Annotated in this window: 46 protein-coding genes and 1 tRNA gene (1 of these 47 running past the window's edge); 28 read left to right on the top strand and 19 right to left on the bottom strand. The window is 66.7% G+C overall.

Annotated elements, in window-relative coordinates; translation table 11 throughout:
* Positions 1 to 389 precede the first annotated feature (389 nt).
* On the top strand, positions 390 to 878 hold the full coding sequence (locus ABZW60_RS00005) for a SigE family RNA polymerase sigma factor (RefSeq protein ID WP_355472318.1): 489 nt from the start codon (positions 390 to 392) through the stop codon (positions 876 to 878).
* Between the two features lie 15 nt (positions 879 to 893).
* Positions 894 to 1,682 (top strand): hypothetical protein, encoded by a 789-nt coding sequence (locus ABZW60_RS00010; protein ID WP_355472320.1) that lies wholly within the window; start codon positions 894 to 896, stop codon positions 1,680 to 1,682.
* A 45-nt stretch (positions 1,683 to 1,727) separates the two neighbouring features.
* Here ABZW60_RS00010 and ABZW60_RS00015 read toward each other — a convergent pair whose 3' ends face one another.
* Complete coding sequence (locus ABZW60_RS00015) at positions 1,728 to 2,426, bottom strand: hypothetical protein (RefSeq protein ID WP_355472322.1); 699 nt, start codon at positions 2,424 to 2,426, stop codon at positions 1,728 to 1,730.
* Positions 2,427 to 2,613: 187 nt separating this feature from the next.
* On the opposite strand from ABZW60_RS00015, the gene ABZW60_RS00020 reads away from it, so the two are divergent.
* Positions 2,614 to 2,964 carry a hotdog domain-containing protein gene (locus ABZW60_RS00020; RefSeq protein WP_355472324.1) on the top strand — a complete coding sequence of 117 codons (351 nt, stop codon included), beginning with the start codon at positions 2,614 to 2,616 and terminating at the stop codon, positions 2,962 to 2,964.
* Here ABZW60_RS00020 and ABZW60_RS00025 read toward each other — a convergent pair.
* The 3 genes from ABZW60_RS00025 to ABZW60_RS00035 are packed head-to-tail and all read right to left on the bottom strand — an operon-like array spanning position 2,961 to position 5,822.
* Positions 2,961 to 3,953 carry a cation diffusion facilitator family transporter gene (locus ABZW60_RS00025; RefSeq protein ID WP_355472326.1) on the bottom strand — a complete coding sequence of 331 codons (993 nt, stop codon included), beginning with the start codon at positions 3,951 to 3,953 and terminating at the stop codon, positions 2,961 to 2,963. The two genes, ABZW60_RS00020 and ABZW60_RS00025, sit on opposite strands and share 4 nt — an antisense overlap.
* A gap of 13 nt (positions 3,954 to 3,966) precedes the next feature.
* Positions 3,967 to 4,611: a response regulator transcription factor gene (locus ABZW60_RS00030; RefSeq protein ID WP_355472328.1), complete on the bottom strand. Its 645-nt coding sequence runs from the start codon at positions 4,609 to 4,611 to the stop codon at positions 3,967 to 3,969.
* Complete coding sequence (locus tag ABZW60_RS00035) at positions 4,608 to 5,822, bottom strand: sensor histidine kinase (RefSeq protein WP_355472330.1); 1,215 nt, start codon at positions 5,820 to 5,822, stop codon at positions 4,608 to 4,610. Before ABZW60_RS00035 ends, ABZW60_RS00030 begins: the two co-directional genes overlap by 4 nt.
* Positions 5,823 to 5,924: 102 nt before the next feature.
* Between ABZW60_RS00035 and ABZW60_RS00040 the strand changes: the two genes are divergently transcribed.
* The gene (locus ABZW60_RS00040) at positions 5,925 to 6,890 is read left to right on the top strand and encodes a gluconolaconase (protein WP_355472332.1); all 966 of its coding nucleotides are present in this window, start codon (positions 5,925 to 5,927) and stop codon (positions 6,888 to 6,890) included.
* A gap of 125 nt (positions 6,891 to 7,015) precedes the next feature.
* Positions 7,016 to 8,119 (top strand): ankyrin repeat domain-containing protein, encoded by a 1,104-nt coding sequence (locus tag ABZW60_RS00045; protein WP_355472334.1) that lies wholly within the window; start codon positions 7,016 to 7,018, stop codon positions 8,117 to 8,119.
* Between the two features lie 10 nt (positions 8,120 to 8,129).
* Here the strand turns inward: ABZW60_RS00045 and ABZW60_RS00050 are convergent, their stop codons facing one another.
* Positions 8,130 to 9,869, bottom strand: a complete 1,740-nt coding sequence (locus ABZW60_RS00050; RefSeq protein ID WP_355472336.1) for an aminotransferase class V-fold PLP-dependent enzyme — start codon at positions 9,867 to 9,869, stop codon at positions 8,130 to 8,132.
* Between the two features lie 92 nt (positions 9,870 to 9,961).
* Here ABZW60_RS00050 and tenA point away from each other — a divergent pair, with 92 nt between their 5' ends.
* The 4 genes from tenA to ABZW60_RS00070 all read left to right on the top strand — a co-directional run bounded on the left by tenA (position 9,962) and on the right by ABZW60_RS00070 (position 14,535).
* Positions 9,962 to 10,624: a thiaminase II gene (tenA, locus tag ABZW60_RS00055; RefSeq protein WP_355472337.1), complete on the top strand. Its 663-nt coding sequence runs from the start codon at positions 9,962 to 9,964 to the stop codon at positions 10,622 to 10,624.
* Entirely contained in the window at positions 10,621 to 12,168 is a 1,548-nt protein-coding gene (locus ABZW60_RS00060) for an NAD(P)/FAD-dependent oxidoreductase (protein ID WP_355472339.1), read from the top strand. Before tenA ends, ABZW60_RS00060 begins: the two co-directional genes overlap by 4 nt.
* 60 nt (positions 12,169 to 12,228) lie before the next feature.
* Positions 12,229 to 12,301 (top strand) — tRNA-Lys (locus ABZW60_RS00065).
* A 275-nt stretch (positions 12,302 to 12,576) separates the two neighbouring features.
* Positions 12,577 to 14,535, top strand: a complete 1,959-nt coding sequence (locus ABZW60_RS00070) for a hypothetical protein (protein ID WP_355472341.1) — start codon at positions 12,577 to 12,579, stop codon at positions 14,533 to 14,535.
* A gap of 111 nt (positions 14,536 to 14,646) precedes the next feature.
* On the opposite strand, the gene ABZW60_RS00075 is transcribed toward ABZW60_RS00070, so the two are convergent.
* Entirely contained in the window at positions 14,647 to 15,885 is a 1,239-nt protein-coding gene (locus ABZW60_RS00075; RefSeq protein WP_355472342.1) for a helix-turn-helix domain-containing protein, read from the bottom strand.
* 83 nt (positions 15,886 to 15,968) lie between these two features.
* On the opposite strand from ABZW60_RS00075, the gene ABZW60_RS00080 reads away from it, so the two are divergent.
* The gene (locus ABZW60_RS00080; protein WP_355472344.1) at positions 15,969 to 16,469 is read left to right on the top strand and encodes a flavoprotein; all 501 of its coding nucleotides are present in this window, start codon (positions 15,969 to 15,971) and stop codon (positions 16,467 to 16,469) included.
* 32 nt (positions 16,470 to 16,501) lie between these two features.
* On the opposite strand, the gene ABZW60_RS00085 is transcribed toward ABZW60_RS00080, so the two are convergent.
* From ABZW60_RS00085 to ABZW60_RS00095, 3 genes are all read right to left on the bottom strand, one after another.
* The gene (locus ABZW60_RS00085; protein WP_355472346.1) at positions 16,502 to 17,788 is read right to left on the bottom strand and encodes an ATP-binding protein; all 1,287 of its coding nucleotides are present in this window, start codon (positions 17,786 to 17,788) and stop codon (positions 16,502 to 16,504) included.
* 97 nt (positions 17,789 to 17,885) lie between these two features.
* Positions 17,886 to 18,497 (bottom strand): hypothetical protein, encoded by a 612-nt coding sequence (locus tag ABZW60_RS00090; protein ID WP_355472348.1) that lies wholly within the window; start codon positions 18,495 to 18,497, stop codon positions 17,886 to 17,888.
* Between the two features lie 643 nt (positions 18,498 to 19,140).
* Complete coding sequence (locus ABZW60_RS00095; protein WP_355472350.1) at positions 19,141 to 20,547, bottom strand: hypothetical protein; 1,407 nt, start codon at positions 20,545 to 20,547, stop codon at positions 19,141 to 19,143.
* A gap of 1,099 nt (positions 20,548 to 21,646) precedes the next feature.
* Here ABZW60_RS00095 and ABZW60_RS00100 point away from each other — a divergent pair.
* Positions 21,647 to 23,050 carry a helix-turn-helix domain-containing protein gene (locus ABZW60_RS00100; protein ID WP_355472352.1) on the top strand — a complete coding sequence of 468 codons (1,404 nt, stop codon included), beginning with the start codon at positions 21,647 to 21,649 and terminating at the stop codon, positions 23,048 to 23,050.
* A gap of 139 nt (positions 23,051 to 23,189) precedes the next feature.
* On the opposite strand, the gene ABZW60_RS00105 is transcribed toward ABZW60_RS00100, so the two are convergent.
* Positions 23,190 to 24,260: an alpha/beta hydrolase gene (locus tag ABZW60_RS00105; protein ID WP_355472354.1), complete on the bottom strand. Its 1,071-nt coding sequence runs from the start codon at positions 24,258 to 24,260 to the stop codon at positions 23,190 to 23,192.
* A 576-nt stretch (positions 24,261 to 24,836) separates the two neighbouring features.
* Positions 24,837 to 24,998 (bottom strand): hypothetical protein, encoded by a 162-nt coding sequence (locus tag ABZW60_RS00110; RefSeq protein WP_355472356.1) that lies wholly within the window; start codon positions 24,996 to 24,998, stop codon positions 24,837 to 24,839.
* Between the two features lie 122 nt (positions 24,999 to 25,120).
* On the opposite strand from ABZW60_RS00110, the gene ABZW60_RS00115 reads away from it, so the two are divergent.
* Positions 25,121 to 28,675: a PQQ-dependent sugar dehydrogenase gene (locus tag ABZW60_RS00115; protein ID WP_355472358.1), complete on the top strand. Its 3,555-nt coding sequence runs from the start codon at positions 25,121 to 25,123 to the stop codon at positions 28,673 to 28,675.
* A gap of 143 nt (positions 28,676 to 28,818) precedes the next feature.
* Here the strand turns inward: ABZW60_RS00115 and ABZW60_RS00120 are convergent, their stop codons facing one another.
* Positions 28,819 to 29,769: a MarR family transcriptional regulator gene (locus ABZW60_RS00120; protein WP_355472360.1), complete on the bottom strand. Its 951-nt coding sequence runs from the start codon at positions 29,767 to 29,769 to the stop codon at positions 28,819 to 28,821.
* Between the two features lie 224 nt (positions 29,770 to 29,993).
* Between ABZW60_RS00120 and ABZW60_RS00125 the strand changes: the two genes are divergently transcribed.
* Complete coding sequence (locus tag ABZW60_RS00125) at positions 29,994 to 30,365, top strand: hypothetical protein (RefSeq protein WP_355472362.1); 372 nt, start codon at positions 29,994 to 29,996, stop codon at positions 30,363 to 30,365.
* A gap of 41 nt (positions 30,366 to 30,406) precedes the next feature.
* Here the strand turns inward: ABZW60_RS00125 and ABZW60_RS00130 are convergent, their stop codons facing one another.
* Positions 30,407 to 31,462: a M23 family peptidase gene (locus tag ABZW60_RS00130; protein ID WP_355472364.1), complete on the bottom strand. Its 1,056-nt coding sequence runs from the start codon at positions 31,460 to 31,462 to the stop codon at positions 30,407 to 30,409.
* Between the two features lie 136 nt (positions 31,463 to 31,598).
* Here ABZW60_RS00130 and ABZW60_RS00135 point away from each other — a divergent pair, with 136 nt between their 5' ends.
* The 3 genes from ABZW60_RS00135 to ABZW60_RS00145 are packed head-to-tail and all read left to right on the top strand — an operon-like array spanning position 31,599 to position 33,116.
* Complete coding sequence (locus ABZW60_RS00135; RefSeq protein ID WP_355472366.1) at positions 31,599 to 32,219, top strand: hypothetical protein; 621 nt, start codon at positions 31,599 to 31,601, stop codon at positions 32,217 to 32,219.
* A 56-nt stretch (positions 32,220 to 32,275) separates the two neighbouring features.
* Positions 32,276 to 32,482, top strand: a complete 207-nt coding sequence (locus tag ABZW60_RS00140; RefSeq protein WP_355472368.1) for a hypothetical protein — start codon at positions 32,276 to 32,278, stop codon at positions 32,480 to 32,482.
* 19 nt (positions 32,483 to 32,501) lie between these two features.
* Positions 32,502 to 33,116 carry an SIMPL domain-containing protein gene (locus ABZW60_RS00145; protein WP_355472370.1) on the top strand — a complete coding sequence of 205 codons (615 nt, stop codon included), beginning with the start codon at positions 32,502 to 32,504 and terminating at the stop codon, positions 33,114 to 33,116.
* On the opposite strand, the gene ABZW60_RS00150 is transcribed toward ABZW60_RS00145, so the two are convergent.
* Both ABZW60_RS00150 and ABZW60_RS00155 read right to left on the bottom strand, forming a co-directional pair.
* Positions 33,098 to 33,445, bottom strand: a complete 348-nt coding sequence (locus ABZW60_RS00150) for a TraR/DksA C4-type zinc finger protein (RefSeq protein ID WP_355472371.1) — start codon at positions 33,443 to 33,445, stop codon at positions 33,098 to 33,100. The two genes, ABZW60_RS00145 and ABZW60_RS00150, sit on opposite strands and share 19 nt — an antisense overlap.
* Before the next feature lie 397 nt (positions 33,446 to 33,842).
* Positions 33,843 to 35,084: an MFS transporter gene (locus ABZW60_RS00155; RefSeq protein WP_355472373.1), complete on the bottom strand. Its 1,242-nt coding sequence runs from the start codon at positions 35,082 to 35,084 to the stop codon at positions 33,843 to 33,845.
* A gap of 177 nt (positions 35,085 to 35,261) precedes the next feature.
* Between ABZW60_RS00155 and ABZW60_RS00160 the strand changes: the two genes are divergently transcribed.
* The 7 genes from ABZW60_RS00160 to ABZW60_RS00190 all read left to right on the top strand — a co-directional run bounded on the left by ABZW60_RS00160 (position 35,262) and on the right by ABZW60_RS00190 (position 43,176).
* Positions 35,262 to 36,416, top strand: a complete 1,155-nt coding sequence (locus ABZW60_RS00160) for a crosslink repair DNA glycosylase YcaQ family protein (protein WP_355472375.1) — start codon at positions 35,262 to 35,264, stop codon at positions 36,414 to 36,416.
* A 10-nt stretch (positions 36,417 to 36,426) separates the two neighbouring features.
* Positions 36,427 to 37,284: an AAA family ATPase gene (locus ABZW60_RS00165; RefSeq protein WP_355472377.1), complete on the top strand. Its 858-nt coding sequence runs from the start codon at positions 36,427 to 36,429 to the stop codon at positions 37,282 to 37,284.
* Between the two features lie 114 nt (positions 37,285 to 37,398).
* A complete protein-coding gene (locus ABZW60_RS00170; RefSeq protein WP_355472379.1) occupies positions 37,399 to 38,745 on the top strand; it encodes a radical SAM protein in 1,347 nt (448 codons plus the stop codon).
* Between the two features lie 26 nt (positions 38,746 to 38,771).
* Positions 38,772 to 39,950 carry a hypothetical protein gene (locus ABZW60_RS00175; protein ID WP_355472381.1) on the top strand — a complete coding sequence of 393 codons (1,179 nt, stop codon included), beginning with the start codon at positions 38,772 to 38,774 and terminating at the stop codon, positions 39,948 to 39,950.
* Entirely contained in the window at positions 39,947 to 40,675 is a 729-nt protein-coding gene (locus ABZW60_RS00180) for a YqcI/YcgG family protein (RefSeq protein ID WP_355472382.1), read from the top strand. Before ABZW60_RS00175 ends, ABZW60_RS00180 begins: the two co-directional genes overlap by 4 nt.
* A gap of 81 nt (positions 40,676 to 40,756) precedes the next feature.
* On the top strand, positions 40,757 to 41,962 hold the full coding sequence (locus tag ABZW60_RS00185) for an ATP-grasp domain-containing protein (protein ID WP_355472384.1): 1,206 nt from the start codon (positions 40,757 to 40,759) through the stop codon (positions 41,960 to 41,962).
* Positions 41,959 to 43,176 carry a hypothetical protein gene (locus ABZW60_RS00190; RefSeq protein ID WP_355472386.1) on the top strand — a complete coding sequence of 406 codons (1,218 nt, stop codon included), beginning with the start codon at positions 41,959 to 41,961 and terminating at the stop codon, positions 43,174 to 43,176. Before ABZW60_RS00185 ends, ABZW60_RS00190 begins: the two co-directional genes overlap by 4 nt.
* A gap of 19 nt (positions 43,177 to 43,195) precedes the next feature.
* Here ABZW60_RS00190 and ABZW60_RS00195 read toward each other — a convergent pair whose 3' ends face one another.
* Positions 43,196 to 44,389, bottom strand: a complete 1,194-nt coding sequence (locus tag ABZW60_RS00195; protein ID WP_355472388.1) for an ROK family protein — start codon at positions 44,387 to 44,389, stop codon at positions 43,196 to 43,198.
* A gap of 243 nt (positions 44,390 to 44,632) precedes the next feature.
* On the opposite strand from ABZW60_RS00195, the gene ABZW60_RS00200 reads away from it, so the two are divergent.
* From ABZW60_RS00200 to ABZW60_RS00215, 4 genes are read left to right on the top strand one after another with little or no spacing between them, the layout of a single operon-like run.
* Positions 44,633 to 45,934: an extracellular solute-binding protein gene (locus ABZW60_RS00200; protein WP_355472390.1), complete on the top strand. Its 1,302-nt coding sequence runs from the start codon at positions 44,633 to 44,635 to the stop codon at positions 45,932 to 45,934.
* Between the two features lie 12 nt (positions 45,935 to 45,946).
* Complete coding sequence (locus ABZW60_RS00205; protein ID WP_355472392.1) at positions 45,947 to 46,843, top strand: sugar ABC transporter permease; 897 nt, start codon at positions 45,947 to 45,949, stop codon at positions 46,841 to 46,843.
* Positions 46,840 to 47,784 carry a carbohydrate ABC transporter permease gene (locus ABZW60_RS00210; RefSeq protein WP_355472394.1) on the top strand — a complete coding sequence of 315 codons (945 nt, stop codon included), beginning with the start codon at positions 46,840 to 46,842 and terminating at the stop codon, positions 47,782 to 47,784. Before ABZW60_RS00205 ends, ABZW60_RS00210 begins: the two co-directional genes overlap by 4 nt.
* Complete coding sequence (locus ABZW60_RS00215; RefSeq protein WP_355472396.1) at positions 47,765 to 49,057, top strand: Gfo/Idh/MocA family oxidoreductase; 1,293 nt, start codon at positions 47,765 to 47,767, stop codon at positions 49,055 to 49,057. Before ABZW60_RS00210 ends, ABZW60_RS00215 begins: the two co-directional genes overlap by 20 nt.
* Positions 49,058 to 49,064: 7 nt before the next feature.
* On the opposite strand, the gene ABZW60_RS00220 is transcribed toward ABZW60_RS00215, so the two are convergent.
* The 3 genes from ABZW60_RS00220 to ABZW60_RS00230 form a co-directional block, all read right to left on the bottom strand.
* Positions 49,065 to 49,664 (bottom strand): DUF998 domain-containing protein, encoded by a 600-nt coding sequence (locus ABZW60_RS00220; RefSeq protein WP_355472398.1) that lies wholly within the window; start codon positions 49,662 to 49,664, stop codon positions 49,065 to 49,067.
* A gap of 155 nt (positions 49,665 to 49,819) precedes the next feature.
* Positions 49,820 to 54,604, bottom strand: coding sequence for a discoidin domain-containing protein (locus ABZW60_RS00225; protein ID WP_355472400.1), 4,785 nt, complete (start codon positions 54,602 to 54,604; stop codon positions 49,820 to 49,822).
* Between the two features lie 52 nt (positions 54,605 to 54,656).
* Positions 54,657 to 55,688, bottom strand: a complete 1,032-nt coding sequence (locus ABZW60_RS00230; RefSeq protein ID WP_355472402.1) for an enolase C-terminal domain-like protein — start codon at positions 55,686 to 55,688, stop codon at positions 54,657 to 54,659.
* 245 nt (positions 55,689 to 55,933) lie between these two features.
* Between ABZW60_RS00230 and ABZW60_RS00235 the strand changes: the two genes are divergently transcribed.
* Positions 55,934 to 57,671, top strand: partial view of a discoidin domain-containing protein gene (locus ABZW60_RS00235; RefSeq protein ID WP_355472404.1) — the start only. Its footprint extends 2,102 nt past the window's final position; only the first 1,738 of its 3,840 coding nucleotides appear in the window; its start codon is at positions 55,934 to 55,936; its stop codon lies beyond the right edge, outside the window.

Here is a 57,671-nt window from a genome sequence, read left to right on the forward strand (position 1 = left end):
GGGCCGTCACCAGCTGGGGTTGGGTTTGCCGGGGCCGTCACCAGCTGGGGTTGGGTTTGCCGGGGCCGTCACCAGCTGGGGTTGGGTTTGCCGGGGCCGTCACCAGCTGGGGTTGGGTTTGCCGGGCCGTCACCTGCTGGGGTTGGGTTTGCCGGGCCGTCGCCTGTGGGGGTTGGGTTTGTTGGTCGGCCTTCAGGGCGTGGGAGACTCCTCTGGTGAAGTTGAGTGGGAGCGCTTGGTTCGGGTATGGCGTTGTGGTGGTTGTGACGTTCGTGGTGGGGTTCTTGGCGTTCGCCGTGTGGGTTCTGTCGAAAGTCTTCTGATCCGGGTGTGATCTGGCGACCTGGTCAGTGCGTCTCTTCAAGCAGACGCATCGACGAGAGGCTGCGATGAGAGATACCGAGGACTTCGAGGAGTTCGCGCGGGTGCAGATACCGCGGCTGTATCGGACTGCTTGGTTGCTGGCCGGGGATCGGCATCATGCCGAGGACCTGGTGCAGGAGACGCTGGCGAATCTGCTGAAAGCCTGGCAGCGGATCGACAGTCCGGGAGCCTATGCGCGGACCGCGCTGGTGCGGACCTATATCTCGCAGCGGCGGCGGAAGAGCTGGTCCGAGCGGCCGACCGCGGAATTGCCCGAGACGGTGGAGCGGGCCGGGGATCCTGAGCTGCGGATGGCTCTGCAGAGCGCGCTGGCCGAGCTGGCACCGCTGGATCGGGCCGTGTTGGTGCTGCGGTTCTTCGAAGATCGCAGCGTCGAACAAGTCGCGCTCGATCTCGGCAAGAAGACCAGTGCGATCACCACTCGCACCGCCCGCGCCCTGGACCGGCTCCGCGCAGTCCTCGGCGACGGCGCCGACCAGCTGATCGCGCACTGAAAGCTGAGGAGAACCATGAACACCCAACTCACCGACCTGATGCACCGAGCCACCGAGAACCTCGAGCCGGTCACACCCGACCTGCTCGAACGCAGCGTCGCCCACGGCCTCCGGCTGCGCCGCCGGCGTACGGCGCTGCGCACCGCGTCCGGTGCCGGCGCCGTCCTCGCAACCGCGGGCCTGATCGCCGGCGGGATCCACCTCGCCGGCTCCCCCACGAACACGGCCGTCGCGGGCTCGCCGGTGCCGTTGGCCACACCGTCGGCCAAGACGACCCCGACCGCCAAGCCGGCCGGGGCGAACCAGAAGCAGACGCTCGCGACACTGAAGACCCTGCTCACCGCGCCCGGACGGACACTCGCGAGCCCCGAGACCTGGGGCGACGGCGGCTTCGCCGGTGCGGCGTACGTCGTGGACGACGGGCACGGCGCCGCCCGGGTCGACGTCATGCTGTCCGGCGGAAACGAACAGAACCCGTGCGTCCCCGTCCGCCAGGGCTGCACCACGCTCTCCGACGGCTCGGTCCTGTACTCCTACAAGGAGTCGCCCGTGTACCCCGACGACCGCCAGGCGCAGAACAGCGTCATCAGCAACTACGTGATGCTGTACCGCCGCGACGGCCGCGTCATCAGCCTCACCAGCTACAACGGCCCCGCGGAGAAGGACAAGCAGCACACCCGCCCCAAGCCCATCCTCTCGGTCCAGGACCTCACCACCCTCGTCAAGAGCAAGGCCTGGAAGCTTCCCCCGGTCTCCACCACGAAGCCGTGGAAGGGCACCAAGGGCGCAAAGCCCACGAAGTAACCCCCGACGAGCCCATCGCGCCACCAGCCGCGATGGGCTCGTCGTTCAGCGGCTGATGGCGGGTGTGTAGAAGTCCCAGAGCGAAGCGTTCTGCGGGACGTACAGGCGGTAGCTGCGCGTCTTGTTCGGGTAGTACGTGTACGCCGCCTGCCCGGACGCGTTCGTGGTCACGTACTTCAGCCCCTTCCAGGTCGAGCTGCCGATCTCCTTGTACTGCAGCAGCACCTGCTTGCCGGGCCAGCGCACGAAGGCGTTGACCTTCGGGTTGTAGTACCCGACCGTCGCCAGAAACGCGGTCCGCGACCCCTTCCGCCCACCGATCAGCGTCGCCGAGGATCCGTACTTCGTGTACGACGAGGCGTTCGTCTGCGCGATGTCGTTGTAGTCCTGGTCGGACGCCCCGGTGCCGACCCACGTGGTCCGCCCGATCGGAGTGCTCAGCGCGTACATCGTGAGCGTCTCCGAGTAGGTGGAGTCGTCGAACCACAAGAACTCCGACCACGTCGATCCTGTGGTCGACCCCGTCCAGGTCGCATCCGACATCCCCGCCGCCTTGCAGTTCGCCGCGAGCGTGATCTTGAAGTTCGTGACCGCCGCCCGGATGCTGAACCGCGCCGGCATCACCATCGAACACGTCCCGGCGGCGGCCGACTCCGCAACCGCGGGCTTCGCCGACGCCGTGGCCGGGAGCGACAGCAGACCGGCAGCCAGAGCACCGGCCGCAAGCAATGACTTGATACGCACGAGTTCCCCCTCAGATCGTGGCCGGACACCCCATCCAGCCAAGCCTGCTATCGCGTCCGAGGCCCGCGGCGTTACATCGTGTTACTTCGCGAGCAGGGTTCATGATCGGCAACAATGCAGCCAACACCGAAACCGCAACGTGTACGGGCTCCGCGGTCGGGAGCGTACGCAGCAGGGAGGAACCACCGTGCGCCACGAGGTCACCGCCTCCGACACCGCATTGGCCGTCGGCAGCGGCGATGTCGAGGTCCTCGCCACGCCACGCCTGATCACCTGGCTCGAGTACACGACCGCCCAGCTCGCGCTGAGCGCGCTCGGGCCCGGCCAGACCTCGGTCGGTACGGCGGTCCGCGTCCGCCACCGGCTCCCGACCCGCGTCGGCGACACGGTCGACATTGCCGCGGTCGGCCCCGAGGTGGACGGCCGCCACCTGCGCTTCCAGGTCCGCGCCACCAATTCGGCCGGGCAGCTCGTCGCCGATGGTGAGCTCGAGCGGGTTGTCGTCGACCGCGAGCGCTTCCTCGCGAATGTGCCCTAGACCTGCGGCTCGACGTACCAGCGCGGCAGCTCACCGGGCTCGAGACTCGTCGGATCGCCCGGCCGGGACAGTGTGAGGATCGCCTGCTGGATCTCCGGGCGGGCGTTCAGCGCGTCCTCGATCGCGTACAGCCGGGCGGCCACCTCGGACTCGACGTCGTTGCCGGTGACGTCGACCGCGGCGACCAGGAAGATCCGGTCGGCGCCGACCCATTCCATGTGCAGGAAGCTGATCCGCTCGATGTCCTCGTGCGCGAGCAGCGCGCGAAGCACCCGGTTGCGGGCCAGCGGAGTGACGGCCTCCCCGGTCAGGAAGTCCATGTTCCGGCTGATCAGGAACAGCGCGACACACCCCAGCAGGACACCGACCACGATCGAGCCGACCGCGTCCCAGACCGCGTTGCCGGTCAGCTGGTGCAGCAGGATCGCGAGCCCCGCGATCAGGATGCCGATCAGCGCGGACAGGTCCTCGACGAACACCGCCCGGAGCACCGGGTTCGACGTGAGCCGCACGTAGCGCCAGGGGCGCAGCATCCGCTCCAGCGCGCCGGCCTTGGTCTGCCGCAGCGCCTGCGCGAACGAGACCCCCTCGAGCACGAACGACACCCCGAGCACGGCATATGCCCAGCCGTACGACGTGGTCTCCGCCTCGCCGTGCTGCAGCGACTGGATGCCGTGCCACACCGAGACCGCCGCACCGACCGTGAACAGGCCGAACGCCGCGAACATCGACCAGATGTAGCCGACCCGCCCGTACCCGAGCGGGTGCAACCGGTCGGCGGGCTTCCGCGCCCGGCGCTCCCCCACGAGCAGGAACACCTCGTTGCCGGTGTCCGCCCAGGAGTGCGCTGCCTCGGCCGCCATCGAGGCGGATCCGGTGATCACTGCGACCACGGTCTTGGCGACAGCGATCAGCAGGTTGGCGGTGAGTGCGACCAGGACGGTCAGCAGGCTCTCGCCCCCGGTGGCGTCGTCGTCCGCGCTGCTCACAGTCAGACCTTACTCAGCTGACCGGCCGGATGATGCGTTGCTCGATCGCGCGTGCCACGGCGGCCGCGCGGGTGTCCACGTCCAGCTTCGTGTAGATGTGGGCCAGATGGGACTTGATCGTCGCCTCGCTGACATACAGCTTCTTGGCGAGGTCCCGGTTCGACTTGCCGGTGGCGAGCAGGCCGAGGATCTCCACCTCGCGCTCGGTCAGCGTCGGCCCGGAGCGTCGCACCAGCCGCGCCGCCACCGCCGGCGCGAGCACGGTCTCGCCGCGCGCGGTGCCACGGATCGCGCGGAACAGGTCCTCCGGCGGCGCGTCCTTCAGCAGGTATCCGGAGGCACCCGCGTCGATCGCGCTCATGATGTCGGCTTCGGTGTCGTACGTCGTCAGGACCAGCACGTACGGCGGCTCGGGCAGTGACCGGAGCCGCGCGGTCACCTCGGCGCCGCCCGGGCCGGGGCCGAGATTGAGATCCATCAGCACGACGTCCGGGTGCAGGCCCGCGACGAGTTGCTCGGCGCTGTGGGCGTCCGACGCCTCGCCGACGACCACCAGGTCGTCCTGCGCCTCGACGAGCGCGCGGACGCCGGCGCGCACGACGGGATGGTCGTCGACCAGCGCCACGCGAATCGCGGGTGCTCCGGCGTCGCCGGTCATGAATGCTCCGGCGTCGCCCGCAGCGGGATCGATGCGGCCAGCGCCGTACCGTCTCCCGGTTCGCTCTCCAGCACCAGCGTTCCTCCCAGTTGTCTCAGTCGTTCCCGGATTCCGGCCAGGCCGTGGCCGCGGTCGGAATCGATCTTGACATGAGATCGCGGAAGGCCCCGGCCGTTATCCACAACGTCGAGGACCACCGCGTCCGGGTGGTAGGTGAGCGTCACGACGGCCGTTTCCGCGTGCGCGTGTTCGAGGACATTGGCGAGCGCGCCGCGGGCCGTGCGCAGCAGTGCGGTCTCCACCTCCGAGTCGAGTGTCACCGGCGTTCCTTGCACCTGCACACGGACGTCGAGGGCACTGTGGGCCGCCAGTCGTTCGCAGGATCTGCGCAGCGCTTCCGGCAGACCTGCGGCCAGCTCGGCCGGTGCCAGGTCGCGGACCACCCTCCTGGCCTCGTCCAGCCCGTCGCGAGCCGTGGCGGCCGCTTGGGCCGCATGCTCGCGCGCGGCGGCCGGTTTGACGTCCCACTCGCTTTCAGCGGCCTGCAGCAGCAGGTTGATGCTCGAGAAGCCCTGCGCGACGCTGTCGTGGATCTCGCGTGACAGCCGGGCCCGCTCCGCCATGACTCCGGCCTGGTGCTGCGCGTCGGCCAGATCGCCTTGCGCCGCGTGCAATTCGTCCAGCAATGCCTGTCTGGCCAGTGCGTCCCGCTCCAGCGCCCGATAGGCGCCCACGGCAAGCACTGCGACGCAGACCGGGCCCAGCACGATGGTCGGGTCGAGCCGGTCGGTCATCCGGGTCCACTGGACCACAGTGACCACCACCATGCCTGCCACGACCAGACAGGCCGGGCGGAACGACAGGATGCGCAGGGCAACGAAGGACAGAGGCACCGCGCACCAGGCGAACGACGGCGCCAGCAGCACCAGCACGCACCACTCCACGACCAGCAGCGCCAGCCAAACCCGGCTGGGCAGCAACCGGTAGGCACCGTACGTCGCCAGCAGCACCACTGCGCCGATCAGCACCCAGGGCCCGCGGTCACCGAAGCCGTGGCCGGTCAGGTACCGGACCGCCGAGGCCAGCACGAGGACGACCAGTGCCGCGTGCAGTGCGGTCACCAGCCGCGTCGCGTGACTCAGGATCGACGGAGTGTGTGCAGTGGACATGTTCTGCCGATCGTAGGCCGGTCGGCCCCCGATCCGAATCATCCGTTCGGCTATCCATCGGTGGCCGAACACCCGTCGTACGGACGGGCCGGCAGGCGGAGGCTGGAAGCAGCTCGAATCCCCCGACCGTCCTGAGAGGTTCAGATGTCTGTCCGTTCGCTGTCCGCCACCCTCGCGCTGTCCGCCACCTTGCTCGGCGCCGGAGCCTCGGCGGCCTTCGCCTCCCCGGCGCACACCCGGCCGAGCACCTACGAGCTCCCCGGTGACCCCGGCGGCTCCAAGTTCGAGGGCATCGGCTACGACGCGCGCACCAAGAACTACTACGTGTCCGAGACCACCGGCGGCGAGATCCACCGCGGGCAGCTCCGGTCCGGCGAGGCGATCGAGTGGCTCAAGGGCGACGGCACCGACGGCCGCTGGACCGCCCGCGGCGTCAACGTCGACTCCCAGCGCCGGGTGTATGTCGCCGGCGGGCCGAACGGCATCGACCACCCGGGCGCGCCGGACCTGTGGGTGTACGACCGGGACGGGCAGCTGCTCGCCGCGCTGCGCACCGGCGTACCGAACGCGTTCTTGAACGACCTGGTGATCGGCCCGGACGGCGCGGCGTACTTCACGAACTCGAACGCTCCGCAGATCTTCCGGGTCGCCGAGCGGCACGGGCAGTGGACCGTCACCACCTGGGCCGACGCGACCGGGACGATCGCGACGACGACCGGCTTCAACCTCGGCGGGATCGTCCTGTCGCCGGATCGCAAGGCGCTGGTCGTGGCCCAGGGCAACGTCGGCAAGCTGTGGCGGTTCGACCTGCGGACCGCACAGGCCACCGCGGTCGACACCGCCGGCGCGGACCTCGTGAACGCCGACGGTCTCGTCCAGCAGGGCAACAGCCTCTGGGTCGTGCGCAACTTCTCGAAGGTGCTCAGCACGCTGCGGCTGTCCGCCGACGGCCGGACCGCGCGGCTGCAGTCCGCGACGCCGACCGACCCGGACCGGGTCCTGACCACCGCGAAGCTCGCCCAGGGACGGCTGCTGGTCGTCGACAGCAAGTTCGACGAGGCGACCGCGGTCCCGCCGTACCAGGTCATCACGCTCGATCCGCGCCGATGAACCGCCACCCGCTCGCTGTGGCCGCCGTCCTGATGATGGCGGCGGCCGCAGCGTGTTCCACTGAGACCAGCAGCAGCACACCTGAGACCAGTTCCAGTTCACCCTCGCCTTCCAGGAGCGCGTCTGTGCCATCCACCCTCGACAGCCAGCTGATCGCCGCCGCGTGGAAGAACGACGTGGCCGAGGCCAAGCGCCTGATCACCGCAGGCGCGAACGTGAACGCGGTCGACGACACCGTCCAGAGCGCGTTCCTGATCGCCGCGAGCGAGGGCTACTTGGAGCTGCTCGACCTCACGCTCGCTCACGGGGCTGACGTCCGCAGCCTCGACAGCTACCACGGCACGGCGCTCATCCGGGCAGCCGAGCGTGGTCACGCCGCCGTGGTCGGCCGGCTGATCAAGGCCGGCGTCGCGGTCAATCACGTGAACAACCTGGGCTGGACCGCGCTGCACGAGGCCGTGCTGCTCGGCAAGGGCACCCCGCAGTATGTCGACACCGTCCGGCTGCTGATCGCCGGCGGCGCCGATCGCGCCAAGCCCGCGGTCAACGACGGCGCCACACCGGTCCAGGCGGCGAAAGACCGTGGCCAGACAGCCGTCAGCGCAGTACTCGACACGGACCTCCAAGACACCCGCGCGGCCGCTGGCTCGCTCCTGTCCGCTGCGTCGTCCGGTGACGCGAACAGGGTCGCCGCAGCACTGGCCGCCGGTGCGCCCATCGAGTCACGCGACGACCACCGCCGCACCGCGCTGTTGCTCGCCGCTCTCAACGACCGTGTCGACGCCGCCCGGCTGCTCGTCCAACTCGGCGCGGACCCGGACGCCCAGGACGACCGGCAGGACTCTGCCTGGCTCGTGACCGGCGTCACCGGGAGCGTGGCAATGCTGGAGACCCTGCTGCCTGCGACCCCTGACCTGACCCTGCGGAACCGGTTCGGCGGCATCTCGGTCATCCCGGCCAGCGAGCGCGGCCACGTCGACTACGTCCGGCGGGTCGTCCAGACCAAGATCAACGTCAACCACGTGAACAACCTCGGCTGGACCGCCCTGCTGGAGGCGATCATCCTCGGCAAGGGCACGCAGCCGTGGCAGGAGATCGTGAAGATCCTCGTCGACGCCGGCGCCGATCCCAACCGCGCCGATGCCGACGGTGTCAGCCCGCTCCGGCACGCCGAGTCCCGCGGGCAGGACGAGATCGCCAAGACCCTCCGCGCCGCCGGAGCCCGCTAGCTGGGGCCCTCTACGGCGAGCGCGGCTGGAGGTCGCGGGTCAGGCAGCGGGACGGCAGCTCGAACCAGCGGAGGTGATCGAAATCGGTGTTGACCCGGCCCTCGGAGTCGACGCGGTCCTGCTGACAGGTGGACAGCAGGTCGCGGGCCTCCGCGAGGTAGTCGTCGAGCGCGGACTCCGGCGCCGTGTGGTCGTGCCGCGGATACCGGAGCTTGCCGTCGGCGTCGTAGCCGACCTGGGACAGCCGCATCGGCGGCTCGACCGGGCCGCGATGGTGCCGCCACAGGCCGTTCGCCGGGTCGAAGCGGTAGTCGCCGAGGAGCCGCCAGCCGTCCCGGGCGACGAGTTTGACGGCCTCGACGACGTACGCGAAGACCGCCTCGGAGATGAAGTAGTTGAAGTTGACCCGCACCCAGCCGGGCTTGATCCCCTCGCAGCCGTGCAGGATCTCGTGCTCGAACTCGTGCGACCGCTCCAAGTCGATCCCGAGCAAGGCATGCCCGTACGGGCCGGCGCACGAACAGCCGCCCCGGGACTGGATGCCGAACAGGTCGTTCAGCAGCGCGACCACGAAGTTGTGGTGCAGGTACCGTCCCGACGGCGCCTTGACCACGAACGACACGATCGACAGCCGCTCGGAGTCCAGGTTGCCGAGGATCTGCAGGTTCGGCTCCGTCGTCCAGGCCGCGACCGCGCGCCGCAGGTAGGCGTCCTCGTGCGCGCGGATCTCGTCGATCCCGACTGCCTGTTTCAGCTGGAAGGCCATCCCGGCGCGGATCGAGCCGATGATCGCCGGGGTCCCGCCCTCCTCGCGGTGCACCGGATCGTCCAGGTAGCGATGCTCGAGCGGGTTCACGTAGGCGACCGTGCCGCCACCCGGTACGTCGGGCACCCGGTTGCGGAGCAGCTCGCGCCGCGCGACCAGCACGCCGGGCGTGCCCGGGCCACCGATCAGCTTGTGCGGGCTGAGGAAGATCGCGTCCTTGTACGACAACGGGTCCTGCTCCCGCCCGCCGTACATGTCGATCTCGACGTACGGCGCCGCCGCGGCACAATCCCAGAACGAGAGCGCGCCGTAGCGATGCAGCAGCGCCGACAACCGCTGCGTGTTGCTGACGATGCCGGTCACGTTGCTCGCCGCCGAGAACGAGCCGATCTTCAGCGGCCGGTCGGCGTACTCCCGCAGCCGCGACTCCAGCTGGTCGATGTCGATGTGGCCGTCGGCGTCCTGGGAGATCACCACCACGTCGGCGATCGACTCGCGCCAGGGCAGCTCGTTCGAGTGGTGCTCGTAGGGGCCGATGAAGACGACCGGGCGCTCCTCGCGCGGGATCTGGTCGGTCAGGTGGTATCGGTCGTCGAGCTCGGCGGGGATCCGCAGGCCCATGATCCCGATCAGCTTGTCGATCGCGCCGGTCGCGCCCGAGCCGCAGAAGATCACCGCGGTCTCGTCGTCACCGCCGACGCTGGTGTGGATGATGCGCCGGGCGTCCTCGCGCAGCCGGGTCGTCTGCAGCCCGGTCCCGCTCGACTCGGTGTGCGTGTTCGCGTACCGCGGGAGCACCTCCTCGCGGATGAAATCCTCCAGGAACGTCAGCGCCCGCCCCGACGCGGTGTAGTCGGCGTACGTGACGCGCCGCGGACCGTACGGCCCCGGCATCACCTGGTCGTCACCGATCACCGACGCCCGGATCCGCCGCAGCAACGGCGACTCCGGCGGCATCTCCGCCTGCTCCCCCTGGATACCCATGTCTCAGAGTATGGCGTGGAAGTGACCTGCGTCTCGGTGATCACTGCGCGCCCCCTGGATAAGGTCGGTGCAGTCGACGGCGAGGAGTGGGGATGACGTTTTCCAGCGAGCTGTGGGACCGCGGGGCTGCCTCCGTGTACGACGAGATCGTGCGGCACCCGTTCATCACCGGACTCACCGACGGGACCCTCGACCACGACGCGTTCCGCTACTTCGTCGTCCAGGACAGCCACTACCTCCGCGCGTACTCGCGGGCCCTCAGCCTGGTCGCCGGACGGGCCCTGGACGAGGACGCGGTCAGCATGTTCGCCCTGCACGCCGCCAACGCGATAGCAGTCGAGCGAGAGCTCCACACGTCCCTGCTGGCGTCGCTGGGGCTGACCGCGGCAGATGTCGACGCGGCCGGCTCGGGGCCGACCACCACGGCGTACATGTCCTATCTGACCGCCGTGTGCGCCACGGGGACGTATGCCGAGGCGGTAGCGGCCGTGCTGCCCTGCTACTGGATCTACCGCGACGTGGGGCGGGAGCTGCTCAAGCGGTCCTCCCCCGATCCGGCGTACCGGAGGTGGATCGAGACGTACGGCTCGGAGGAGTTCGACGCCGTCGTCGAGTCGGTACTCGCCGTCACGGACGGACTGGACGTCGGGGCAGCCGAGCGGGAACGCTGTCATCAGCACTTCGCCATGACGTGCCGCTACGAATGGATGTTCTGGGACGCCGCGTACCACAAACTCGATTGGCCGGTGGGATGAAGGACTTCTACGACGTCGTCATCGTCGGCGGTGGGCACAACGGGCTCGTCGCGGCCGCATACCTGGCCCAGTCCGGGCTCTCCACCCTCATCCTCGAACAGCAGCCGCACACCGGCGGCGCGGCGGTCAGCGAACGGGTGTTCCCGGGCGTCGACGCCCGGCTGTCCCGCTACTCGTATTTGGTGAGTCTGCTGCCCGACAAGATCGTGGCCGACCTGGGCCTCGGCCTGGAGCTCCGGTCCAGGACAGTCGCGTCGTACACCCCGGTACGCCGTGACGGGCGCGACGTGGGTCTCATGGTCGAGCGACGCGAGGGCGCGGCCACCCGTGCCTCGTTCGCCGCGCTGACCGGCAGTGACGCGGAGTACGACGCGTGGGCGGCCTTCTACGGCGCGGTCGGGTCAGTGGCCGCCGCTGTCGCTCCCACTCTGCTGGAGCCGCTCCGGACGGCGGCTGACCTGCGATCCCGTGTCGACGGCGCACTGTGGGACGAGCTGGTCGAGCGGCCGCTCGGCGAGACCATCGAACGTCGCTTCGCCGACGACACCGTCCGCGGGGTCGTCGCGACGGACGCGGTCATCGGCACGTTCGCCGGGCTGCACGACGAGTCCCTGATCCAGAACCGTTGCTTCCTGTACCACCTGATCGGCAACGGCACCGGCGAGTGGCGGGTGCCGGTCGGCGGGATGGGCGCGGTCACCGACGCGCTGGCGGCCGCCGCACGACGCGCCGGCGCCGCACTGGTGACCGACGCGGCCGTCACCGCGGTCGAGGTCGACGGGACCCGCGGATCGGTCACGTGGCTCGGCGGTGACGGTGAGCGATCCGTCGACTGCACCTGGGTGCTCTCGAACGTCGCCCCCTCGACCCTGGCCACGCTGCGCGGTCAGACCGGTGTCGAGAAGCCGGAGGGGTCCCAGCTGAAGGTCAACCTGCTGCTGCGTCACCTCCCCGCACTCAAGTCGGGTGACGACCCGGCAAAGGCCTTCGCCGGCACGTTCCACATCGACGAGGACTACAGCCAGCTCGAGGCGGCGTACCGGTCCGCCGCGGGCGGCGAGCTGCCCGCCGTACCGCCCTCCGAGGTGTACTGCCACTCGCTGACCGACCCGTCGATCCTCTCCCCCGACCTGATTGCCTCCGGCCACCACACCCTGACCGTCTTCGGCGTGCACTTCCCCGCCCGTTTGTTTGCCTCCGACAACGATTCGGCGCGCGCTCTCGCCACCCGCCGCGTCCTGGCCGGCCTGGAGTCCCACCTGGCCGAACCGCTCGAGGACTGCATCGCCCGCGACGCCGACGGCAACCTGTGCATCGAGGCCAAGACGCCGTACGACATCGAGCAATCCGTCGGCATGCCCGGCGGCCACATCTTCCACGGCGACCTCCAATGGCCCTGGGCCACCGACCCCGCCGACGCCGGCCGCTGGGGCACCGAAACCGACGTCCCGAACCTCCTGATCTGCGGCTCCGGCGCCCGCCGAGGCGGCGCCGTCTCCGGCCTAGGCGGCCACAACGCAGCCATGACCATCCTCACCCGCTAACCGATTTCGCATCTCCCCGATCCCCCTGCTACGATCCTCTTCGTTCGAAGGCAACACCAAGCGCCGCTAGCTCAATTGGCAGAGCAGCTGACTCTTAATCAGCGGGTTCGGGGTTCGAGTCCCTGGCGGCGCACAAATGCCCTGGTCACGAAGGCGACCAGGGCTTTCGCTTATGCGGAACCCATGCCTTATCCCATGCTTTTGTGACTTACTGCACCCTGTGGGTGTCGGACAGACAGTTGGGCCCGAGCTAACGCTCCGCAAGTTCTCCCCCGTCGGAGCCGACCTCCGGCTCGGGCGGGGATACCGGGTCCCGGTCAGGCGTTCATGTACCCTGTTCGGCGGCAAGGGCGTCCGTTCTTGCCCCATCTTCTAGGGCTCCGGCTCTAGGACGCTAAGGAGCGAAGCATGCCCAGATTCGTGCATGTCCCCACAGAAGCAACTCCGCACCTCATCCGGCAGGCCTACGAAGCCGGCGGCCAGTACCAGTGGGCCCGGGAGGCATGGCGCAACTCGGAAGAGAGCGGCGCTGCCACCATCTTCTTCGGCATCGAGGACCAGGCCGCGGCCAGCCTCGGTGTACTCCGTCGGACCATCATGGACGACGGCTCCGGCATGGCGTCGGAGGACCTCCGGACCTTCCTCACGACGTTCGGTGGCGGCGGTAAGCCGATCGGCGTGGACGGCAACTTCGGGCAGGGATTCAAATCCTCCGTGCTGCCGTGGAACTCCTACGGCGTCGTCGTCATCAGCTACACGAAGGACGAGCCGGATGGCGCGATGCTGTGGATCTATCGCGACGGCAACGGGAACTACGCGCTGAAGGAATGGACCGTCGTCGACGAGGACGGCGAGTACGTCGGACAGCTCGACGTAGTGCAGCCATTTGATGATCCTGATCACGGCTGCGATTGGGGGGCAATCCGTCCGGACTGGATGACTACGGGGACCATCATGGTGCTCCTCGGCGGGGCTCCTGACAGCAACACGTGGATGGGGGACCAGGACCCGTCCCGCAACGAGACTGTCGACGGCCTTGTGCGGTACCTGAACGGGCGTCTCCTGACGGTCCCGAATCGCGGCGGCAAACCGATCGAAACTACGGTCGTGGATCTTTACCGGAAGGGAGCGACTGACCGCCGGGACACGAAGGACAAGACCGTCACCTTGCCGTCCGGGGACGCAATGGTCTGGCGCCCGCGTCGTATCTACGGGTTGCGGCACTACATCCCCAAGACTGCTGTCACCGGAACCGTGCAGGTCGATCAGCACGGTACGACGGCCGAGTGGTTCTACGTACCGGAGCCCGACTCTCCGGTTGCTGGTGGGTCGGACTACATCACTCAGCGTCCGGTCGTCACCGTTAACTATCAGGGCGAGGCGTACCACTCCGACGCCACGAAGGGTCGGTACCGCCAGTTCGGGATCACCGACGAGATCATGAGCCGGACCTGGCTGATCCTCCACCCGCCGGTGTACAGCGACAGTAAGCCCACTGAGTGGGGGGTTCTGACTCAGGCATCGCGCCACATCCTGATCTCGAAGGGCGGCCTCGAACTGCCTTGGGAGGATTGGGGTGACGCGTTCTACGGGTCATTCCCGGACAAGCTCGCAGAGGCTCGTGATGCTGCGCGCGCCAAGACGGCGAAGTCGTCCGACCCGAACATGTCGAAGCACCTCGCTCGGATCCTGGATCGCCTCAACCCGCGGTTCAAGGCTTCGCGCATCCTGTCGAGTGCTGCCGGGCGTCTGCTTGGGCACCCCACCGGCCAGATGGCGGGGTCGCCGGCCCATCAGGGCGGCACACGTGGCACCGGACCCGGTGTTGGCGGCGGCTCGGGCGGTACGACCGGAAGTCGACACATCCTCGCGCCTGCTGCAAGCGGGAGCATGACCGGAACGTCGCAGTCTGTGAAGGTCGGCTACCCGGCGTGCGGCTGGAAGAACTTCGATGCGGACGAAGCGAAGCACCTCGCGATGTTCGACCGAAACGACAGCCTTCCCCTCGACGGCGGCGCGAAGTCCAACGGCGTTGTCTGGCTCAACGCCAAGCATCCAGTGTTTGTCCAGGAGTTCAACTACTGGGCCGATCAGGTATGGCCTAAGGCTGACCCGGCCAAGGTCACCGAGCTGGTGAAGCGCGTCTATGGCGAAGAGGCCGTCGCGCATGTCGTTCACGCTCAGCGCTTGAGCGGACTAGTGGTTGCGAAGGGCGACGACGGGGCGCCGGTCCTTTTGGGTCGGGAAGACGTCGAAGATCTGCTCGCACCCACGCCGTTGTCCGCCGCATTGCTTGGCCTCGTCAACGTCGAGCAGCGCATTCTGACCCAAGGCGGCGGCCTCTTCGGAAGCCGCGCGAACAACTGAATCAGCCGGTCCTGACGCACCGAAGCCCTGGTCACGTACGTGACCAGGGCTTGGTGATGTGGGGCACGTGCTCTGATACCGCAAAGCACGATCAGCGCGACCCCGCCGATCTCATCCGTAGGTGGCAGCGGCGCTCGTCGGCTCACCGTGACCGAGCCGGTCGGCAACCTTGGGTGATCTGTTGAGAGCTGCCTCCAAAGCAGCCGCTGCTGCCGGGTTCTTCGCCTTCCGTCCCATGTAGACGTCCTGGGTCAGCGATGGCCGGGCGTGCCCGAGCTGGTCTGCGATCTGCCGGGCGCTCTGTCCGGCGTCGTCCAGAATGGTCGCGGTCGTCTTCCGGAACGAGTGCGAAGTGATCCACGCCAGGGCATCGGCCTGGCTCCCTTCGGCGGCGTCGGTCGCGAGCGTCAGCAGATCCAGCCGATCGCTGCCGCGCACTCGGTACAGGTCGAGCAGCTTCTCAGCGTCGGCCACGTTCAGTCGGACCCGCGCGGTCTCAACCAGGCTGACGCGCGACTGTGGCCAACTGAGCTTCGCCGCCGTGTCGGCCTGCGAGAGGCCGACCGCCCGTCGCGCCTTCCGGAGCCGAACCCCAAGATCCCGACGCGTCTCGCTGCCGATCGGTGAGCGCGCCTCTCGCAGATCCCGGCGTACGTTGGTCGGGTCGCGGTAGTCACCGTCCCGGTTGGCGAAGATCGGCTGATCCAATCGGCCGCCGTCCATCAGGCGCCGGCGGAGCATCGCGAGCCCCCACGCCGGCACTTTCAGCACCCGCTCCCCTGCCCTGGACTTCGTCCGGATCCGCACGAGCCCTTCACCCTTCACGCGGATGATCTGATGCGTGATCTCGACCTCGCTCGCAGCGAAGTTGACCTGGTGTCCCAGAACCGCCAATGACTCGCCGATCCGTACGCCCGTCGCGAGCATGAACGTTGAGAGGTCAGGCAAGTCGGCTGCGACCGCTCCCCGATCGGCACGCAACTGCTCGAACCATGCATCACGCTCCTCGTCCGTCAGGGCTCGCGCCTTGCGCTTCGATTCGCTCTCGATCGTGTCGACGTCTCTGATGGGGTTAAAGTCAAGTGCGCCGTACCGGGCGGAGAGACCAAGCGTGCCGGAGACGACGCTCCGACACGTCTTCGCGGTGGGCGGACCAACCTCCGTCTTGATCTTCGCGATCACTTTGTCCAACAGCGGCGTCGTCAGTTCTCCCAGGCGCACCTCCCCCAGCGCCGGGATCACGTGATTGTCGAGCTGACCCAGGCGAAGAACGACATGGAGGCGATCCTCCACCTTCAGCAGGCCGAACGCGTGGCCCCCGAAGCGATCCGCTACCACACCATCGCCCACGAACTGGTCCGCGAACTACTCCGCCGCTCCCGCAAACCCACCCCAGCCCTCACCGCCATCGCGACCCGAGCAGGAGTCCTAGATTGACCAGCAAGACCCTCTACATCATCGTCTGCGGCGCTCCCCTGGCATCCCGGACCGGTGACGGCGTACGAGCCGCCCGCGAACGTGGCTGGGAACCCTACGTCATCCCCACGTATGCGGCCGTCCCCTGGCTCGCAGCCCAGGATCTAGGGGATGCACCGGTCATCACCGGAAACCGCGCCCCAGACCAACCGAAGCGCATCCCACCGGCCGATGCCGTCGCCGTCGTGCCCATGACCTTCAACACCCTCAACGCTTGGGCCAACGGCACTGCAAACACCTATCCCTTCACCACGCTCTGCGCAGCCCTTGGCGCACGAACGCCAGCGGTCGCGGTGCCATTCGCGAAGCACGATCTCGCCGGACATCCGGCTTGGCCTTGCGTCTCTCGCGGTACTTCGATACGCGGGTGTGCGGATCTTGGACGCCCAAAGCGGATCGTTCGGATCTTTAGAACCGATCAGATCGGGAACTGGCTCTGCAGTCGCAGCAGAATTTGATTGGGCATGGGCCCTGTCTGCCGTTGAATAGATTAATTTCGAGTGGAAGCCAACTCGGGCCGCAGGAACACTCCGCGAGCCGGATGGATAGGAACTTGGAGCGAGCCTCTCTGAATTCCTGCCGTCGATGTTGAGGTGAGCGTCCACTTGACTGTGACTTCTCCCGATTCGCCAGGGATCTCATGCAGAAAGAAATGAAATGGCGTCGCAAGCGCTCGCTTCTCTGGACGAACCCTCCCCAATGTCAAGGTAATAGACGCTTCCTCGATCTCCAGATTCGGGTTGGGGATCGTTGGCGACTTGAATCCAATCCGTCCAATAGGACCCAGGCCAAGATCATTCATGATCATGCGGGACTTAGGCTTGGGGACCTCAGGCAGGTCTTTCAAGCCTTCTGGAATCTCGCCGGTCTCGAAGGCCGACCACGGACCATCGAATCGTAATGTCAATTCAACATCTTCCAAAATGAGCGGGCCCGGCGAGGTCACCGACAACTGAAGAATGCTGTGCTTTGAGCGAATTAAATTCAGGCGTTGAGCGTCGAAGAGACGATCCCGGCACTCTTCCAAATACCGGTCCACGACCTTCGTGTCGTAAACCATCATTCGGATGAACTTCACGCCGTCTGGGTCAGCCCCCCGCTGGCCACTCAGCACCGCGTCATGACGTTGAGTAATCCACGTATCGATATCTCCGAGGGACGGATCGATCACGAGCACACCCTCGCCCGGGCTGACGCTGCAACTCACGTCCAAGCCCGTAAGTTCAGGCACTCCGACACCGCGCACCAGACGATCACTAAGCATCTTCATCTCAGGGGCGTTCGCCGGACGACTCATCGCCTGGCTGCGAACGAAGACTGCGCCCTCTGCTGACTTTTCATAGGTCTTGCGCAACGTGTGGATTGGATCTCCCCAACGAGGCGGCTCAACGATGATCACAAGCACAGTCTTACCCTCGACCAAGACGTAATTTGGCGACCAAACCGGGCCGTCCGCGCCGAGGTATTTGATCAGCGCGCCCTCTAGGTCCGCGGGATCGATTGCCTCAGTTCCGTGAATGAATCCCGGTTCGACTCCAACAAGCAGGTACGCGAGCCCATCGCACGACGTTGACGCAACATCAGGCATCCGATTTGCGAAACTGAGAATCGCCCTAGCCGCCTTGAATGCTCCCTCAGCGTTCCTCAGATTGAGGTCAGACTTCCATTCGATCCACCAAGATTCATCCGTTGACAGGGCAGACTTCACGGCGTTGACCAGAGCAAGGAGGTCTCCGGGCCGGCGAAGAGCCTGGGCGGTGTCGACGTTGATAGCCATAGCGGGCGCCTTCTGTGCGGTCTGAGTGCGTCTGGACGATCTTCGCTCATCTCGGCCGCCCGTCCAACTTGATACCTCGCGCCCGTCAGGTTCGCGGCTACCACTTGCGCAGCATGTCCTCCTTGGCTCGCCACCACCACCGAACCCTCGTTGCTCGGCCTCCCCGCTCTGGCCGTATTTCCCATCGCCGTCCCGCGTTGTCTACGACCAAGAGCCACTCGACTCTCGCAGTGATTCCGTCCGTCGGGGACAGGTGCTCCGCCCGGTCTGGCGCCATGTGCTGAACATTGACCGTGAACGAGAGGTCTTCGGTCGCCTGAAGTGCCACAATCACATTCCCGTGAAAGGCCATCTGCGACTCGGTTCCCGGAGTAATCGTCCAGGCAACGACTCCGCCATGACTAGATCGTGGCTGCTCCAGGTCCTCGACCATCCAGCTTGACTCGGTCTTGTACGCAATCTTCACCACGCGCACGGGCAATTGCCCTGCATTGCGGATATGGGCGGTGACCGTGCCCTCCACCACAGGGTTGTCCCCCGGCCAACTGCGTTCGTGCTCGACCGTGGTCCAAGCGCCGACCAAATCGACCTGGGATCGCTCAGCGTTGGCTCGATCGCGCCTGAAGACGGTGAAGGCAAGGATCAGAGACAGCGCGCCCAGCCAGGCGGGGACGCTACCCAGTCCAACTTGCTCAAGTCCATAGCCCATGGTCAGTCTCGCGAGGATCAACTGGCGGGCCGACCCGCCGTTGCTTGGCCGCCTCGGCTGAGGGCGGCCACGTCGGCCGATCTCCAGAGCCTGTGTCGACCCGCTACCGGTCCACATGCTTTCCCCACGGGATTGGACGGGCAGCGGACCCGGCTGACCGGCGACAAGCCCGCTCCAATCGTTTTCGCCCAGGTCACGGACACAACCAGGTACCAACGAGCACCAAACAGCAGTCCTGTAAGGGAATCAGCGGGTTTCGGGGTTCGAATCCCTTGGCGCGCGCCAACACGAAGGTTCAGGCACACATCGCAATCTGATCCTGGGTCTTCGCCTTTTTTCGCGACCGCTCACCCCAGCGCCGTCGCCTACTTGGGATGCGGCGGCCGGCGCCTGAGTCAAGTCTCGGATGCATTCACGCCTCACCAAGGATGCTGATCCGCAGCGCCCCGTGTCTGCCAGAATTGTTCTAGCGGCCCAGCCCAGCCGCCCTCTCCTGAGACATGGCGGCCCGCTCGGCGTACCTTCAGCAGCTCCTGGCCCGAGCTGTTGCCGCATTCTCGCTCTCGATCAGAGGCCGCTCAGTCAGCCACAGCTCAGCTCTAGGTCCGGATGGTGCGGCGTGGCGGCATTGAAGCAGCAGCAATCAATGGTCGCCGTCCTCGGAATCGAATTCCTCCAAGTCTGGAAACAATGCAGGAGCGAGCCCCAGCCCCGCACGCAGTCGCTCCCTCCACTTGGTCTGATCCTCACGAAACGAATCATGGCGCGCCAAGATACCATCGCCTGCCAGAACCGCATCGAACACAATATACATCGAATTTCCAACAAGATTCCGGACAAATTTGGCTGCATAGGATAAGGATTCCTCGGTTGTTGGACCTCCATGAGCCAACGCATCTCTCACTCGCGCCAGTCGAGCGGCGCGAGTTACCCAATCGTCACGCAGCAACGATATCCAGGCTTGAGACTGACTGGGATCCGATAGTCTCCTGCGGAGAACTCGGAGACCACGAGCAGCGACCGTATGCGACTCGTTCAGTCTCTCAATTTCTTCCATTTGAGAGACTGCTTCTACGTAATTGAAATACGTCATCTTGTGACCATGCTTGACGATCTTTCGTTCGATCGCCCGCTTGGCTTCAGCCGTAGATTGTTCATCACGAGCTAGCCTGCTTGAATAGATGCCGCTTTCAACTGAGCGTTTAATTGCGCCCAGCAATTCGCCCCGCACATTGGACCACAGAAGATACCGCCTGACATAACTGTCCCAGTCTGCCAACTGAACATGGGGAGCGATCGAATCAAGCACCCGCACGCCTACCAAAACAGCGCCTGCGTCGTGCCCCGTGCTCGCCTCTCGCCACCACTTCAAAGTTTCTGACCATTTGCGAACATCGCTATCGCGAAACCGAGATGGGCCGCCAGCACGGCTAGAGATCTCTTCAATCTCATCGACTACGGCATCCATACTTGGCATCACATCTAGCTCTGGACGCGCCTCATGGAAACCCATTGATCCGCCAACTAGGCGACCATCGATGGCGTGCAAATGGCCGTCGAGCCGCGTCCAATTGTGGCGCCGACCCGACCGATACTTGGCCAGATCTACGATCGCATCCACAATCTCACCAGCGACTCGCGGAGCATTGCTCAAACTTTGTCGGCCGAGATCCATGCGTGTTAGTACGAACTCGTCTTCTTCCGGGAACTTGGTGATACTCCAAATCGATTCTCGATCTTTTAATTCGTCCGGCAACTCAATCCAGGGTAAGGAAGATTCCATTTTGGCGACATCAACCAACCATGGCCCATGGTACATAGTTAAATCACCCAACTGGGTTTGCATACCATCAATCGTCGCCTTCGTGAAGGCATGCCATATGACATGATGATGGACGCTCGGCTCTTGCATGATGAGCCGTTCCACCAAATGCAGACGCTCGCCGATACTTAGATTTGCGCGCGATGGACGCCCACGCACTTGTGGTTCATGGATGTCTCCAAGTTCAAGCATAGCTAGGTGAACCTGGAGTCCATCATCTACCAGCACGCCACACATACTCTGCGAGAGGCCATATTGGCTTCGCCCGCCTGATTTTGCGATATTCCAAAATAGAGATCGAATAGCTACACAGCTTTCGACAGTGGCGTTACTGTCTTGGAATCGGGCCAAAACATCAAGCCACGCGGCATAGAGACTCGCACGCTCTCCGATTTGCCTGAGTAAAGCTACAAGATGCGAGCGTAGGACGGCGCGATCTTCCGCTACTGAGACAGGCCCTCGATCACATTCCGTCCGCACTAGCTGGAGATGGGGCTCAAGAGCTCTTCTGAGGTGCGGACCTAGATCGTCTACGGCCAGGACGAGCTCCCTCAGAACTGAAGCCCATCCCGTGCGGTGATGACGCGGCTCGAATCGGCGATGATCGCTAAGCCACTCGAGCATCTCCTCTGCAGCCAGCGTGATGTCAAGTCTCCGGCGCACGGGATAGGGGTTATTGAAGTGATGCCATCGCAGCACATCGGAGCACTCCGACAGCACCTCCTCGTCCGGCTGCTCGCTAGTTGATTCCATCTCACGATGCCCTTCCTCATCAGCCCACGTTGCGCATCTGCCTACCCGCTTGGGTCAGCGTCCCTGACCGGCCTCAGCCGAGCGCCCAGACAGCGAGCGCACAATCTTCCCAGGAGCCCATCCCTTTGCCCACACAATTGGTCGGGCAGCAACGAGCACCGTCAGGCGACTACGAACTGCCGTGCGTGAGTTTCAGGCGTGGAGGTGGCCGGGCGTAGCAGCAACGAGGACGGCGCTGACCGATCGGGTGGGAATCAGCGGGTTTGGGGTTCGAGTCCCTGGCGGCGCACAACAGCCCAGGTCACGCGAGTGTCCTGGGCTTCTTGCTGTCCGGTGCACACCACTTACGCACCACTTTCCCGATTCGCCGGGCCGAACTAGGCCGCCGGCTCTCCGTCCAGGCCTTCATCTGATCGTGACTGTGCGTCACATCACATCAGTTCGCATCGTTGCCGACTTCGCGGGTTCTGCCCCTGGCCGACGTTGAGCCTCCAACAACCCCATCGGTTGGAGGCATGACATGGCAAGACCACCGCTACCGATCGGAACCTGGGGCGAAATCTCGACGTGGGTCGTGCAGATTGACGCCAGGGGCAAAGCCGTCAAGCACAAGTCGCAGGCCAGGTTCCGCGATCACGACGGCCACCTCCGGCCGGTCTCTGCGTACGGCACGAGCAAGACTGCCGCTGAGCGTGCCCTCCTGAAGAAGCTCCAGGATCGGGCGAAGACGGGCCAGCACGCCGGCGAGCTGACCGCGATGCACAAGATGAACGTCCTCATCGATTTGTTCGAGGCGAAGTTCAAGGAGTGGGTCAAGGACGGCAAGCGGTCACCCTCCTCGCTCGACAACTATCAGGGCGCCATCAAGAACCACATCCGCCCTGCCCTCGGCGAGCTCCGCATCGGCGAGGCCACCACCCCACGGATCGACACAGTCGTCGCCCACATCAAGCAACGCGCAGGCGCCGCACGAGCCAAGACCTGCCGCTCCATCCTGTCCGGAATGATGAAACTCGCCGTCCGCTACGGCGCCATCACCGTCAACCCGGTCCGCGAGATCGAGACCATCGAAGCCCAGCCGAAGAACCCACCGCGAGCCCTGACCAGCGACGAGGTCACCCTGCTCCGGCGAAGCCTCGCCGCGGACGGACGAGCCGTCGAGGCCGACCTCCCCGACCTGACCACCTTCATGCTCTGCACCGGCGTCCGCATCGGCGAAGCCCTCGCCGTCCACTGGCACCAGGTCGACCTCGAAGCCGGCACCGCCGAGATCACCCACACCATCGTCCGCGTCAAAGGCCAAGGCCTCCTCCGTAAGGGCACCAAGTCACGAGCAGGCGAACGCCTCCTCCACCTGCCGAACTGGGCCCTCGCCGTCCTCCGCGCCCGGCACGCCGCCGGCATCCGCGCCCGCCACGCCACCGGCATCCGCCTCGACGGCCCCGTCTTCCCCGACACCCACGGCGGCTACCGCGACCCCTCCAACACCCGCCGAGCCCTCCGCACCGCCCTCTCCCCCGTCGGCAGCACCGCCCGCCGCGACCTAGGCCTCACCCTCCGAGCCCTCCGCCGCGAAACCGGCCTGACCCGCAAACAAGTCGCCGACCACCTCAACTGGCCCCAAACCAGAGTCGAACTCATCGAAACCGGCCGCATCACAGTCGACCACCAACTCGTCCAAACCCTCGTCGCCACCTACGGCATCGACCTCGACCACCGCCACGCCCTCCGCACCCAGGTCCACGACGCCACCCAGCCCGCCGAATCCGACAAACTCGCCTGGATCCGCTCCCACGCCCTCCGCAAAACCACCGCCACCGCCCTCGACCAAGCCGGCCACACCGCCCGCCAAATCGCCGACCAACTCGGCCAAGCCAGAGTCTCCATCACCCAAGACATCTACCTGGGCCGCCAATCCGCCAACCCCGCCGCCGCCCAAGCGCTAGAACGCGTGTTTGACGAGCCCGAGATGCCGTGAACCGCCTACGTGGCTCAATCCCACGCCGCGAACCACCACATCTTCACCGAGGATCCGCCGTATCGCTCTTCTGCGCCCCGATCCTCGTGCGCGCCGGCGGCGGTGCAGGGAGCACAGGTCGACGCGGGGCGAGGGACTTCTACTCGGCCAGCCGATCAGAGGAACCGTGACCGTGTCTGTTCGGTGGTTGGATGCGGTCGAGGAAGTCACGGACCAGCGGGATGACCTCATCGAGGTGGGTCTCCAGTAGCCAGTGTCCGCCGTCGAACAGGTGCAGCTCGGCGTTGGGGTGGTCGCGGTGGTAGGCGTGGGCCGAGTTCTCGGGCATGTAGCCGTCGTGTCGTCCCCACACGATCAGCGTCGGGGGCTGGTGCTCGCGGAGATAGGCCTGCTGGCGTTCGAACCAGCGCAGCGTCTTGGGCTGATCCTCGAGCAGTCGAACCAGGTTCGCGATCCGCTCCGGCGTGCCCATCAGCGACCAATGCAAAGTCCAGAGATCCGGCGGGATTCGATCGGCCACGTGCTGGGGCAGGCCTCCGGCGAACTCGTCGCGGAAGCCGTCAAGGCTGACGTGAGCGGCGATTCCGCGCCGCGACTCCGGTCCGGGGTTGGCCCAGAGTTCGCGCAGTCCGTCGTACTTGGGTCCGAACGCGTCTTCGTAGATGTCGCCGTTCTGGATGATCAGGCCGGCGACCCTGTCTGGTGCGTTCATCGCGAGTCGCAGTCCGAACTGCGAGCCGTAGTCGTGCAGCCAGATCGCGTAGCTTTCCAGTTCGAGTCTTTCGACGAAGTGGGACAGGAACTCGGCGTAGTCGTCGAAGGTGTAACCGAACTCCGCAGGGTCGGGGGTAGCGCTGTAGCCGAATCCCGGCAGGTCGGGAGCGATGACCCGCCACCGGTCGCTCAGGGCGGTGAGCAGGTGCCGGTAGACGAACGACGAGCCCGGATAGCCGTGCGGCAGCAGCAGGATGGGTGCGTCGTCCGGGCCGGACTGTCGGTAGAAGGTCTCGATTCCGGCAACCTCGGTGGTCAGGTGTCTCATCATTCCTCGGTTCCCTTCCTTGGAATTTAGATGAGTCTCGAAGCAGAACCGTGTCTGAATGGAGTGCGAACTGCACGGGTCCGAGGCTGGCAGCTTGGCGCCGGCCCGGCGAGATAGCTCCTGCGTCGAGGTTTGCGGCTGGGGAACACAGAATGTGCCGGCACGCATCAGGAGGTGGGGGGCGTTCTGAGTAGCAGCGCGACCACCGGTTGCCGTGCATCGGGCCTCGGTGAGACGTCCACCGGGGCACGGTTGGTCCGGTCGCGGAGTAACTACCTCACTACGAGCGACTCGCCGCACACCGCCTGGTCAGCGGTGAACGCCGGCCTGTAGCAGGGAGTCTGCGTCGTGCTCCACGGTTGTGACGTCGGCCCTACTCCGGATTGCAAGGGCCGCGAGATGGCCCGTCTGCCCGGCAAGTTCGTACAGGCTGATCCCCTTTGGTCCAGTACCTGAAGAGGTCCTCGGTAGACGTCAGCCGGCGATGCTCCGTCGGAGTCAGAACCAACCGGGCCATGCTCTCGAGCTCGACGGCGCGGAGTTCCTCGTCGTCGAGTCCGACAGGCGCGACGGTCCCCACGGCGACACCGATGAGGTCACCCGAATTGTGAGCCGACACCTCCCAGCCAGGACCAGGCCCGGCTGCCCGGACCTTGCCGTGCGGCTGGTCGCGGTCGGGACAGGTTCGATCGAGCTCGACGCCGCCCGGGGCGCAGTGCAGTTCGCGGGCCAGGGTCAATCGCGTCACGGCGACGCCCAGTTGAAGCGCAGCCGGTCGTCCCGCGTCCGGTAGGCGGCCGCCCGGATCTGCTCCGGCGGCGCCAGCAGTCCGGCGGTTGCCGCGTCGAGGGACTCCGTCTCCTGCGAGAGCCGTACCCACCGTACGTCGACAGCGGGCGCATTCATGCGCCTCGCTGTAGCGGCGGCTGACCCCGGACTCCTTGCCGTGGGTGTCGGATGAGGTCACACTCGCGGTGGGGATGTTCACCGCTGGGGGCGTGGACTGCGCGTGTGGGGGGGTGGGTGCAATGGCTCGTATTCGAGACCGGTTCGGTCGTTCGGCCAAAGCGTTGGGGATTCTGCTGACGCTTGCCCTGGCCGCGGTGGGTCTGGTGGCGACATCGAGCCCGGCTGTCGCGGCCACACCGGCCCATGTCCAAAGCCGGGCGAAGGAAGTCTCCACCGGCACGGTCAACAGCCTGGCGTTCTCGGCCGCCAACACGGGCGGGAACCTGATCGTTGTCTACCTGATCTGGAACACGAGCGCGTCGGTCACGATGTCCGACAGCAGAGGCAATGCGTACGCCGCCGTCGCGCCGGTGACGCGGTGGAACAACAACACCTGGAGTTCGCAGGTGTTCTACGCCAAGAACATCGGAGCCGGCGCGAACACCGTGCGGGCCACATTCTCGGCCGCGATCACCGCTTGGGCGGACATGTACATCCACGAGTACTCGGGCTTGGACAAGGCCAACCCGCTCGACGTGTCGTCGGCCGCGGTCGGTACGACCTCCGCGATGAACAGCGGGACGGCTACGACTACCAACGCGTCGGATCTGATCTTCGGTGCCGGCGCATCCGCCGGTACCGTGACAGCGGTCGGTGCCGGCTTCACTTCCCGGCGTAGCAACTTCGGCAACCGCACCGAGGACAAGGTCGTCAGTACGGCAGGACCGTACAACGCCACCGCCACCCAGAACGGCGCCTCCTGGGTCATGCACATGGCGGCCTTCAAGAGCGACTCCACGCCCGCCGACACCACACCGCCGACGGTCGCCATCACGTCACCGGCCAATCTGGCCACGGTCAACGACATCGTCACGGTGTCAGCCGATGCCGCCGACAACGATCGCGTCGCGGGTGTGCAGTTCTTCGTCGACGGTACGGCCTCCGGGTCCGAGGACACGGCATCGCCGTACGCACTGACGTGGGACAGCCGGACGGTCGGCAACGGCGCGCACACCCTCACGGCCCGGGCCCGCGATGCGTCCGGCAACACGACGACGTCGGCGGCGGTGAACGTCAACGTCACCAACACGAACTACTTCCAGAACGAGATCCTCGCGACCGGATTCGACCTGCCGACGACGTTCGAGTTCCTGCCCGACGGGCGCATGCTGGTTGCCGAGCTCCAGGGCAAGATCAAGGTGCTGCCGCCGCCGTACACGACGCCGAGTGCGACGCTGTTCCTGCAGATCACGAACATCGGCCAGGCCGGCGTCCAGCAAGGCATCTACGACCTCGTCCTCGACCCCGCCTTCACCACGAACCACTATTACTACGTCTTCTACACACTTGGTTCGCCGAACCACGACCGCGTCTCCCGGTTCACCGCGAACGCGAACCTGACCGGCACGGTGGCCGGCAGCGAGTTCGTGCTGTACGAGGATCCGCAGGACGCGAACGCGGAACATCACGGCGGCGCGCTGAACTTCGCGAACGACGGCAAGCTGCTGTTCACCACCGGCGAGCACTTCGTCCCGTCGGCCGCCCCGCTGCTCACCAGCCCGCGCGGCAAGGTGCACCGGATCAACACCGACGGCACCGCGCCGACCGACAATCCGTTCTACGACGGCACCGGGCCGAACATCGACACGATCTGGGCCCGCGGCCTACGCAACCCGTTCCGGGCCTACTACGACCCGCCGACCGGCCGACTGTTCATCGGCGATGTCGGCGGCAACGATCCGGCCACCTCGAAGGAAGAGATCGAGCTCGGTGCACGCGGCGCCGACTACGGCTGGCCCGCCACCGAAGGTCCCTGCCCGGCACCCTGCACGAGCCCGCTGCTGTGGTACCCGCACGCAGGCCGCGACGCCGCAGTCACCGGCGGCTTCGTCTACCACGGCACCGCGTTCCCACCGGCGTACCGTGGTGCCTACTTCTACGCCGACTACGCGCAGAACTGGATCCGCGGCCTCACCCTGGACGCGAACGGCGCGGTCTCCGGGACCTTCAACTTCGAGCCCGCCGACGGCTCGGTCGACGGACCGTACGGCGACATCGTCTACCTGGCCGAGGGACCCGACGGCGCCTTGTACTACGCGGACCTGGGCTACTCCGACGAGAGCGGCCAGTTCGGCGTGAGCAAGATCCGCCGGATCAAGTACGTGCAGAACAACCAGGCACCGGTCGTCAACGCCGCGGCCACGCCGACGTCAGGTCCGACGCCGCTGGACGTGTCGTTCTCCAGTGCAGGCTCGTCCGATCCCGAGGGCCAACCGCTCACCTACTCGTGGGACTTCGGCGACGGTGCGAGCTCGACCGAGGCCAACCCGACGCACACCTACACGACCGCGGGGGCGTATCAGGTCCGGCTGACCGTCTCCGACGGGGTGAACAGCTCGCTCTCGACACCCGTCGCCATCAGCGCCGGAAGCGTCCCGACGGCAACTATCCTCTCGCCCGCCGACGGCGCCCGGTTCCGGGCCGGGGACGTGATCACGTACGGCGGCCAAGGCACCGACCCCGACGACGGCACGCTGCCCGCGAGCGCCTTCACCTGGAACATCGACTTCCTGCACGACGGCCACGTCCACCCTGGTACGCCGATCACCGGCGTGACCGGCGGAACCTTCACCATCCCCACGAGCGGACACGACTTCACCGGAAACACCCGGTACCGCATCACCTTGACGGTTCGCGACTCGACCGGTCTGACCTCGACGCAGTCGGTCGTCATCTGGCCGGAGAAGGTGAACCTGAGCTTCGACACGGTACCGACAGGGCGCACGCTCTACCTCGACGGCATCGCGCGTACGACGCCCTTCGTCGCCGACACGCTGGTCGGGTACAACCACACCGTCGAGGCCCGCAACCAGACCAGCGGCAACACGTCGTACACGTTCGCGTCGTGGTCCGACGGCGGCGGGCAGCAACATACGATCACCGTGCCCGCTACCGCACAGACCTACGTGGCGACCTACACCGCGACCCAGCTGCCGACCGGGCTGGTCGGCGCGTGGGGCTTCAACGAGACGTCAGGTACGACGGTCAACGACTCGTCCGGCAGTGGGAACAACGGGACAATGTCCGGCGCGGGCGTCACCAGGTCCACGGCCGGCAAGTACGGCGGCGCCATGTCCTTCAACGGCTCAGCCGGCAACGTGACCGTGCCGAACGCCGCCTCGCTCAGCCTCAGCTCCAGCTACACGCTCGAGGCCTGGGTCAACCCGACCGCGCTGAGCAACTACCAGACGATCCTGATCAAGGAGGTGACCGGCGGCTGCGGCTACTGGCTGCAGACGACCGGCAACCAGATCGCCAGTGGGTTCGCCAACGGCGGATGCCGGGAGTTCGTCAGCACGACGCCGACTGTTCCGCTCAACCAGTGGTCACACGTCGCAGCGGTCTTCAACGACACCGCGAACACCTACACGCTCTACCTGAACGGCACAGCGATCCTGACCGCGACGCAGACCCTCGCACCCGTCCCGAACACACAGGCACTGGTGTTCGGCCAGTCCGCCTGCACCAGCTGCGGCGGCGAACGCTGGCGCGGCCTGATCGACGACATTCGCATCTACAACCGGCCGCTGAGCACCGCCGAGATCCAGACCGACATGACAACCGCCATCCCCTGACCTCCCAGCATGGGTGAAGCCTCGGATCGATGCTCAAACTCGATCATCCGCATCCTTGCCAACTTCACCGCCCGCCGAGACCTGCGCCTCCGCCTACGAGGGCGAGCTCGAGCGCTGCGGCGCGCGCCGTGGTTGCGCTCTGGTCAGGGGAGGTCGATGAGTTGGTCTCCGAGGGGAGTGCGTTCGTAGATAACGGTGCGGCCGCTGCGCCGGGCGCGGACGAGGCCTTTCGCGGCCATCGTGCGTAAGGCCTGGTTCGCGGCCGATGGGGACACGCCGAACCTGGCGGCCAGCGCGGTGGTCGTCTGACCGTTGCCGAGTGCGCGGAGATAGCGCTGACGGTGCTCGCTGAGGAGGCCGGCCGGGACCGAGGCGGTGGCGGCATCGCCCCACATCGACTGCTGGTTGGCGGCTCGGTACATCACCATCGGGTCCGAGTCCCCGAGCGGCGTCGAACTGCTCAACGTGAACAGGCACGGCGTGAGGAACAGCGGCCGGCCGCGGGTGTGGAGGACGAGGTCGTCGTGACCGTTCCCCAGGATGTGCGCCGTGACCGACGTCGCGTCCGCGTGCACGCCGGGGCCGCAGCCGTTCAGGGTGGCGATCACGCCGTCCGCGGCCAATGACCGGGCCCGGCGCGCGACATCGGCGTCGAGCGTCGCCCGCATCCGCGGCCAGTGCGGCCGGAACGCCACGTGCCAGTACGTCGCGAGCGCGTCCGCCAGCCGGTGACCGAAGGATCGCCCGGCCGATCCGAGCCGGCGCGGGATCCCGCCGACCGCGAACTCGATGTCGGATCCCAGCGTCCGGAGATCCTGGTCCCGCAGGTAGGCGAGTTGCGCCTCGATGGTCAGCGGTACCCCGAGGCGGGGGTTGAACAGGTCCGGCGTGTCGAAGTTCGGCCCGATCAGTCCGCTCAGCACGTCGATCGGCAGTTGGTCGCGGACCCGGCACACCGCGGCGTACCAGGGGGCCTGGAGCGGGTAGGCGCCCGGTGCCCGCAGCGCGCGCAGCGAGTTGCCGAGCTCGGTGAGCGGCGAGACGGCGAAGCGCACCAGTCCGTAGTCTCCCGGCTCCAGCTGGTAGCGCGCCATCGCTGATTCTAAGCACGATCGAAACCGAACGTGCGCGAAGATCGTCCGATGGCCATGGAGTACGAACAGGACCGCTTGGAGCGTGTGAAACAGGTCCGGGAGCAGCTGGCACCTGTGCTCGGTGCGGGGGTGGCCAGTCGCATCAAGGCGTACAAAACGGCACGCTGTACGTCGAGGCGACCCTGTCGTCCGCCTTCCTGGCCTGGCTCATCGACAGTGTCCTGGTGAACGGTACGGCGATCGCGCTGGGCACCCTCTACTACGTCCGCTCGACCGACCCGAACAAGGGCGCCGGGGCGGGAGTGATCGCGATCGCGCTGATCGTCGTCCTGCCACTGCTCTACGGCTGGTTCTACGCCGACGGCCGCGGAATCGGCGCGCTGCTGACCGGTACTCGCCTGGTCCGGGTCAAGGACGGCAGCCGGGTCGGAGTCGCCAAGGCCGGCTGGGCGATGCTGATCCGCACCCTGCTCATGCCACTCGCCTTCTGGGCCGCGGTCGGCGGCAGCGGCGGCCAGGACGAGGTCGTCCGCAGCAGCATCGACATCACGGCCACCGATCAGCTGCGGATGACCCCTTTCCAGAGCGTCGCGTGACTCCGCACCCGGTGGTGGCCGGGTGCGGGGTCCGTGATGGTTCAGCTGGTGCGGTTGTAGATCGCGGTGCCCGGGCAGGCGGTGTAGCCGAGGCGGGTCGCGCAGCCCGTGTACTGGCTGGAACCGTTCCACCAGGTCCAGCCGCCGATCGTGCGGCCGTTCAGCCACGTGTAGGTGCCGTTGTAGTTGGCGTCGTACGTCCGCAGGCTCCAATGCACGTGATCACCTGACGCGTATCCGCCGGCGCAGACGTCCCGGCCGATGGTGCCGAGCAGGGCACTCGTACCGATCGGGGTCGCGTTGTAGTAGGTGGCGTTGTACATGTGGTAGTAGTCCGTCGAGAAGCCGTTCGGGTGGATCACCCGCGTCCAGCCGCCGCCGGCACCGCACATCGACGTCGCCGTACCGTCTCGCGACGAGCGCACCCGGCCGCTGGCGTTGCCGCCGGAGAAGTCCAGGCTGCTCCAGTGCCCGGTCGCGCCGTCGCTGGCGTGCGGCCCGCCGGTGAGCGTCATGTAGTAGTCCGGCATCCACGGCAGCAACAACCCACCGGTGTTCGCCGTCGTCGTCATAGTGGTCGCAGCTTGGTGGTTCGCGTACGCCGTCATCGTGCGACGCTCGGCTGCGCCGACGAGCGGGGACGACGCGACGTACTCGGCGAACTCGCTGTCGCCCTCGATCCCGGCGACCCAGCTGCCGCCTGTGTAGCGGGCGATGTACAGCCAGCCTTCCGGCGTGGCCTCCGCGGTGGCGGGCGCCTCGACGTACGCGACGCCGCGAGCCCAGCCCGGTGCCGCCGACCGGACGTCGACGACGACCTTCCGGCCCTGGGCGCCAAACTTGCCTAGGGCAACGGCTGGTGCGAGACCCCGTCCGTCGTGGGTCCTGCCGAGCGCATCGGCTGCTACCGCGTCGACCAGCGACTGCCGGGAGGCACCGAGAGGAGCGGCGACCGCGGCGGGCACCTTGGCGGTGACACCGGTCAGAGTGGGCTTCCCGACGTCGTCGGGTGTCGCGAGGGCGACCGGCGCGGTGACGACGACACTCGCTGCGGCGGCCACGACGACGGCGATTCTCAGGGACAGTTTCGAGGGCATGGGCGGTGACCCTTCTGGTCGAACTATCGAGTGCCGCGAGTGTGACAGCACACACCAGCCATCGCGGCATGTTGAAGCCAAACCCTTCATCCCACTGAGCGCGGCCGGCGAGCACAGCTTCGCCACCGTCGCAGTGATGAAGGCTGAGCCTTCACGGTGCGACGTGGTGCGCGACGATGTCGTATCGTCGAGCGTCGTGGCACCGTCGGCGTACCCTCCGCTCCCCTGGCAGCTTCCGCCGGCGGCGGAGCGGCTGCTCGGCGAGTTCCGTCGTACCGGATCGTTCGAACTGCGGACGTCTCGCAAGGCGATCACCGCGATCGTGGCCTGTGCGGTGCCGTTCGTCGCGATGATCGGCTACTCCTTCACCAGTCCGAACCCGACCATGCCGATCGTGGTCGGTGCCGTGTTCGGGGCGCCACTGCTCGGCGTCGCGCTCTGGATCGCGTGGCTCCTGGTCCCCACGGTGCGGGTGGTCGTGGACGGCGACGGATTGGTTGTCCGGGGCAACCGGGTGACGTGGGACGAGATCTCCGAGTTCCGCGTCGGCGTCGTGCAGAGCCGCGCGACGTACACCTTCGTCGCTGTCGAACGAACCGGCCCGGACGGGCACCCGGTGCGCCCGGTAGATCTCCCGCTTCTGCTCAGCCCCGACGCGGCCACGGTCAAGGCTGCTCTCGACGTCCTGCTCACCGAGCGGCACGACAACGCGCGAGGCATCCCCGGGAGGATCCAGCGGTGGCCCAACCACCCGTGACACGGACGGCGCCGTACGACGACCGACCACTCAGGTCGCGGATCAGGTCGGGGCAGGTGTCGGCGTTTCGCCGTGCGGTCCGGCGGGGCGACTACGGGCCGACCGTCGCCCGGGCGGCCGCGCCGGACGCGCTCACCCTGGTGTGGCGGTTCAGCGTCGTGCTGTCCGTCCTGACCTCGATCGCGACACCGATCGCCTTGTTCGCCCATGCCCGGAACCCGATGCGGTTCGCCTCACGGTCAGGCGTCAGCAAACCTCTGTAGCCGGTGGCACACTGCCGAGATGGACGCAGGGATAACAGTTGTGGGGTCGGGGCAGGCCAGTGCGCCGCCCGATGTGTTGCGGATGTCGTTGGCGGTCGGATACCAGGCCGGCGACGTGGCGACCGCTGTCGCCGAGGTGGCCGAGCGTACCGACGCTGTGATGGCAGCTTTGCGGGCCGAAGGTGTGGACACGTCCGCGATCAGGACGACCGAAGTCGAGGTCTCCCAGCACTACCGGGAGCCGGGGCGGCCGCAGATGTACGGCGCGGCCCATCTGCTGACCGTGACGAGCCGGGATCTGCTCGGCTTCGGGCGGTTGCTCAACGTGGCTGTGGAGGCGGCCGGAAACAGTCTCGACCTGCACGCCGTCCGGTTCGACGTCGGCGACAAGGCCGCGCTGTTGACGAAGGCTCGGGCGTTGGCCTTTCGGCAGGCGCGGGAGAAGGCCGAGGAGTTGGCCGAACTGGCCGGGCGCAACCTCGGCGCGGTCACCGGGATCTCGGAGACCTACAGCCACCACGGCTTCCATGAGCAGGCTCTGAACGCCCAGGCCGGGTTCGAGTCCGAAATTCACATCACCCCCGGAGACACGAAGCTCGAGGTCTCGCTCGAGGTTCACTTCGCGTGGTCCTGAGCACAGGTGATGCAGGTGCGGGCCGCGGGTCTGACTTGAAGGCGGGCGAGCGGGATGGGTTGGGTGCAGTTCTCGCAAGTGCCGTAGGTGCCGACTGAGAGTCGGTCGAACGCGGCCTCGATTTCCGCCAGCTGCTGCTGGACCTGTTGCACAAGCGATGTGACCTGGGACCTCTCGAAGGCGATCGTCGCACCCTCAGGGTCGTGTTCGTCGTCGGCGTTGGAGTCTCGTGACGCGGCGACCACCTCGTGAAAGTCGCCCGTAAGGCTCGCAAGCCGTTGGAGCGCTTCTCGTCGTTGCGCCTCCAGCAGGTCGCGAGCTTCCTCCACTTGTCCATCGTGGCACAGCGTGTGGTCGTCAGGCTCCTGCCTAGGCGACGGCCGGCCGGCAGGTTGCCAGCCGTGCCGCGGCGGCCTCGTCCTGCTGGTCGAGCTTGCAGCGGTAGAAGTCGTACGCCGCCTGCCTGCTCATGCCCGAAGCGGTACCCACCTGGCTCCAGCTGGAGCCTTCCTCCCGCCCCGGTCACCCGGGGCGGCTTGGGCCGGGGGAAACAGAGGCTTCAACTGAAACGTCGTGAGCTGGCCGCATCCGGTGCCGGCAGCCATGCCCTGGCCCGCGAGGGCCTCCCGTCGCTCGGCTTCGCGCCGGAGTGCGCGGCGCGCCCGTCGACGCGACCGTCCTACGGCCGGTCCTTGTCTACCGCCTCGGTCGAGCTCCACGGCCGGATCAACTGCTGGATCCCCCGTTGGCTTGACCGACGCTTCCCGCCGGTCGAGGCAGCTGTGCGGTGGTCGCTCCACGGCCGATGACCAGCACGAAGACGGACCAGACGAGCAGGGACAAGGCCTCCAGGACGATGGCCGGGGCCCAGAACGGGACGTGCAGTGCTTCGCTGGCCGCGTACACCATTCCGGACAGTGGGATCGCGCCCGCGATGAACATCCGGATGACGCTGTTGACCCGGCCGGCCACCTCCGACGGGATCACGTCCTGGCGGAAGGTGATCGAGGCGACGTTGCTCAGGCCGGCCGCGAACTCGACCACGCCGAAGCACAGCACCTGGAGCCAGACCGACGGCGCGCCGGTCAGGACGAAGAACGCGGCCCCGAGGAGCAGTTGGCAGACGAGGATCCGGATCGGCGCCGACCAACGCCGCGGCAGGCGGGATCCCAGCCGCGACCCGAGCGCACCGACCAGCAGGCTGCCGGCGAGCACGACAGAGATCACCGTCGGATCGACATCACGATCGCCGAACAGCGTGACGAGCACCGAGGCCAACGACCCGATCGCCAGGTTCGACAGCGCCATCGTTCCCACCAGGAAAGCCAGGTCACGCTGCTTCAGCCAGGTGAAGCCGACGAGCAAGTCAGCGATCAGAGTCTGCGGCTCGGCCTCGACCGGCAGGCGAGGGAGCAGGTAGCCGACCGCGGCGGCGAGCAGATAGCAGGCGGCGACCACTCCGAGCGCGAACTTCTGCCCTGCACCGCCGAGGCTCACACCGCCGACGAGAAAGCCTGCCAGCTTGGCCAGGTCGACAGCGAATGCGAGTTTCGAAACCGCCTCCGGCCGGTTTTCTTTGGCGACCAGTGCCGGCACCAGGACGAATTGCCCGGAAATCGAGCTGGCCACACCACCCAATCCGGACAGGAAGACCGCCAGCGAAAGAACGACCGTGTTGTGCGTCGAGAGCGATACGACGGCAGCGCACGCGAACTGCAGCATCATCGCCGCGACATACAGGGTACGCCGGTCATAGCGATCGATCAGCGCGCCGATCAGCGGAGAAACCGCGTAGGCGACACCGCGGAGCGAAATCGCGACGATCGACCAGGCCACCGAGCCGGTGTTTTGCAGAACCGCCAGCGGGACGACCAGCAGCAGACCGTAGTCCGCGAGCTTCGCGAGCACCGACGAACCCACCAGCAGTCGAAAGTTCCGACGTTCCTCGGATTGATCGGCGGGTCTCACGATCCCCGGACTCCTCGAGCTTCGGCAGCGGACGGACCGCCAACCTTAAACGCTTCAGGCCGGAACGTCACGACATGAACCGCGCACCGAAAGGCGACACGCTCACATCCCGACGGCATCGCCGACCGTGCGCTATCGTCCGCTCGTTCACGCCAATCCCCAACAGATCGGTGAGGTATGCCGTCATCCCGCCATCTCCAACTGACGGCCGGCCAGGAACGCCAGTGGACGCTGTCGCGCCACGGGTTCGGCGGACAAGGCGCGACCGATCTCGAACAGGCGGCCACCCAGCACATGGGGCTCCACGCCGCCCGGCTGCTGACGCCGTTCGTGACCCTGCACGCGCGGAACGAGTCGTTCGTTCCCGAGCACCTCCAGCAGGCGCTGGCACCCCAGGGGCACCTCGTCAAGCTCCGCTGCATGCGGCGCACCCTGCACATCCTGACGCCGGAGGACGCGGTCGTCGCCCACGTCGCAACGCTTCCTCAACGGCGGGGCGCGTACCTGGCCGAGCTTCGGCGGCGTGGCCTGTCCACGGCGGCTTGGAAGCGCCACCGGGCCACGGTGCTCGAGGTACTGGCAGTCAGCCCGACGGAGTACCGCGCGCTCGTCGCGGCCGTGTCCGGGGCGTACCGCGTCCGCGGCGGCAGCAAGGTGGCGAAGGAGCTGGCTGTCCTGGCCGTCAAGTCGTTGTGGGAGGACGGCGCACTCTCCGCGTTCAACGAATCGACGTCCATGCACCACGAGGTGAAGGTTTTCCTGCGCGCCGAACATCATCGCCCGGATACCGAACTCGTCAATCCGTCCCTTTCGTACCAGGACGCGATTCGACGCTTGATCCTTCGATACTTCGAGTGTTACGGTCCCGCAACCTTTCGTGATTTCGTCTGGTGGAGCGGGGTGAGAATGTCGGACGCGAGAGCAGCGCTGGATGCATGTTTGCCACTATTGACATCGGCAAAGCTTGATTCTCACGATTCCATCATGTATTTGCGCGCGGACGACGAAGACGCCCTGCGTCGAACTCCCGAAATCTCCCCGACGCACACAGCTTTGACGGCGTACGAAGATCCGAGTCTCAAGGGGTATCACGAGTCGCGCCGGCGTTATGTCGCGGACGATGCGTACGATTCGCTTTTCAATTCGATCGGCGAAGCCCGCGGCTCGGTGCTGGTCGGCGGCTCGACCGCAGCGATTTGGACCTGGGACCGCAGGCACGGCCGCGTCGATGTCGACGTCGTCAGGCAGCTGCCCAAGCGCTCGCGCGACGCCATCGCCGATGTGACCGCCGGCGCCGAGCAATTCCTCCGACTGCACGCCGTAGAAAGGTGACCGCTTCTTCATGACCGCGACGACGTCTGGCTTCACGATCCTGAGTGCGGCGGCTGGTTCCGGCAAGTCCGGCCTGTCAGTCGGCTTTGCGCGGATCCTGCGCTCCCGCGGGTTGGAGGTGCAGGCGTTCAAGCCGGTCAGCGTGGTCAACCTCGCCGATGTGGCCTGCCCGGAGCCGGACCTCTGGCGGCGCGGCGCGTTCTACAACTGCAACGCGGCCGACCGGCCGGTCTCCTGGTGGAACGCACCGGTCGTGGTGGTGCCCGCCGCAGACGAGCAGGCCGGTGAGATCTTCGTCGGCGGCTCGCCTGTCGGTGAGGTGCCGATCGCCAGCGCCGACCAGATCGACTTCTCCGCCGTCCCGGCCACGCTGCGGAAGCAGGCTGTGGAGGCGATCGAGCTGGGGTTTCGGGAGTGCACCAGGCACAGCGACGTCGTCCTCCAGGAGGGCGCGGGCGGAACCGGCGCCATCGCCCCGGAGGACGATCTGGCGAACTTCTTCGCCTGCCGCGTTTCGCAGCTCCCCGCCGTACTCGTTGCGAAGGCCGGCAAGGTTGGACAGGTCCCTGCTCTGGTGGGCGCGCACCACATCGCACGTGCCGCCGGCCTGCCGGTCGCCGGGTTCATCCTCAACCAGGTCCTCCGCGAGGAGCAGCTGCCCGAGATACGCCATCGCGTCGAGAGCTCGACCGGCCTCGCCTTCTTCGGGTCGATGCCGAACGTCGGGTTCCCGGAGGGCTTCGACGGGTCGCTGGCAGCTCAACGCGCACTCGATGACCACTGGGGTGAGCTGCTGCTGGCCACCGGTACGGGACAACGAGTGCTGCACCGCTTCGGCATCGGCCGCGAGGTGAGCGAAGCCGTCTGACCGAGTGCTGAAGCACGACAACACCCGAGCGATCGAGGCTGGTGTCCGCCAACGCCTGCCTGATCACGGGATCGCTCGGTACGTGCAAACGACGAGACAATGGGGTGAGGCGTCATGGCGAGAGTTGTGCTCGTGTATCCGGAGGTCTACGACCTGGCACGGTTCAAGGAGAAGCGCAAGGAGTTCCCACCGTTCGGGGTCCTCTACCTCGCCGCGGTCGCGGAGCTCGAAGGACACGAGGTGACCATCGAGAAGGTCTCCCCGTCCCACACCCGGCTCGACTTCACCGGCGCGGATCTGGTCGCGTTCTCGGTGCCGTCATCGGCCACTTACGGGATCGCCAAGGAAGCTCGCTTCAACAGCACGTACGACGGCGACCCGATCATCGCGGTCGGCGGTGTACATCCGAACTTCTACCCGGAACAGACCGTCGTCGACTTCGCGGCCGACGTCGTGGGCGTCGGCGAAGGCGAGGACACCTTCCTGGACCTTCTCGCCGTCCGGGATCGCAGACGACTCGTCGACGTGCCCGGGCTGATCGTGAACACCAAGGACGGTTTGGTCAGAACGGCGATGCGGCCGATGATCAAGGACATCGACCATCTCCCGCTGCCCGCGCGGCATCTGCTCGACGTCGACGACCTGGTGATGGCCGACCGGCTGTCCAACACCGACCTGCAGATGGCACACATCATGCTGAGCCGTGGCTGCCCGTTCCCGTGCCGCTTCTGTGCGGCCGCGCAGACCCGGATGCAGTACCGGTCCGGAGCGAGCGCCCGCCACGAGCTGATCCACCTCAAGGAGACGTACGGCGTCGAAGGGTTCGCCGTCGTCGACGACAACTTCATCGTCAACAAGCGCAAGGTCGCCGACGTCTGCGAGTCGATCAAGGACCTGTCGCTGACCTGGTCCGCGCTGTCCCGGGTCGACACCGTCGACGAGCCGCTGCTGCATTCGATGCGTGGCTCCGGCTGCATCGAGATCAAGTTCGGCATGGAGTCGGGCAGCGAACGCATGCTCAAGGCGATGGGCAAGCGGATCAAGCAGGACCAGATCAGGAACGCCGTCCGGACCGCCCACGAGGCCGGCATCAACGTCAAGCTCTTCCTCATCCACGGTTACCCCGGTGAGAACCGTGAGTCGACCCACGAAACGATGCGCATGCTCGAGGAGCTCGCGCCCATGGTGACCCGGGTGGCGCTGTTCAGGTTCGTGCCGCTCCCCGGAACGTACGTCTACAACAATCCTCTCGAGTTCGGCCTGCGCGGGACCGACAAAGCACCCGACTGGAACGGTGACTGGGGCAAATACCACATCCACCACAACGACGACCACTGGTGGGGCACGGACGCCGAGTTCACCGAACTGACGTCGTCCTACGCGGAACTGCGGTCGCTCGTCGACGCGACCTGGCCCGAGCGGTTCGACGCCCCAGCCTCGACAGCGACGGTCAGCGCATGACCTCCGAGCCGCAAGGAAGGGACCGAGTGGCAGTCCACGACCTGGAGCCCGGCGTCTACCTGGTGCTGTCCGACCCACAGCACCAGTTCCCTACAGTCTCGCGCCCGTCCCAGCCCTTCGTCGTACTGCGACTCGAGGTCGGCGACTCCACAGCGACGACGGGAAAATCCGTCCAACTCGACTCGTCGCGCCCGATCGCAACGGCCGTGTGGGCTCTCCAAGGCGGCCAGGTGTCCACCGCCGCGGACGGTCTGCGGGTGCCGGTCTGGAGCGGAGCAGGCCTGCACCCTGAGCTCCTGTCGCTGCTCGGAGCGTCTCGTACTGTCGTTCGAGATGCGCCCCTCGTGCCCGTGCCCCTCCTTCTGCTCGATCTGCGGCCCGGATGCTGCAGCTACTTTGCCTGCACACGGATCCGGCGGTCAGGGTCGAGCTGGGTGCGCCTGGGCGAGCACGAGGGCGCAGCGCTCGAGGAGATCGTGCAGCCCGGGCTCGAACTGCTGGCCGAGGTACGGCGGGAGATCTCGAGCGAGATGCACCAGTTCACGAACTTTCACAAGGACATCGAGATCGAGGTGAAGCTCACCGTCGCGACCGAGACATCGCCCGCGGCGATCGCCGACCATTTCGTCGGTCTGGTCGAGCGCAACGGCCTGCCGGGGTTCGTGTCCGACCTCGGGAACGAGATGCAGCGCTGGGAGTACAACCAGACAACCTTCGAGATCCTGTCTCCTGATCATGAGACGGGCTACATGGGATTCGTGCGTCAGCCCGACGGGACGTACGTGATCCGGCACAAGACGTTCCCGCGCGACACGCTGCGCCGCCGCGAGGTGTTCCACCACGGGGTGCGGTCCGGCCCCGAGGAGTTCGAGACCTACTTGGCCGAGGCCTTTCCCGAGCTGCGGTTCCGGCGGCTGCCGGAACTCTCCCGGAGCCGCTTCGACGTGAACCTCGAGTCGACGGCCACGGGGCATTTCTTCGGTATCGAAACGGACGAGGTCGTGGCCGACGGCCAGGTGATGCGCCAGGTCGAGATGGAGTACCACAAGTCCCGCCGGATTCCCTGTGTGAGTCCCGACGACATCGAGTCCGAGTTGTTCCGGCTGCAGGACCTCGTACTCGCGGAGCTGAAGTCGATCGGTATCGAGGCGGATGCAGGATACCGGTCCAAGCTGACGTTCCTCCGAGACATCGTCGACCGATGACGTCCGCCGACACCAGCTGGCTCCCTCGGGACCGCATCGCACAACTCCCGGCCGCCGATCGGCGCCGGACGCTGGTCGCGCAGTTCTGCGAGACGATCTCGGCACCCGGCTTTCCGTGCTTCTTCGCCCGGCAGGCCCTGACCAGTGAACAGATCGTCTTCGCGTATGCGGCCGGGTCCTCCGATCACGTGCTGAACGACTGTACGCTCGCACTCCGGCGCCTGGCGGCACGCATCCGCCACGCGCCGGAGCTGACCGGCGTACTCCTGGTCGACGTCGCCGACTGCCGGACCATTGACGAGGACGAAGCGTTCGCCGGCAAGCTGCTCAGGCACCTGATCGCGGCGAGCGCGACGCGATGGCCGAGCGACGCTCCGCGGGACCCGTCCGATCCACACTGGACGCTCTGGATCGACGGCGTGGGATTCTTCCTCAACATCAGCACGCCCCGGCACACGCGACGTCGTAGCCGGAACGTCGGCGATGCCATCGCCGTCATCGCGCAGGCCCGCGCGACCTTCGACGCCCCGGCTCCCAGCGATCCGCGGGTCCGGGGCAACATCCGCCGGCGAATCAGGGAATACGATTCCGTGCCGGTGCACGGTGCGCTCGGCCGGTACGGCAGCCCGGGGACCCGTGAGATCGACCAGTACTTTCTGGGAGACGGGGACAGCTGTGCCGGATCGAGAGCCGCACACGCCGAGTCTGAAAGCGCTCAGCGATGAGGTGGAGCACGGCGAGCTGGCGCACACGCTCCTCATCGCCGGAAGGCTCGACATCGATATCGAACAGGAGCTCAGACTAAAGTGGCTGTCCCGGGTCCGCAGCTGAGGTCAGCGCTCGTCGTCGTCGGTCCTTCCGCGGGCATCGCGCGCGCCGCGGTGCGGGGATCCGAGTCAGTCATCCTCGTGGGCCCGAACGTCGGACGGCTCACCGGTCACCTTCGGCCGCAGGTCGACGAACTGTTCAGCTGCGACTACTCCGACGAGGCGACGCTGCACGCCTTGGCGGACGTCTGGACGAAGGCCGGCGACCGGATCAGCGGTGTCGTCTCGTTGACCGAGGAAGGCCTGATGCCCGCGGCGAAGCTCGCCGCCCATCTGGGTGTTCCTGGGCTTCGGACGACGGCCGTCCACGCGACCCGGGACAAGCTGCGGATGCGATCCATCCTGGCCGCCGAGTGCCCCCACCTGACTGTCCGAGCGGTCGCTGCGAACGAGGTCGACCAAGCACTCGAACTCCTGTCCGAAGTCGGCACCGTCGTACTCAAACCCGCCGACGGGACAGCCAGCCGCGACGTTCAACTGCTGTCGAGTCCGGCTGAGCTCCTGGCGGCGGCCGAAGGCCTGAAGGGCTTCATCGTCGAGGAGCACGTCAGCGGCGTAGAGGTCAGCATCGAGTCGCTGAGCTCGAACGGCCGGCACGACATTGTCGCGATTGCCGAGAAGCGCGTTTCGGACAACTTCGTGGAGCTCGCACATCTGATGCCGCCCGTCTCCTTGAGTGCCGATCAGGTCAGGGCAGTCCACGGTGCCGTCCACGAAGCGCTGACCGCACTGGGCATTACCGATGGTCCGGCTCACACCGAGGTCATGGTCGGCGCCGGCGGAGTGACTGTCATCGAGTCGCACACCCGCCCCGGCGGTGACGGCATCGCCGACCTGGTCGAGCTGACCACCGGGATCGACTGGCGCCTGGCCTGTACGACGTGGCCGCTGGGCGATCGGCTGCCCGATCCCGTGCCCACTGCTGCTGCCGCAGCTGTCGTCTTCTTCACCGCGCCGCCGGGGGTCGTGCGGGAGATCCGCTCGGAGCCACCTGTGCTTCCCGGAGTCGAGTTCGAGGGCTGGTTCGTCGACGTCGCACCGGGGGACCTCGTCGGTCCGCTGCGGAGCTCGAAAGATCGCCTCGGAGCCGCCCGCCTGACTGCCGGCTCCACGGACGCCTGCGTGGCCGCCGTCGACGCATTGCTCGCCATGGACGTCGTCGTGACCGACGGGCGGCCGTCATGACGGTGTTGATGCTCAACCGGCACACGTTGTCGTGGGCCGCAGGTGCGGACGGCGAGTACATCCCGCGGCCGCCCGGCGCTCGGTGTCTGATCACCAGGACGTTCGGCGGCGGCCTGAACGGTTTCGATCCGGCGGCCTTTCCGGACGTGACGGTCTGCGACATGCTCGATCCCACGAGGCTCGAGGCGATCGTCGCCTGGGCCGCAGCCACCCGTTCCGCCGAGTACATCGTGGCGTTGCACGAGAAAGATCTCCTGCTGGCTGCTCGGGTACGTGCTCGGCACGGGCTTCCCGGGCCGACGGAGGCGGAGACGTGGCCGTTCCGGGACAAGGTCGCGATGAAGGACCGGCTCCGGGCGGCGGGATACTCGAGCATCCCGCAGTACATCGATTCGAGCGCATTCACCACCGTCGGTCAGCTGCCCTGGCGCGGAACGCAACTCGTCGTCAAGGCCCGCCGCGGACTCGGTGCATCAGAGGTACGGATAGTGCCGTGGAGCACCTCGGCCGTCCTCGCCGCGCACTCCGAGCTGCGCCTCGCCGCGGCGGACTGCGAGATCGAGGAGTACATCGACGCTCCGATGTTCCATTGCGACAGCGTCGTCGAGGGCGGACGGATCACGTTCGCGTCTGCCTCACGCTATTTGCGCAATCCGGGCAGCTTCAGCACGTCCGATCACCTGGGCAACGTCACACTGCGCCCAAACGATCCGCCTCGAGCCGAGCTGCTCGAGCACAACGCGAAGGTGATCGCCGCGCTGGGTCTGCGGAACGGGGTAACCCATATCGAGTTCTTCGCCAACGAGGAGCGTGGTGTCGTGTTCTGCGAGGCAGCAGCCCGCCCCGGAGGTGGCGGGATCGACGAGTGCGTCCGCCGTACGACGGGCGTCAACCTCGTCCGCGCCGCCGTACGGCTGCAGGCCGGCGAGACAGCACTCGACGCTCCGCCTGTCGCTCGGCCCGAGACAGTCTGTGGAGTGATCGGGCTGCTGTCCGACGAGTACCCGCCGAGCCTGGAGGACGAGCTCCGACGCCGTGTCCCGGGACTGGTGAGCTACACCGCCACCCCCGCGGCCCTGCCCGGCGGAATCCGCCACGCGACCGACTATCGCCACCGCGTGGTGATCACCGCCACTTCACAGGAAGAGTTCGACCACTACCGCGCCACCACCCTCGCCACTCACCAAGAACTCGTGCCGGCCGCGGTGACGTAAATACTTGGCGGGCCAACGCTCATCCGGCCTCCTCGGCGGTCTGGCCACGGGTGAAGGGGTTCGAGAACAGCGTCTCCTCGAAATCGGTGAGGGCCAGGCGGACCGCTCCCACGGCGGCTGCGCTCTCGCCGAGGGGTGAGACGACGACGCGGGGTTCGAACATGCAGACTCGGGCGAGTCTCGAGCGGATCGCGTCCGCCGCGATGTCGCCGGCGACGATCACGCCGCCGCCGACGACCACCACCTCGGGGTCGACGGTGATCACGAGCCCTTCGGTGGCCGCGGCGAACTCATCCGCGAAGTCGACGACCGCCTGGCGGGCGTCGGTCTCTCCTCGCTGTGCCGCCTCGAAGACCGTCAGCGGGTCGATCCCGAGCATTTCGTCACGCGGGAGCGTATCGACCCCGACGCCGGTGAAGCTCACGAGCTTGCGGTAGGCATCGACCAACTGGCGGCCGGACTCCGGCGGAATCTCCCCCGCGGCCCCGTGATGCCCCAGCGGTGAGACACCGTCGATGAGGTACGACGAGCCGATGCGTCGCCCCACGTGGAGATACACAGCACTACTGCAACCCACCGCCGCGCCGGCCCAGTACTCGGCGAGGACGGCAGCGCGCATGTCGTTCGCGACGCGCACGGGGACGGGGAGGAACGCACCCAGCAACTCGCCGATGCTGTGCCCCTCCATCTGCGGGATGGTGGAGCGCACCACCTGACCGTCGGCGCTCGCGATGCCGACCGTCGCGGCGGCCGCGGCGAGGATCTGCGCGGGGTCCCGATCGGCCAGGCGCAGCGCTTCCGTGATCGCCGTGCGTGCAGCAGCGCTGCGCTCCGCCGCGCTCGCGCCATCGGCCACCGGATAGTCCGCGCGCCCGATCACCCGTCCCGCCAGATCGGCGACGAGCGCTCGCACCCAATGCCGGGCGAGATCGACCCCGACCACACAGCCGGCCTGGGAGTCGAACGCTATCGTCCGAGCGGGACGGCCGGCCGAACGACGGCCTGGCGTCGCGGGTCTCGGTGCCGCAGCAGCCAGCCACCCCTGCTCGACCAGAGCGTCCACGACATCCTCAGCGGTCGGACGCGAGATGCCGACCGCCTGCGCGATCTCGGTCACCGTGTACCGGTCGCCCGCCGTGACCTCGCCGGCCGTACCGCTCGCCTGCGCGGCGTAGAGCAGCCGCAGCACGGCGGCGACGTTCAGCTTGCGCAACGTGGACGGGTCCCCCGCGTGCCCGGCACCGACACCCTTGACCGACATACACAATCTCATTTCTGAATGGCTTCAACGCTCACGATCAGCCCAAGAATAGAGCAAAGAGCGAAGGGTTGACAGCACCTCAGCCCGTTGCCAGACTACTTCAACCGCCCATTATGAAACTTTTTTGGATAACCGTCGCGCAACGTGTCGCATCGGCGGGCACGCCGCAACCCCCACTCGAGAAATGAGACATCCGTGCGTACACAACGGCGTACAACGCGGTCCCTGGTCCTGGGCGCCCTTGCCGCGGCTGCCCTCGCGCTCACCGGCTGCACGGCCGGTGCGCCCGCCTCGTCCGATTCCGGCGACGACGTCACTCTGACCTTCCTCGTCTCGGAGTCCCCGAACCTGACCCCGCAGTACTGGGACGCCGCGATCGCCCGGGCGTCGAAGGCGGTCCCCGGCGTCACGATCAAGAAGGTCGTCGGCGAGAACACCCCGGCGTACGCACAGCAACTGTTCGCGTCGGGTCAGGCGCCCGACCTCTTCGCCGCCGGTATCGCGAACGGCCTCGCGCAGCAGGGCAAACTCGCCGAGTACAGCCGCGACGAGCTGACGGCCGCCGGCATCACGGACTTCACCTCCGGCACCATCAACGGCAAGTTCTACGGCATCCCCACCGGCGCACAGGCGATTCCGCTCGTCTACTACAACAAGGACCTGTTCAAGAAGGCCGGTATCACCGCCCCGCCGAAGACCTACGCCGAGCTGCTCGAGGACTGCGCGAAGCTGAAGGCTGCCGGTGTCTCCCCGTTCGAGATCGGCGGTGGCGGCAAGGACACCTGGGCGACGTCGTTCGCGCTGAACGCCACCGTCTCGGCCGACGTCCAGGTCGCCGATCCGGCATGGTTCCTCAAGCGCGAGAAGGGCGAGGTGAAGTTCACCGATCCGGAGTTCGTCGGCGCCGCGGCGAAGGTCGCGAAGATCGTGACGGACGGCTTCGCCGATCCGAACGGCATGACCCGGACCTACGCCGACCTCGAGCAGGCGTTCCTCGCCGGCAAGGCGGCGATGTACCCGATGGGATCGTGGTTCACCGCCGCGGCCGACGGCAAGAAGCTGACCAACATCGGCGTGTTCGGCTGGCCCGGTGACGACGGCAAGCCTGCCTACCCGGTCGTCACGGGCGCGGGCATGAACGTGAACGCGGGTTCGAAGAACGTCGATCTGGCCAAGAAGTGGGCACTGGCGTTCGCGACCGACAAGGAGAATCTCGACGCCTCCGTGATCACCGACGGCGCGATCGTAACAGTGAAGGACTACACGATCCCCGCCGGTGTGGGTGTGCTCTACAAGGAGATGGCGGCCGGCTACGACGCGGCCGTCGCCGAGAAGGCGACCGTCCCGGCCTGGGGCAACATCACCGGCGACGGCGCGCTCCCGCCGGGCTTCAACGACAAGCTGATCGCGGCCGGCGTCGACCTTCTGACGGGCAAGACAACGCCCGAGAAGTTCGCGAAGTACCTCGACGAGCAGTACACCGCCGCGCAGAAGTAGGCGAAGAGCGCCATGAGCACGCACACGAAGCGCCGGATGATCCCGCGCAATCCTCTCCATTTCCTCTTGTTCGCACTGCCCGGCGCCGCGCTCTACGCGGTGTTCGTGCTCTGGCCGCTGCTGGTCGCGTTCGGGTCGAGCCTGACGAACGAGGACGCCTACCGGGTCAGCACCTCGTTCGTCTGGTTCGAGAACTACGCGCGGCTGTTCTCCGATCCGGCGTACCTGCAGACCCTGGGCAACACCGTGATCCTCACCGTCATCTGCATCATCGTGCCGAACGCGCTCGGGCTCGGGATCGCGATCCTGCTCGACCGGAGCGGATGGGTCTTCAACGCGATGCGCGCGGTGTTCTTCGTGCCGGTCATCCTCTCCTCCGTCGTCGTGGCGGTGATCTGGCAACTGCTGCTCAAGGACGACGGCCTGATCAACTCAGCACTGCACTCCTTCATACCCAACCCGCCTGGCTGGCTGTCCGATCCCTCCCTCGCTCTGTACAGCGTGGGCGCGATCGTCGCGTGGCAGTCCGTCGGCGTGTGCGTCGTGCTGTACCTCGCAGGGCTGCAGAGCGTCCCCAAGGAACTCCTGGAAGCGGCGTCCATCGACGGCGCCGGCCCGGTGCGCCAGTTCAGGGCCGTGACGTGGCCGCTGCTGGCGCCCTCGGTCACCATCATGACCGTGCTGTCGATGATCGGCGGCTTCAAGATCTACGACCAGGTGAAGGTGATGACCAACGGCGGGCCCGGCGTCGGCGCGACGTCGACCCTCGCGTTCGACGTCGTGCACACCGGCCTCGACGCGGGTGCCGTGGGGTACGCCGCCGCCAAGGCCGCCGTCATGTTCCTCATCATCGCCGTGATCTCGCTGTTCTCGATCCGGCTCATGCGCAAACGGGAGGTGGACCTGTGACCACCGCGGAGTCGACCGATGTCGTCGAAGGCACCACCGAGAACACCACCGAAGGCAGCACAGCAGACACCACGGGCCGCGCCCGTCGCCGCAGGCGTCGTCGGCGCGGCGTGGAGGCGAGCGGCGCCGGACCGGTCCACACCGGGATCGCGCTGGTCGTGACCGCGATCTTCATCTACCCGATCTACCTCGTCGTGCTGAACGCTTTCAAGACGCAGGACGACATCTACAAGTACCCCGGGCTGCCCGTGCTGCCGCTGACGGTGCAGAACTTCGTCGACGTCTTCACGCGTCCCGACGCGCTGTTCTGGACCGGCCTGGTCAACAGCATCCAGATCACCGTGATCGGCACCCTGGTCTCCACCGTCGTCGCCGCGATGATGGCGCACTACATGGTGCGTTCGTCGAGCTGGTTCGCGAAGCTGCTGTGGATCACCATCCCGCTCGGGCTGATGATCCCCCAGGCGACGACTCTGCTGCCGCTGCTGCGCATGCTGCGGGACTTCGGGCTGATCGGCTCGGTGTTCGGCCTGATCATCGTGTACGTCGCGGGGAACCTGCCCTTCGGAGTGCTGGTCTTCACGGGGTTCATGCGGACCATCCCGAAGGGCATCGAGGAGGCCGCCGCCATCGACGGCGCCGGGCCGATCCGCACGTTCTGGGCGATCGTGTTCCCGCTGCTGCGGCCGGCGGGAGCGAGTGTCGTGATCTTCCTCGCGGTCGGGCTGTGGAACGACTTCATCACTCCGCTGATCATCCTCGGACCGGCCAGCGGAAGCACGGTCACGGTCGGCATGTACCGCCAGATCAGCGAACACGTGTCGAACTACGGCGCCGTGTTCGCCTACATGGTGCTCGCCACGATCCCGATCGTCATCCTGTTCGTCTTCTTGCAGAAGTACTTCGTGAAGGGACTGCTCAGTGGCGCAGCAAAGGGATGACGCCGGCGTGCGCGGCCCGCGGGACATCCGCCTGGCCGTCGTCGGCGCCGGAATGCGTGGGCAGGCGTACGCGGCGGAGGCCGCCGAGCTCCCGGGCGTCGAGGTGGTCGCAGTAGCTGAGCGGAACCCGGCAACGCTCGCCCGCTTCACCGGCCTCTTCCCGGACGCGCAGGCGTTCGACGACTGGCGCGATCTCGCCGCGCTGCCGCGCCTCGCCGACGCCGTCATCGTCGCGCTTCCCGACGAGTACCACCGCGACGCGAGCGTGGCCTTCGCCGAGGCCGGCTACGACATCCTCCTGGAGAAGCCGATCGCGACCAGCCCGGAGGACTGCGACGACATCGAGAACGCCGCGAAGACCAACGGCGTCAGCATCACCGTGTGCCATGTGCTGCGGTACACGGCGTACACGAAGAAGTTGCGCCGGCTCCTCGATGCCGGCGCGATCGGCGAGGTCCTGCAGATCGAGCATCTCGAGCCGATCGGTCATCTCCACTTCGCGCACTCGTTCGTCCGCGGGAACTGGGCCCGCTCCGTCACCAGCCACAGCCTGCTGCTCGCGAAGTCGTGCCACGACATCGACTGGCTGCTGCACATCATGGGACGCCCGGTGCGGCGCGTGACGTCCTTCGGCTCGCTCGGGTACTTCCGCCCCGAATCACAGCCGTCCGGCGCGTCCGATCGCTGCGTGACCTGTGCGGTGGAGTCCTCGTGCGCGTTTTCCGCCGTACGGTTCTATCGCAGCGGGCTGAACAACCCCGGGTCCGCCGAGGAGTACAACGCCCTGGTCATGGCGGGTGAGGTAACCCCTGATGCGATCGACCGTGCTCTGGAAACCGGCCCCTGGGGGCGGTGTGCGTACCTCTGCGACAACGACGTGGTCGACCACCAGACCGTGCAGCTCGAGTTCAGCGACGGACGCCTCGCGAGCTTCAGCCTCTCCGCCTTCACCGAGGGCAGCAACCGCAAAACCCGCCTGTTCGGCACCGCCGGGCAGATCACCGGCGACGGGCGGATGATCAGCGTCTACGACTTCCGCACGCTGGAGACGACGGTGTACGACACCGACGAACTCGGCTTCGACGCCGCGGCGGGTCACGGCGGCGGCGACCGGCAGCTGGTCGAGACGTTCGTCGCCGCACTGCGGGACGACTCCCCCGGCCAACTCAGCACGAGCATCACCGAGAGCATGGCCAGCCACCGCGTGGTGTTCGCCGCCGAGAAAGCCCGCCGCACCGGCACCGTCATATCCCTGGCTCCTGCCGACGCGTGATCCAGCGCTAGACGCCGACACCACCCTGAGACGCGCGGTTGGGGAGCGGTCGCCGCAGACGCACGGACAAGGCCGTGACGAAGGTGAACTGGATGGCTGTGCCGATCACGAGGCGAATCGGGAGACTGTCCGCCTGCGGAAGCCCGTCCACGGTCAACACCAGGACCGGGGCTGCGTAGCACGCCCAGCCCCATCCTCGGTCTCGTGCATGGGCGAAACGACGTGCGAGAACGACATTCGCAACGATCCACGCTTGTGCCATCGCGAAGCCGACTTCGTGCAGGACGCCGTGCCAACTGACCTGCTCGGGCGCTCCGGCGGGTGCACCAGGCGGGAACCCAGCGCCCGGATCGGTAGTGAACAGCCCCGCGATGATCAGTCCGACTCCCGTGACACCGAACAGGAGCGGCACCCAGGTACCGCCTCGCCCGTCCCCGATCGTACGTCGGACACCGGCCGCGAACGCCACGAAGAGACTTCCGCAGACGACGAAGTTGAGGACCTGCACCCACCCCTTGTCTCCGAGCGCCAAGAGACTGAGAGGGTGCTTGGTCAGGTCGAAGCCATCGCGGGTCAACGCCTGGATCAGCCAAACAGCGAGAAACAACGGTCCCGCGACGTCACGGACGCTTTGTGCGCCTCTCGACGGAGACGTCGGACCTGCCTTTCCACGCCGGACACCGGACCGGGCGGCAGATTCAGGGCGCAGTGATCGGGGGTGATGGCCCCGAGGCATCGTCAGACATCTCGGGGCCACCAGACCTACTGATTCACGACGTTCACAGTCGCGGTCGCCTTCGCCGCGGTGCCCGGTACCGCACCGTGCACTGCGAACCAGCCTGGCGTGGCGACCATGTCCGGGGTCACGCGATCCCAAGTCACATCGACCTGTCCAGTGGTTCCGTCGCTGTACACGGCGCTGGTCTGCGCCGGCAGGTCAGGCAGTTCACCAACCTTCGTGTCGACGGTGACCGATGTGAAGTCGACGACGGACTTCGGCTTCTGTCCTGCGTACACGCCGAACTCGGCCAGACCGGATTCCGCGCCGCTCGGGTTGTCGTAGGCGTTGTCGGGATCGATCGTGAACTTCACCCAGCTCGTCGTCACCGGAGCGTCGAACCTCACGATGTTGTCCGGCTGCCCGTCCCACTGGATGCCGGTCACCCGCTTGCTGCCACCGTCCCACTCCAGGACGCCTTCCACGATCTGGTTGACGTCATGGCCGCGGTCGACGAGGTTGACGTGGTCGATCGTGACCGGCGCCGGGAACTGCAGCTTGATCCACGGGCTGCGGTCGGTCTGTTTGGCCGCCCAGGAGGTTGCCTTGTTCCCGTCCGTCGCCTTCGGTCCCAGATAGCGGTCGTCCTGGCTGTTGCCGTCCGGTACGCCGTTGCGGTCGCGGACGGAGGAAACCGTCACGGTTGCCGCACTCGCGATGTTGTCGGACAGCGCCGTGATCGCGACCGGGTTCGACTCGACCGGTACGCCGTCCAGCGTCACGACGGCCTTCGCGGTGGCCTGGAACGCACTGGCGATCGGCTCCTTCAGCACGATCGTGTTACTGCCAGGCACCGCCTGCAGCCTGCTGTCGCTGAGAACGTACTCGGTCTTCGCCTTCGACAGGTTCGCCTTCTCGCCGGTGTTCAGGGTGCCCTCGACCGTGCCGACGACCGGCTCGTTCGCCGTGACCGAGCTGTTGCTGAGGGCCAGTTTTACCTGCTTCAGGAAGTCCGGGAACGACATCCGGCCGGCCGCGTCCACGTCGACGTAGAAGTAGTCCTCGGCCCGGTATCCGGCCAGCTCCGCCGACACGGTGATCCGTGCCCTTCCGGCCGCACCGGACGTCAGCACCCGATCGGCGCCTACGCCCACCACCGACGGATTGTCGCTGGTGATCGTCAGCTCGGCGTCCGTCAGGTCGAGAGGTGCACCCAGGAACGACGAGCCCTTCACCTCGATCGTCGCCGTCCGGCCGTCCGGCCCGGCCTGAGGCTGGAGCTCAATACTGCCGAGGGCGGTCAGGTCCCGCAGTGAGTACACCCGGACGTCCAGTACGTCGACCGGACTGCCACCTTGCCCGCCGCCGGGGAACGAGACCCTGACATAGCGGGCGTGCACGCTGGGCTTGGTGGGATCGACCGGGTAGTTGTAGTACAGACCGTCCTGCTCCCAGCCGTACAGGGTGGTGTCGCTGCCCGGAACGGCGAGTGTGTTACGGGCGGTCGGCAGGCCGCCGCCGGACACCGTGTTCGTCTCGTTGCCGGCGGTCCAGTGCTCGCCGTCCTCGCTGTACTCGATCTTCACCTTCTTCGGCACGTTGTAGTACGTGACGTTGTCGGCGTCGGGCATGTGGTGATTGAAGAAGACGTTCACCCGCGACAGATCCTGCATCTTGCCCAGGTCGTAGGTGATGGCCGCGTTCTCGTCGCCGGCCGGGGCCGTCCACTTCGCCAGGTTGCCGCCGGTCGCGTCGTTGACCGTGCCGTCGGACAGGAGCTTGGCGTGAGCGTTGTCGGTGGTCACCTTCGGCGTGATACCCGCCGCCACGTCGGAGTCCGGGACCAGCGTGATGTAGTTGCGCGTCGAGGTGTAGGTCTTCCCGTCCACCGTCAGGTCGGCCCAGTAGCTGTACATCGTCGGCGCGGGCACCTTGCCGGTGAAGCGCATCTTCCTGCCCTCGACAACGAAAGGCGACCGGTCGGCCGGGATCTCCGTGACCGTGATCCTGCCCGCGGAGTTGTCCCGCCGGCCGTCCACCGTCGCGTAGTGGAACTTCACGTTCGACGCGTCGAGGACATCGACGTCGCCGCCCTTGCGGGTGTAACCCTTGAACGCCACCGGGACGTCCTTGTCGGTGCCGAACTGCCCCCAGAACTGGGCGCCGTTCGTCAGCAGGTTCACGCCGACCAGTGGAAGAGCGGCGGAGATCGCCCGGTTCCGGACCTCGACCGGGTAGGTGTCCGTCATGACCTGCGGGCTGTTGACACCGTCGTCGTACGTCGCCGTCACGGTGATGGTCGCCGTACCGTCGCCGATCGGCCGGACCATACCGGTCGCCGCGCTCACGGTCGCCACCTGCGGGTTGCTGCTCGTGTACTTGAGCTTCGCGGGAGCAAACACGTTCGTGTAGTCGTTCATATAGCTCTCGGCCCGCAACTGGAGATTGTCCGGCGCCGTCTGGCTGCTGAAGAGCTTGACACTGGTCATCTTGTACGCCCGGACCGGGTTCGCGGTGCGGATCTTGATGATGGTGTCGATGGGATCCGCGGTGACGTCGGAGGTGTCGATCGAGACGTAGTACTTGCCGTTCGACGTCTCGGTGGTGAACGGCAGCGAGCTGCCCTTGTTCAGCCACTGCACCTGCTGGACCGGGTGGTCGAAGGGGCCGATATGGCTCATCGCTGCCTGGCCGGTGAAGCCCGTCTTCGCCGTCCCCCGAATCTGGTTCCTGACCATGTGCAGGTACACGTCCTGGTCGCGGGACATCGCATACCCCCAGTCCGGCCCCTGACCGTGCGCGATCGCCTTCTGCGGGTCGGTGTACCAGCCGGGCTTGAGCGTGTAGTCCATCGTGTACGGCGTGGTGCCGTACAGCGACTCACGCAGATCGGGCCCGCGCCGGTTGTCCATCCACCGCACGATCGACGACCGCATGTCCGCCAGCTGCTGCGACGACACCGGCACCATCGAGAAGATGTTGGTGTTGTCCAGGTTGCTGCTCAGGTTGTCCATACCGCGCGTCACGGTGATGGAGGAGTCGTAGTTCATGACGTAGCCGTGGCCGTACTGGTTGATCAGCTCTTTCGTGGCCTCGGCCCAGTCGTCGCGTTCGTTGCCCTTGGCGTACTGCGTCCACACGTCGAGCGCGGTCGTGTAGGGGTCGTTCCACTCCTCGTGCGCGACCTTCCGGCCCTGTGGCTTGATCCCGTTGATCCAGCCACCGTTGGTGTAAGGCTCGCTGTTCCAGAACGGGCGCTCGTGCAGCGTGATGTCCTGGTCGCCGGTCTGAGCGTTCGGGTTCGCGTCGATCAGCACCCGGTCGTTGTAGTTGCGCGCGGAACTCCAGGCGACGTCCGGGTTGGAGTAGCTCTCGGGCCCCCCGTCGGCGAAGACGTACCAGGGGTCGTACCGCGCCACCAGATTCTGGATATCGCTCTCGAGGATCTGGGAGCCTTCGTACAACGACGACACGTAGACGCCGAACTTCAGGCCGTAGCGTTCGGCGGCCTGTTTCGCCTGCTCCACACGGTCCTTGACGTGCCAACTGCCGTCCGCCGACTGGTACAGGGCGTTGTACTTGAACAGCTTGTTGGAATTGTTCGGCGTCAGGTTCGCGTTCGGCGAGGGCCAGTAGTAGATGGTGTTCTGCAGGCTCTCGGTGGAGAGCATGGTCATGCCCATCTCTTTGGCGGTCTGGGCCCACTCGTCGTAGTTGAAGTTCGGGTCGTACAGGTTCGGCATCGTGCCGGTAGTGTGCGACAGCGCCGCCATCTTGCCGTCGATGAACCAGTCGACCGGGTTCTTCTTCACCGTGATCGTGTACGGCTTCGTGGTCGTGGCACCCGCCGCGTCCGTGGCCTTCACCGTGAAGGTGTAGTCCTTCTGCGAGGCGCCGTTGGCGCCGTCCGCGACCTTGCCGTCGATGTGGCCGTCGGACGCCAGCGTCAGGCCGGGCGGCAGTTGGCCGGCGTCGATCGTCCAGGAGTAACCCGGGCTTCCGCCCGCTGCTTGGAACGTGAACGGAGCCGCCTGCGGGGCGATGCCGGAGGTGTTGCGGTTGCCGTCGATCGTCGCGACCATGCCGACGTACGGGTTCTCGTCGTACGCGTACGGCAGTGTGTTCGAGGGGTAGTCGTTGGCGGGAACATCGGCGTTGCGCGCGGCGAAGGCCTGTCGGTCCACGGACAAGCCCTTGGTGACGATGCTGAGCTGGTTGCCGGCCGCGTTCGGCCCGGTCACGGAGTAGGTCAGGCCCGGTACGACGTTGCCAGCGTTGTCGCCGATCCGCGTGTAGAAGCCGAGGAAGTTCTTGTTCTTGCCGGGGTTCTTGTGCTGGATCTCGATGACCAGCTTGTTCCAGCCCTGGTTCAGCTGGACCGGGTACTTCGTGCCGGACTTGCTGACCCGGCTCGGGACCTGGGTCTGCTGCCCGACCGGAGCGTCGTTGGCGAACAGCCGGTACAGGCCCGATCCGCCGACCTGCCACTGCACGGCCTGCGCGGTGGGGCTGTAGACGTAGCCGGCGGCCCCGACCCACTTGTCGACCGTGGGCTGCCCCTGCTTGACGTCGAAGTAGCCCATCAAGTCGTTGTAGTCGTCGTAGTTCCGGTTGAAGATCCGGTCGTCGAAGTACTGCCAGCTGGATGTGTCCTTGCCGATCGCGTCCGCGTCGGCGTAGGGGCCTGACACCACCCATTGGTTCAGGTACGGCGCGGTTCCGCCCGTCTGTGCCGCCTGGGCTTGCGGCTGGGCCAGGACGCCCGCAGCCAGACCGAGCGCGGTCACGGCCGCGAGCACGCCGTACCGCATACTGCGCAATCTTTTCACGCTACCTCCTTCGAATTGGCGGAGCTGAATGCTGGTGGAGCGAACCGCGCGGTCACTCGTAGCCGATGCCGGGCGCGGTAGGAGCGCGGACGAGGCCGTCCGGGCCGACGGTTGGTTCGCGGACGATCGGGTTCGTGTGGACGAGGGACTCGTAGTACGAGGTGTTCGGGATCGCCATGCACAAGTGGGCGTTGACGATGTCCGAGCCGTGCACCTCGGCGCGCAACTGGAAGCTGTCGGCCAGGTGCGCGATCCGCATCGCTCCGGTGATTCCGCCCTTGTACTGTGCGCTGGTCCGGACGTACCCCGCGGCACCGGCGGCGATGAAGTCCGCGACGTTCAGGTGCGCGCCGTCGGAGGTCTCGGCGACCAGCAGCGGTACGTCGACACGCTCGGCGAGCCGCTGGTACGCCGTGACGCCGAACTCGCGCATCGGCTCCTCGTACCAGGTGTAGCCGACCTCCGACAGTGCCCTGCCGACGTACACAGCGTCGGTCAGGTCGAAGCCGGCCGACCCGTCGTACATCAGCGGAACGTCGTCGCCGACGTGGGCCCGCAGCTTCTGGCACAGGTCGGCGTCCGCGCGCGCATCGCCCCAGGCGTGCAGCTTGATCGCCTTGTAGCCGGCCTCGAGGCATTGGTCGGCGACGTCGAGGTACTCCTCCACCGACGAGAACGTCACGGTGCTCGCATAGGCGGGGATGGCGTCGCGGAACGTCCCGAGCAACTGGTGCACCGGAAGTCCCGCGGCCTTCCCGGCGAGGTCCCACAACGCGACGTCGACCAGGCCGAGCGCGTAGATCGGCAGTTCCTCGATCCGGTCCAGCTCCCAGAGGCGATGCCACAGGAGCTCCCGCCAGAGCGGATCCGCACCGATCAGATCGGCGCGGATCCGGCGGTCGACGAGGTCGGCCACGATGCGTCCGCGGCGAGTCCGCGCCTCGCCGGTCAGTCCCTCGTCGGTGTGGATCCGCAGGATGCCGCCGACGACCGGCCCCTCCGACCCCGGCAGCCCGGCGCGCCACCGGAACGGCGGCTGCGCCGGCAGGTCGACCAGGTCCAGGGTCACGTCTGTGATTCGCATGTCGTCCTTCAGATCGGGAAGAGCGGTACCCGCCGCAGTCAAATGCTTCTGATCCATTTGGTCAAAGCCTGGTCAGTAGAGCAGATCCATAGGGTTGACGCAATACATCGCGCTGGACATACTCGACCCACTCCGAACGCCTGCAACAGCGGCGAATTCGCGCCCAGCCCGACGACTTCCCGAGGGACTCATCCCTTACTTCACGTCACGAAGAATCAGATACATGCCGATCAGGAGGCCGCCCAATGAGCCGCAGAAGAACCGCATCGCTAGCAGCGCTGGCGGCGATCCTCGCCGCGTCGTTCCTCGTCCCACCGAAGTTGACGGCCTCCGCGCAGCAGGTGGGCGGTCGCGCCCCGTTCATCAACTCGTGGCTCGTCGCGGGTCCGTTCGACGCGCCGGTCGCCGACAAGCTGTACGAGTGCGAGGTCCCCGAGCAGGTGAATTTCGCCCAGCGGGCGTCGTCGATCACAGCGTCTTCGGCAACGCTGGCAGTGAATCCCGTGTCCAACCTGGTCGACGGGAGCACCAGCAAGCAGTGGGTGACGGAGAACGACTCGAGCCCCTGGGTGCAGTTCGCCTGGAGCACCCCGATCTCCCTCAACGAGGTCAGGATCGCCCAGTGGGGCGACGGCCGGCACGTGAACACCTGGTACCACCTCACCTTCACCCTCGCGGACGGCAGCTCCGTCGCGTCGGGCCAGGTGAACAGCACCTCCTCCAGCCCGGCCTCGCCGACGGCGTACTCCGCGGATCCCGGACTCACGAAGGTGGTCGGGATGAAGATCGAGATCGACAAGGGACGTACGCCGTACCCGTCGATCACCGGGATCTCCGAGGTCGAGGTCTACAACCGGCCGGTGCCGGTCGACGGGAGGACCCCGATCTCGCCGAAGCCGGGCGACACCTTCGGCGCCGGGGGTGAGCACCACGACTGGGAGTACTTCGACGACCGGCTCTACAACCGCAACTACGACGACTACCAGGACCTGTACGGGTACTACACGGTCAAGAAGGGCGTCGACACGCGCAACAAGTACGTCTACGCGAGCAGCTACGTCTACAGCCCGGAGGCCAAGGACGCGTACTTCGACGTCGGCGCGAGCGGCTCGTACCGGATCTACGTGAACGACCGCTGCCTGACACCGCCGAGCACGCCTGTCGAGGTGCAGAAGGACCTGACGAAGCAGGCGGTGCATCTGCGGCCGGGCTGGAACAAGCTGCTGATCCAGATCAGGCACACCTACACCGAGGACGTGAACGCGAACGGCGTGCCGATCGCGAAGGACCAGAACGTCGCCTACCTCGGGTTCTACGGAAGGGTCGCCGACCAGAGCGGCAACCCGGTCAGCGGACTGACGAGCTCGGTGGCCGGGCCGGGGTCCGCCCTGCAGATCGTCTCGGGCGGTCTGTCGACCGACGACGCGGTCCAGGGGCCGTTCCCGCGCAACACCATGCCGACCGGGTACCGGGAATGGCCGTATGTGTGGAACAAGTCCACGTCGACCGCGAACCACGGGGTCGCGGCTTCGGCGTTCCAGTTCATGGCCGGCGGCGGCTCGCCGGGCTACACCTGGAAGGTCGTCGACGGCCGGCTGCCGGACGGACTGGAGCTCACCCCCGACGGCACGATCGCGGACGGTCTCGTCAACGGGAAGCCGGATCTCAACAGCACAAAGGGCATCATCAGCGGTGCCGCCGCGACCGGCGACTACAACTTCACCGTCCAGGTCACCGACAGCGCCGGTAGCAGCGCGACGAAGACCTTCACGACGACGGTGAAGGAACGGCCGAACAAGTGGTTCGAGGAGGGCCGCGTCAGCGCGCTGACGCACGCCACCCCGACGTACAACTACTTCGTCGACCCGAACTACTCGGTTGATCTCTGGGCCGCGCGAGCCAAGCGCGAAGGGCACTCACTGGTCTCCGTCGAGGCCCTGCAGCAGAACTACTTCTGGCCGTCGAAGTTCGCCGACCCGAAGC

The organism is Kribbella sp. NPDC003557, assembly GCF_040610805.1.
GTDB lineage: Bacteria > Actinomycetota > Actinomycetes > Propionibacteriales > Kribbellaceae > Kribbella.

Coding starts and splice junctions, on each gene's coding strand:
- ABZW60_RS00090 (WP_355472348.1), bottom strand. CDS start 18,497: ATGGGCTATGGACTTGAGCAAGTTGGACTGGGTAGCGTCCCCGCCTGG.
- ABZW60_RS00050 (WP_355472336.1), bottom strand. CDS start 9,869: ATGGGTATCCAGGGGGAGCAGGCGGAGATGCCGCCGGAGTCGCCGTTG.
- ABZW60_RS00115 (WP_355472358.1), top strand. CDS start 25,121: ATGGCTCGTATTCGAGACCGGTTCGGTCGTTCGGCCAAAGCGTTGGGG.
- ABZW60_RS00180 (WP_355472382.1), top strand. CDS start 39,947: ATGACGTCCGCCGACACCAGCTGGCTCCCTCGGGACCGCATCGCACAA.
- ABZW60_RS00165 (WP_355472377.1), top strand. CDS start 36,427: ATGACCGCGACGACGTCTGGCTTCACGATCCTGAGTGCGGCGGCTGGT.
- ABZW60_RS00230 (WP_355472402.1), bottom strand. CDS start 55,688: ATGCGAATCACAGACGTGACCCTGGACCTGGTCGACCTGCCGGCGCAG.
- ABZW60_RS00105 (WP_355472354.1), bottom strand. CDS start 24,260: ATGCGTGCCGGCACATTCTGTGTTCCCCAGCCGCAAACCTCGACGCAG.
- ABZW60_RS00110 (WP_355472356.1), bottom strand. CDS start 24,998: ATGAATGCGCCCGCTGTCGACGTACGGTGGGTACGGCTCTCGCAGGAG.
- tenA (WP_355472337.1), top strand. CDS start 9,962: ATGACGTTTTCCAGCGAGCTGTGGGACCGCGGGGCTGCCTCCGTGTAC.
- ABZW60_RS00085 (WP_355472346.1), bottom strand. CDS start 17,788: ATGGCTATCAACGTCGACACCGCCCAGGCTCTTCGCCGGCCCGGAGAC.
- ABZW60_RS00160 (WP_355472375.1), top strand. CDS start 35,262: ATGCCGTCATCCCGCCATCTCCAACTGACGGCCGGCCAGGAACGCCAG.
- ABZW60_RS00030 (WP_355472328.1), bottom strand. CDS start 4,611: ATGACCGGCGACGCCGGAGCACCCGCGATTCGCGTGGCGCTGGTCGAC.
- ABZW60_RS00190 (WP_355472386.1), top strand. CDS start 41,959: ATGACGGTGTTGATGCTCAACCGGCACACGTTGTCGTGGGCCGCAGGT.
- ABZW60_RS00070 (WP_355472341.1), top strand. CDS start 12,577: ATGCCCAGATTCGTGCATGTCCCCACAGAAGCAACTCCGCACCTCATC.
- ABZW60_RS00120 (WP_355472360.1), bottom strand. CDS start 29,769: ATGGCGCGCTACCAGCTGGAGCCGGGAGACTACGGACTGGTGCGCTTC.
- ABZW60_RS00035 (WP_355472330.1), bottom strand. CDS start 5,822: ATGATTCGGATCGGGGGCCGACCGGCCTACGATCGGCAGAACATGTCC.
- ABZW60_RS00005 (WP_355472318.1), top strand. CDS start 390: ATGAGAGATACCGAGGACTTCGAGGAGTTCGCGCGGGTGCAGATACCG.
- ABZW60_RS00130 (WP_355472364.1), bottom strand. CDS start 31,462: ATGCCCTCGAAACTGTCCCTGAGAATCGCCGTCGTCGTGGCCGCCGCA.
- ABZW60_RS00145 (WP_355472370.1), top strand. CDS start 32,502: ATGGACGCAGGGATAACAGTTGTGGGGTCGGGGCAGGCCAGTGCGCCG.
- ABZW60_RS00060 (WP_355472339.1), top strand. CDS start 10,621: ATGAAGGACTTCTACGACGTCGTCATCGTCGGCGGTGGGCACAACGGG.
- ABZW60_RS00010 (WP_355472320.1), top strand. CDS start 894: ATGAACACCCAACTCACCGACCTGATGCACCGAGCCACCGAGAACCTC.
- ABZW60_RS00040 (WP_355472332.1), top strand. CDS start 5,925: ATGTCTGTCCGTTCGCTGTCCGCCACCCTCGCGCTGTCCGCCACCTTG.
- ABZW60_RS00205 (WP_355472392.1), top strand. CDS start 45,947: ATGAGCACGCACACGAAGCGCCGGATGATCCCGCGCAATCCTCTCCAT.
- ABZW60_RS00170 (WP_355472379.1), top strand. CDS start 37,399: ATGGCGAGAGTTGTGCTCGTGTATCCGGAGGTCTACGACCTGGCACGG.
- ABZW60_RS00135 (WP_355472366.1), top strand. CDS start 31,599: ATGAAGGCTGAGCCTTCACGGTGCGACGTGGTGCGCGACGATGTCGTA.